A 53,766-nucleotide genomic window follows, 5' to 3' on the forward strand; every position below is an offset into this window, starting at 1 on the left:
GTATCAGGATGGGCGTTTTTGCTTGTCGGCGAGGGTTCCAGGCGGTTGGTAGGGGTTAATACCTAAAATGTGTGTATTTTTAGGGCGTGTCGGGGTGGGTTAGTGTCATGTCCAGCCTTTGCGGATGTGTAGGGATCCGTCTTGGTATTTGGGGTTGTAGTCGATGGCGTTGTCGTATTGGGGCGGGTTGGTCGGGTGTGGCATTGGTTGAGCCAGTTTTTCTTGGTCTAGGTGTTTGTGCTGGTTGGTGAGATATTTTATAGGGTTGGCTGGGTCTATGGATTTTTGGTTGAGCAGCCATTGGATGGCTTTTTTCATGTGTGGCTCGGATATGCCGCGGTGGGTGTTGAGTAGGCGGCGGATGGGGGCGTTGATTCCTCCTTCTAGCTGGTTGGTTGTGTGGTCAATGTTTTTGTTAGCGAATTCGGGCTCTAGATAGGTGAATAGGTGCTCGGTTCGGGAAAGGCGCTCGAGTCGTTTGTAGGCTCTCCTTAAACGTTCGTGTGTCCACCACCAGCGGGTTTTAGTGTTGGGGTCTGTGCTGTAGGTTTTCTCGTTGATGAGGTCTTGGTAGAGCTGGTGCCACTGGTGTAGCAATCTAATCCAGTTGGCGGCCTCTTGAGGGGTTTTGATGGTTAATAACTGGTTGGTAAGAGCTAGTAGCGCTTTTCCGGCGACAGTTTTGGGTTTGCGGGTTAGATCGGTGATGGTGTTGGTTTTAACATGGAAAAGGCAGCGTTGCACGCGGGTGTTAGGCCAAGCGTTTCGTAGAGCTTTCTTAATGCCTGCCCCGCCATCGGTTACCACTACCATCGGGGCGGGTAGCCGGTTCATTATTGCTTGGTAGGCGGGCGCGTTTTCTCTTTGACACCATTGCCAGTCAATGATTTGTTTGCCGTTAGTAGCGGTGATTAAGCACCAGCCGTAGGCAAGATAGATCCCGTCAAGTAGCACCTGATTGTAGACCTCGCCAGTGACCGAGGGCTTAGGCACCTGGACTTGCCAACATCAGGCGGTTTTAGTAGTAAAAGAGGTTTTAGCTAGACCGAGTTGGTTAACCGAATAGCCTTCTAACAGCCATTTTATAAACAAGTCTGCTTGGGATTTAGCGCTAATATCAGGACGTGATTTAACTGTCGAAGCCCCGCAGGACAGGCAACGCCACCGGGTTCGCCCAGAGCTAGTCTTACCGTTCTTTACAAGCCTTTGTCCGCATACACCACAAACCGGTCGATTACAAGCACTCTTCACACAATATGCTCTCAAAGCATATTCAAACCATCATAACCCCTGATAAAACCCCAAAAAACAATCCGCACCCCCATTCAGGTATTAACCCGATGACCGGCGCTAAACCTGCCACGCCCACTAAACCCGCACCAGCGAAACCGGCACCAGCAGCACCGAATATTGATGCGTTAGCGGACGCGGTCATCCGCGGCGAGTACGGCAACGGTGAAGAACGACGACGCAAGCTCGGCAACTTCTATGACCAGGTGCAGGCTCGCGTCAACGCCAAACTCACAGGACACACCCCAGCGCCCACACCCAACATCGACGCCCTAGCCGACGCAGTCATCCGCGGAGACTATGGCAACGGCGAGGAATGCAGGCGCCGCCTCGGAAGCCTGTATGAGCAGGTACAGCGCCGGGTGAACCAAAAACTCGGCTATTAACACTAACCGCACCCACGCATCTCCCGGCGAGCCCCGCTACTACCCAACTTCTCGGTGGTAGTGGGGTATTTTACTGTCTAACTCTGTTAGCTCCCATCAATACTGAGGGTACCGCGATCGCACTACCAGTTGGGTGATGCGATTGTATTTAGCCTCATGGGAAGAGCGAGACACCAGATCGAGGAGTGCGTTCGTGGTCACATTGTACCTGCGGGTGCGTGATCAGTGTTACATTGTGAGTGAATCCACACATGCATAACTCAATGAGGAGAAGTCATGAAGAGAAAGATTATGGCAACCCTTGGGCTGGCCTTTACATGCCCCCTAGCTCTGCTGGCAGGTCTCACTTCCGCACAGACAGCTGTTGCCGACACAGGTTTTTCACACATCACAACTGTCTCTGAGACGTCCAGTGTTAATGAACGCGCTGAAGCTTTGGGCTTGAAATTGGAGGGCGGTGCCGTACCGACTGCAAGCAAAAGCTACAGCCTCAAATTTCCGAACTCGCTTACTGCCATCAATGGCATAGCACAACTCGATCTTTCTCGGTGGGAAGGATACACATTCGCACTGGATGATGCCACCCAGTGGCTCTACATTTCAAATTCGCACAGGGAGTTGGTCGGCCTGGTAACAGAATTTTACGGCTCGACCATTGATGGTGAAGTATCACCCGCCAAGGTGATTCTTGAGAATAATATGCTTCGCCTATCAAGCGAGTCTGACAATGTCGTCAAGTATCGACTTGACTACTTTGATGCAACAGTGCCGAGCTCAACAGAGTCTGCAGGACAGTGGAGGGCAAGCCTCATCAAGGTTCCCTCAAATTATGTATACAACCCCAAACTAGGGTCACTTCACGACTACTGCACCAAATCCCCAGACGAGTTCCCAAATCCTTTTGGACCCAATGCGGATTTCCGTGGCCCATGCGCAATTCATGACATGTGTTACGAGCGCAAGGGTTGCGCTTCTAAAGCTTGCGACGCAGCACTACTTGTAAACTTGGGTAATAACTGCATAGCGACCTACTCGAAAGGCGCTACGCAATCCTCATGCATGGCGACAGCTGGCGTATACTACAGCACGGTGACGGCAGTTCACGTATTTAGTTCTTGTCCGTAAAGGGAGGTGTTTTTCATGCGAAAGCGTCACATCCCCATTTTGTCCTCGCTGGTACTTGCTGCAACCTTTGTTGGCCTTTGGATCTATGCACTGCGAACAACAAGTAACACTCCACTTTGGGGTCAATGGCTGATTCTACTGATTCTCGTTGTTGAATCGCTAGTAGGTCTAAGTGCAGCCATCACGCTGAAGAGCTCGGTATTGCTGAGGGGAGTGTACATATTTGGGGTATGCCTTTGTCTACTCGGTTCAGCCTCATTCTTCTACTATGCACATAACATTCCGACTGCGATCAACATCTCCGGAATGCTAGCCATTATTGCAGGACTGGTAATCAGCCTTACTTTCGCTACGATTCTCGCAACGCGAGAGGAAGTTGGAGACTAGTCTTCTATAGTCCTTGCAGCCAAGCCAAATACGCACCCTCTTCAATCAAGGAAGACCAGGGTGCGTACTTGTCTATGCGATACAAGTAGATCAACACTTCAAAAATCTATCCTCCTTCCCCTAACCTTGCGGTAAACATCGATGCCCTGGCTGACGCGGTCATCCGTGGTGACTACGGCAACGGGGACGAACGCCACCGCCGTCTTGGCAACTTGTATGAGCAGGTACAGCGCCGGGTGAATCAGAAGCTCGGCTACTAACACTCACACGTTCTGCGCTAGCCCCGCTACTGCCTCGCTTAAGAGGTCGTGGCGGGGCTCTTTTTCGTGTCTTGGGTTAGGGGCGTCCGTATTAGGGGTGTGTGGGGGCGTATGAGTAGAAGGCCAACTAGAACAAGGTGTTCTACCTAGCGGGTGCCTTCTGTAAGGAGGTAGCCGAGGTTGGCTGGTTTTGATACGCGGTCTAAAGACCAGGTTCGTAAACTCCGCCAAGCCGGGATGGGATTATCACTCATCGCAAATGAGCTGGGGCTAAACGTAAACACGGTGAAAAGCTGGTGCAGACGCAACAATGTCACTCCTGCAAGCGCCAGCGGTGACTCGCGCACGGTGGGTCAGGTCGTTGGTTGCCTTCAGTGTTCAAGTCCGTTAGCGGGGCGCCAAACCCGGTTCTGTTGTGATGCGTGTAGGCGCGCGTGGTGGAAAACCCATCCCGACCAGATCAACAGGCGCGCGTTCTACACCTTCACCTGCCACCACTGCGGAACAGTATTCAGCGCCTACGGAAACCGTACACGTAAATACTGCACTCACGCCTGTTACGTCAGGGATCGATTCTCCACACGCGGTGGCAGGCCATGACCGTGATCGATGTTGATGCTGAAATCGAGCTGCTGCGCGCCATCAGATTCGTCGACCTACTCGCCGATCAGGGCTTACTTACCAGCAAGGAATCTCGCACCGTCCTTACCAGTTTGGCGCGTGATTCCACTGCGGTAGTGGGGGCGCTGATGGTGGGGGTTCGACTGGATAAAACCAGGGTTTAGAGCGTAGATGGATACAACACAAACAACGGTTCTAAGCAGGCTCGAAAGTGGTGTAGTCACCACGCAAGGAGGTGTCATGGGAAAGCCTGATATTCGCCGGATCGCCCCGAAACCCCAGCGGTTAAAACGGGTTCGGGTGGCGGCGTATGCGCGGGTCTCGACCGATCATGAACGCCAACTGTCTTCGATTGCCGCCCAGGTGTCTTACTACTCCCACCTGATCCACTCCACGCTCGGGTGGGAGTATGCCGGGGTGTTCATTGACGAAGGCGTCACCGGGACTTCTACCAAGCATCGGGATGAGTTTCACGAGATGATGGGTAGCGCCCGTGCTGGTGGTATCGACATCGTGTTGTGTAAATCGATCTCTCGCTTGGCGCGTAACACCGTGGATTTGCTTGAAACAGTACGCGAGCTGCGCACCTTAGGAGTCACGATCCGGTTCGAACGGGAAAACATTGATACCGCCACCGCCGATGGTGAACTCCTCCTGACGTTATTGGCCTCGTTCGCGCAAGAAGAATCGCGTTCGATGTCGAAAAACGTCAAGTGGGGGATCAGGAAGAAATACGCCACCGGTGGCTTGCACTTCCGCCAACCCTACGGTTATAAATACAAGGCTAGCGACCTCGTCATCGTCGAGGACGAAGCCGAAGTGGTTAAGCGGGTCTTCACCCAGTTTCTGGCCGGGGAATCTCCCGAGGCGATCGCCGAAGAACTCAACAGTGAGGGGATTAAGCCTCGGCGCGGTAGGGCTTTTCACGGGCAAGTGCTACGCAAGATCCTCGAGAACGAAACCTACACCGGCACCGTGATACTCCAACAGCACTACCGACCCGAAATTGCCAACGCTGCCGTGACCGTGAACACTGGCGAGTTACCCCGCTACCTCGTTACCAGATCCCACCCACCAATCATCAGCCCAGACCAGTTCCAGGCCGTACGCGATGAACTCACCCGCCGCCGCCAACTAGGGCGAGGAGCCACACCCAGTGCCCGAACCTGCGGGCTGACCTCGAGAATCGAATGCTCAGTGTGTGGCAGGTTCTACCATCGCAGAACCAAAACACGCCGCGATAAGCGATACAAGTTTTGGTGGTGCGAAACCGCCACCAAAGGCAAAGGAAACCCCTGCCACGCACCACAAATCCGACACACCCTGCTCACCAACATCTGCGCCGACACACTCGGATGGACTGAGTGGGATGACGAGCAGGCCCTCCACCAGCTTAAAAGGATGATTGCCCACCCAGACGGGACACTAACTATCCACACCACCACCAGTGACACCCCAGTGGTGGTCAACATCCACGAGAATAGGCAATCATGACCACTACTGCGCAGCGGGTTAAACAAGTCACGACCATCCCAGCCACGAAAACCCCAGGCCAGACCCTGACCGCCGGTCTGGCACGCAAACGCCGAGTTGCCGCCTACGCGAGGGTATCGACCGAAGCCGAGGAGCAAGCCTCCTCCTATGAGGCACAAGTGACCTATTACACCGCCTATATTCAGGGCCGGGCGGAGTGGGACTTCGCGGGAATGTACGCTGACGAAGGCATCACCGGCACCACCACTCGACACCGCGAAGGCTTCAAAGCGATGATCGCTGACGCGCTGGCCGGCAAGATCGACTTGATCCTCACCAAGTCCGTCTCCCGTTTCACCCGCAACACCGTAGACACGCTCACGCATGTGCGCCAACTTAAAGACGCCGGGGTAGAGGTGTACTTCGAGAAGGAAAACATCTGGACCCTGGACTCTAAAGGCGAACTACTGATTACCATCATGAGTAGCCTCGCCCAAGAAGAATCCCGCTCCATCAGTGAGAACGTCACCTGGGGACACCGCAAAAGATTCGCCACCGGTAAAATCATGGTGCCCTACGCCTCCCTGCTCGGCTACAAGAAAGGCGCCGACGGTAACCTCGTGGTTGACGAAAATCAAGCCGTGATCGTGCGCCGTATCTACGCCCGGTTCCTCCAAGGCGCCACCCCACACACCATCGCTTCTGAACTCACCGCTGACGCAATCCCAACCCCTCGAGGTAAAACCATCTGGCCTGCCAGCACGATCCGTTCCATCCTGACCAACGAGAAATACAAAGGTGACGCTCTGCTGCAAAAGACCTTCACCACAGACTTTTTAACAAAAGCCACTAAGGCCAACGAGGGTGAAGTACCCCAGTACTACGTCACCGCCAACCACGAGCCGATCATCGCCCCATCCACCTGGGAAGCAGTCCAAGCAGAACTCGCTAGACGCTCCGGTAAAGGCACCGCTAACACCCACCCGTTCGCTAGCCGTATCCAATGCGCCCAGTGCGGCGGCTGGTACGGCAGAAAAGTATGGCACTCCACCAGCAAATACCGCCGCTACATCTGGCGATGCAACAACAAATACGCGCGCAAAACCCCCTGCACAACACCGCACGTCACAGACACCCAAATCCGAGAAGCCTTCGTGACCGCCCTCGATGAACGCGTTAACGACCACCACGCCCTCGATAAGACACTCAGGCTGCTCGATCAAGCCGTCTACGACACCACCAAGTTAGAAACCCGACAGGCTGAGATCACCGAGCGTATCGAGGAAACCATTACCCTGATCAACCAGCTGGTCACCACCTGCACCACCACCACGCACGACCCCGACGACTACGACCGGCGCTACCAACAACTCGAAAACCGCCAAAAACTAGCCCGCCAGATTGACGACCTACGCCAGCGCCGCGCCCAAGCCGCGCAAGTACACGCCTTTCTGTCCAGCCAGCCGCCACTGGACTACTCCGACCACGCCACTATCACCACCAACGGCAACATCCACATCCACTTCAAAGCCTGAACTCGACGTATCAGGTCAGCATCTGACGGGTCTCAGAAGCAGAACCATGCACATGCTCCACTGCCGTTCTTGACAGATCGGGCGGTCACGGCAGCTCCCAAGTCAGCGTCGCTGCACCCACACTGCCCCCTATACACCCGCCACAACAGCCCTGCACCCAAAACAGCACCCGTGCACCCAAAAACACGCTTGTATCAAAATGAGCGTCTAAGTAACCAAAATGGTTAATCCCCAGGTTTATCCTGGGGATTAACCATTTTATAAGCTGAGGGCTCGAACCCGTGAGGGCTGGCGCGGGGAGGTAGCGAACGCGGGCTGAGCGTTCGCCCGCGCCGGAACTTCGGGGTTAATACCCAAATGGGGTTGCGGACGGAATGCTGGAAAGTGTTTTATGAATGCGCTGTGGGGGTTGGGAAATACTTCCCAACCCCCACAAAGCATTTATTTAGTTATAGACCTGGTGAGCTGCTAGATTTTCACCTGCTCTGACAGGGGAGTGTGGTTACCGAAACGGTGATTAGTGAAGGCTACTGCCTGTTCACGTACAAATGGAATCATTTCTACGCGTCCACAAGCAGTAACCGGGTGCGACCAGACCGCCACATTCACATTGCCACTAACCGCTTCATTTACGGCTTTAACATCTCCACCAATCAGGCGAATCCGTGCGTCCAGACCGGCACCGGCAGCCCAAGCGGGCAAACGGTCACGGAAAGACTGGTCAGACTCGACCTCGTAATCAATATGCTGTACTCGCAGGTACTGGAGTAGCGCGGAATCTGGTTCCTGCGACATTGACACCGAGACTTGAGAACCAACGGCGCGACCCGCAGCTGCCAGCATTAACACTTGAGAAGCGTCCTCGCCCTCGGATAGACGAATCAAGACCGGCAGCGCACAGTAACGCAACACGTTACGCTCTACCCGTAAATCTGAAGGGTCATGTCCGACCGCAAACTCGCTGTCTAGAGCCTGCTGTGAAGAGCGCAGCGAAGCCATCACGAACTCTTTATTGGAGTCCAAAGAGCGCGCAACTTTCGCGGCCTCTACTAGGGCGCGGTTACGTAGATCCACGCCCTCGTTTTCCGGAATCCCATCGGCTTCCCACTCGCCCAAACCATATAGATAGGACGGGCCGCCAGCTTTCGTACCTGCCCCAATCGCGGAGTTCTTCCACCCTCCGAAGGGCTGGCGACGAACAATAGCGCCGGTAATACCGCGATTGACGTAGACGTTACCGGCCTGTACGCGATCTAGCCACAGGTTGATTTCGTCGGCATCTAAAGAATGTAACCCGGCGGTTAAACCGTAATCGGTGGCGTTTTGAATCTCGATAGCTTCTTCCAGGGTGTCGCAGCGGATAATCCCCAGAATCGGGCCGAAATACTCGGTGAGGTGGTATTCGCTGCCCGGCTGTACCCCTGCGCGAATTCCCGGAGTCCACAGTTTCCCGGAATCATCTAGCTGCTTGGGTTTTAACGCCCAATGCTCGCCCGGTCCCAAAGTGGTTAGACCGCGCAGCAGCTTTCCGGTTGCCGGGGTGCATAGGGAGCCGGTCTGGCTGGCAGGATTGGTGGGATAGTCCACCACCAGCGAGCGTACGCCGTCAAGTAGCTGGCGATGTACCCGCTCGGAATAACCTACTGAACCGACCAAAATAGCCAGCGAAGAAGCCGAGCATTTTTGCCCACAGTGGCTAAACGCTGAGTTAATAATATCTTTGACCGCCAAATCCAAATCCGCTGAGGGAGTAACAATAATTGCGTTCTTGCCGGAGGTTTCCGCCAGCAGACCCATATTGTTATCCCAGGAACGGAACATCTTGGCAGTGTCAATAGAACCAGTCAAAATAACTCGATCTACCCGTTTATCAGCCATTAGATTCTTGCCGAGGTCACGGTTACCTAGTTGGACAAAGTGCAGAACCTCTCGCGGAACCCCAGCTTCCCACATTATCTTGGCAAGCAGCGCGCCGGTACGAGCAGCTTCTTTAGCCGGTTTGAAGATTACCGATGAACCTGCTGCCAACGCCGAAACAGTGGAACCAGTCGGAATAGCAATCGGGAAGTTCCAGGGCGGGGTAGAAACCGTTACCCGTGCCGGCTGGAACTTGGCTCCTGCTTGCTGTTCTAGCTCTAGGCACTGCTGAGCGTAGTAATGGCAGAAGTCCACGGCCTCCGATACCTCGATATCGCCGCCATCTAGGGCTTTACCACATTCAGCGGCCGCGATTTCCATCAGCTGGGCACGATTTTCGCTGAGCCCTATGCCCACGCGGTGAATAATCTCGGACCTTTCCTTGGCGGGACGCGCCGCCCAGACTTTCGCGGCTGCCTCTGCCCCAGCCAGCATTTGATCGAGCACCTTAGCGTCGGAAACGGTGGCTTCCTCGACCTCTTTAATCCCAATCTGACAATCGGGGATAGCTTTAATAATTTGGCGTGCCCACTCGATATTTGCAGGTAGCGAAGGGTCAGAATCCGGGGTGTTTTCAAAAGTCCACTCCCCGTCCTTTTGTACGAAAGATTTAATATCTTCGGTACTCTCGCTGCACCTGTCTTGGTGGCGAACTGGACCGACTTCCACTTCGTGCACCCTATCTAGGGCGCGGCGGAAACGCTGTTCTTCCTTGTGTAAAACGTCAGCATCGTCCAAATCGAAAATATCGGACATGAAGTTTTGTTCCAAGGAGTTTTCTTCTAGCCGCCGCACCAGGTAGGCGATTGCCACATCGTATTCTTCCGGATTAACTACCGGCACATAGAACAGGAGGTGACCGGTATCTTCGGCAACTGCCTTGGATTGGGGGGAAGCCATTCCGGAAAGCATTTCGAACTCTACCCCGCCAGAGTCCAATACCCCGCGTTCTTTAGCCAGTTCATAGGCAAAACCCACGGTGAACAGGTTCATTCCTGCTACCCCGATTTTGATGTTGCGGGTGTGTTCTTTAGTTAGTGCATAGTCGAGCACTTTCATGTAGTTAGAGTCGGTATCTTGCTTGCTCTTTTGGGTGGTGAGTTTCCAGCCACGTTCACGTGACTCTACCGTCTCCATCGACAGGTTTGCGCCCTTTACAACGCGAACCTTAATCCGCCCGCCCCCGCTAGCTACGCGCCGAGCTGCCCACTTTTGTAGGTGTTTCATAGCGGGCAGAGCGTCAGGCAAATATGCCTGCAAGACGATGCCAGCCTCTAGCTTTTCAAGCCCGGGGGTTTCCAGAATCTTCTTGAATACATCAATGGTCATATGGAGGTCTTTGTATTCCTCCATGTCCAGGTTGATGAATTTCTTCTGGTCATAGGAGTTAGCGCGCCGATATAGCGGCAAGAGGGCGTTTACCGCTCTGTCTACCACATGGTCGTAAGCCCAGGGGTTGTGCGGACCGGTAACTGCCGATACTTTTAGGGATACGTAATCTACATCTGGGCGCTCTAACAGCGCCATAGTGTCAGTTAGCCGTTTTTCAGCTTCTTCATCACCGAGAATCGCCTCTCCTAGCAGGTTCATATTCAGCCTGGCGCCACCGTGTTTTAGCCGTTTGATTGCCGGACCAAGTTTGGCATCGGAAACGTCGAGCACCAAATCCCCGACCAGTTTCGCGAACACGCTGCGAGTAATGGGGATAACCAGATTGGGTAGCAGCGGTGCCATTGCCCCACCTATCTTGAAGGGTAGGCACAGATACCAGGGTAAGAACCCTATGGAAGAGGACGCGAGGCGGTTAAGCTCCTCGGCGGCAACCTTAATATCTTCAGGGCGAATTACCCCATCTACAAAGGCAACTGTAAAGTCCAAACCAGTCTGGTCTTCAAGTACCTGGGAGAGGAGTTTTGCTGCCCGATCTTCTGGGTATTTCTCGGATTCCCGCACCCATTTTTGGGCGCGAGCAACCGCCAGATCTGCAAGGTGACGGCAGTCGCCGGTTTCCCCGCCAGCTTTGGGGGGAGCCACGCTTTCTGACATTTGTTTTAGTCCTTTCTTAGGAAAGAGTTTTTACTAGGTATCAATCGCACCTAAGGCGTAGCGGCTCGAGCTTGCTGGTTGCTCGACCCGCTACGCACTTATATGTTCAAGGTAACACTAGATGCGAGGAAGTGTACCCCGATTTTAGGGACTTCTTTCCTATGTCCCTATTTTTTTTATTTAGTTGTATTTTTTGTTCTAATCTGCACGTCGCCCTCTACCTCAGCGAATGGCATAGTGGTCACGGGGGTGACAGTTTTTCCTTCGAGGGCAGAGTTAATTTCATCTTGATTAGCGTGTGCAAGTTTAACCGCAAGATTGAACTCTTCGTCGATTTCTTGATTCGGTTTATAGGTTGCTAGCGATATCAGCCAGGAAACTAGCAGATTCAGTAAGAATCCAGGCAGGATCTCGTAGACCTGGAAGAACATCGGTAGGTTATCCGGTAGGTTTCCCCAGATAGCTACGGTAATTGCGCCGACTGCCATTCCGGCTGCGGCTCCTTGCCAGGTGTATTTGCGCCAGTAGAGGCTGAGTGTGATTACCGGTCCAAATGCCGCTCCAAAACCTGCCCAGGCGAAAGCTACTAGCCCTAGAATCGAGTCGGTACGGAACCAGGCGAAGAAAGCGGCGATTACGGAAATCGCTAACACTACCATCCGTCCGGCGTTGATACCCTTGGCTCCCAGCAGTCGGCGTTTCTTAATGCCCCGGTAAATGTCTTCTACTACTGCCGAGGAGGTCACCAATAGCTGGGAAGAAACGGTGGACATGACGGCAGCTAAAATAGCGGCCAGCATAAAACCGGCAAGTATGGCGGGGAAGAGCTTTTCTCCCATTACCAGATAAATGCTTTCCTGGGGGTTGATTTTTACCTTATCTAGGGCGTCTTTGATTCCGGCGAGACCGTTTTCGGTGAGGGCGCGCCCGATTAGAGCGGTCATGGTTGCGCCCAGTACACACAGGAACATCCAGCCGATGCCTAGGCGGCGAGCCGAAGTTGCTTCTTTCGGGGAGCGTAGTGCCATGTAGCGCACGATTACATGCGGCATTCCCACATAGCCTAGCCCCCAGGCTAGCCCGTTTAGAATCGAGAGTTTTCCGGCTGCACCGTCACCAATCATGGAGAACATATGACCTTCTAAGCCGTTTAGAGTATCGGTCATTACTCCGAAGCCACCCAGGGCAACCACCCCGAAGATTGGCACTAGGAGTAGGGCGATTAGCATCATAATGCCCTGTACCATGTCGGTCCATGATACCGCCAGGAATCCGCCCACCAGGGTGTAAAGAATAACTACTCCGGCTACGATTACCATGCCTACGTGGTAGTTCACATGGAAGATGGATTCAAAGAACACTCCGCCGGAAACCATGCCGCTAGCAACGTAGATGGTGAAGAAGAAAAGAATAATAACTCCGGCTACCAGTTGCAGAATGTATTTGTCGTCTTTAAGGCGAGCTGACATGAATGAGGGAACGGTAATTGAGTCCCCGGCAACTTGTGAATAGGAGCGTAAGCGCGGCGCTACCCATTTCCAGGCGCACCAAGAACCAATCAGCAGCCCGATAGCTATCCAGGATTCCACCAGACCGGTAAGGTAAAGAGCACCGGGTAATCCCATCATTAGCCAACCGGACATATCTGCGGCTCCCGCCGAGAGGGCGGCGACTAGGGGCGGTAGGGAGCGCCCGCCAACCATGAAGTCATCCATGGTTTGGGTGCGGGTGTAACCGTAGATGCCAATCAGAATCATGGCTACGAAGTAGATAACCATTGCAATGGCGATTCCGCTGGTGTTTCCACTGCTAATAAAATCTGCTGCACCAACAGTGGGTCTCACTAATGTTGAGAATGTGTTTATCATTTGCTCTCCATTGGGGTTTGTGCCGACAGTTCTGATTGCAAATATAATATCTTGATGTCAAGCTAATCACAATATACCCCGGGACTTTAGATATATGAGACGGTGTAATCCTTTTTTCACGGTATGGGGTAAAATCCCAGAAAAATAAAGGTTTAGATAGAGTTTAAGGTCTGAATAGAAATCATAAATTAATCTGGGACTAAAGCCCTGTATTGTATGGTGTAATACACATTAAATGCTGCTGGACAAGATATTATTGCTACTTAAAACCTATCCTTAGTAACTGAGCTGCTGACCCTCACCCAAATTTAGCTATCTACGTCCTAGAACTTTTGGCTAGTTACGCCCCAAAGGGTAAACCAAAGCGGTAGCAACCGCCGCTGCGCCCTCGCCTCGCCCAGTGAATCCCAGATAATCCGAGGTAGTAGCAGAAACAGACACCGGAGCCCCCACTGCCTCTTCTAAAACCGCACGAGCCTGGTCATAACGCTGCCCCATCCGTGGGCGGTTTGCAATCACCTGAACTGCGGCGTTACCCAGTTCCCACCCTGCCTGGTGAATAATCTCCATAGTGGCTTCCAGTAGCTGCTTACCAGAAGCACCCTGCCACTCGGGGCGATTGGTGCCAAAATGAGTACCCAAATCGCCTTGACCGGCAGCCGACAAAATAGCGTCACAAAGGGCATGAGCAGCTACATCCGCATCCGAATGACCCTTAAGGGGTGGTTCGCCCGGCCAAGAAAGCCCCGCAACCATACAAGGACGTGCAGCATTATCGGCATCACTAGAATCAGCAAAAGCATGCACATCAGTACCTATTCCCACTCGAGGAAGAATAGCCGGTACTAAATGGTCACCGTTACCGACCGGCGAGGACGCACTCTCACCATCAGCCTCACCCGGCATAACAGCGGAAGTAGAAGGGCAATCATGGCTGGGCACGCTAAAGGAATCGCTCATATCTCCAGTCTAACTACTTGCTAAAAAATGCTGGCAAATATGGTTAAATCGCCTAATCCAGGCTGAATTCTTCGAGGCTCACCACTCGCGGCTGGGGATAGTCAGCCAAATGAACAATTAGCATACGCGCAGATTTCAAATAGGGATCACGTTGGGGCAGCAACCTACCTAAATGATTAGGGGTAAGCGGCGCTAGCTCTCCGATAATCCCCGGAATAGTGGGGCGATGAACACACAAAGCCACTGGGCTTTGCGGTTGTTGCGGTTGTTCTTGAAGCAGTTCTCGCACCATTGAGCGCATATTTGCGCAGTCATCACGGTAGGCATCCTCGGTGAATGAAGCCTCAGTTTTTAAGGGTATGCCCGACAAAGTGGCATAAGGAGCGACCGTGGCAACGCAACGCCGCCAAGGAGAAGTAATAATCCGGTTAATGCCCAGCGCCGAAAGTACCGGGATTAACCGCAAAACTTGAGATGAGCCCCGCCTAGATAGAGGCCTGGTCATTTCGCCACCCTCCCAACAGGCTCGTTTAGTTGCTTTTGCATGACGCAAAATAGCTAAAGTGCGGGTTTGTAGGGTCTTATCAGCTAGGCGGGTTAAAAGTTCCTCTAAAAGGCGCCGATCGCCTCGCCGCGTAAGCAGCTTCATGGCTTTACGCGAACCCACCCACTCGCACTTATCAATCTCGCTGGAAGATGCAAGAGGAGCTAGCGGGCGTGCCCGCAAAGTTTCCGCTGACACATCAGGAAAACCTACCCAATAGTGAACTTCCTTCGTAACTCCCGCGCCTAAACGATACCTCTGCATCGTAAGCGGGGCTCCCAGGCGAATCGGGACACCGGTTTCCTCTTCTACTTCCCGTACCGCTGTTGCCGGGATAGCTTCCCCAGGTTCGCGTTTACCCTTTGGCCATGACCAGTCATCGTAGCGAGGGCGATGCACTATCAAAACCTCTATATCTTGACGCTCGCGGGGGATGGAAGTGCCAGGAATTGGGCTGGCTCCCTCTCGCAGACGCCACACTAATGCGCCCGCGGAGCGTACTATCCGCATATGCGGTGGCTTAGGTCGAGCCGTCATTATAGCCACTTGCCTTTCTCGTAATCTGTTCCCATTGTCTAACAAATTACGTATAAGGTCATTACCCCAGGTTACAGAGGTAAAACTGTTTAACGTGAGAAGTTAGGTGAACACCTAGCCTCTAGCGTCCTTTCATCCGCGAATTAGCTTTATTGATTAGATATTCTTGGATATCCATCAGCGCCGAGCCATCCTTGGCTTCAATATGTCTCCGCCAGGTTCCGTCCCTACGTAAATGCCAAGACGAAACCTGCGGTGAAGCCTCAAGTTTAACTAAATCCATAAGTTCCGCGGTCATATCGGGATCTTTAATCCTAATCAAAGCCTCTACCCGACGATCTAGATTGCGGTGCATCAGGTCAGCAGACCCAATCCAAACTTCCGGCTGCCCCCCATTTTCAAAAGCATAAATACGCGAATGCTCCAGGAAGCGACCCAAAATAGAACGCACCCGGATATTCTCCGATAGCCCCCGCACCCCGGAGCGAATCGTGCAAATCCCGCGCACCACAATATCTATTGGTACGCCCGCCTGGCTGGCACGGTAAAGCGCATCAGTAACCGCTTCGTCTACCAGGGAATTTACCTTGATTCCGATATAGGCAGGCAGACCTTTACGATGGTTTTCTACTTCCCGTTCAATCCGTTCAATAACTCCCGGACGAATAGAGCGGGGAGCTACCAGCAAATGATGGAAAGAAGTACGCGGTGCATACCCAGACAGTTGATTAAACAGTCGAGTTAAATCCTGTGCGACCTCTTTATCACAGGTTAAAAGCCCCAAATCCTCGTATCCGCGAGCCGTCTTGGGGTGATAGTTGCCAGTGCCCACATGGCAGTAACGGCGCAGACCATCGGCTTCTTCGCGAACCACCATCGACAGTTTGCAGTGGGTCTTCAAGCCCACCATGCCATACACCACGTGTACCCCGGCGCGCTCTAATTTACGCGCCCAGGAAATGTTGGCGTCCTCGTCAAAACGGGCTTTTATCTCTACAATCGCCAACACCTGTTTCCCGTTTTGTGCCGCCTCTATCAGGGCAGACACGATCGGTGAATCCGAGGACGTGCGGTAGAGGGTCTGCTTTAAGGAACGCACTTTTGGATCCCTGGCGGCGTAGGTTACGAAATGCTGCACCGAAGTGGAGAAAGAATCATAGGGGTGATGTAAGAGCACATCGTGACTGCGAATCATCGCGAAAATATCGGTGGGGCTGGCAGATTCCACTTCCGCAAGACCTGCCGCCGTGGTCGGTACGAACTTCTTGTACTTGAGTTCCGGCAAATCCAGTTCGTGCAGTTCATTCAGGCAGCGCAGGTCAATCGGTTCGGGGAGAGAAAACACGTCCTCCATCCCAATTTCCAGTTTGGCAACCAGGAAATCGAGTACCGGTCGCGAGATTCCCTTTGCTACCTCAAGGCGCACTGCCGGGCCGAAACGTCGCCGCAACAGCTCTTGTTCCATCGCGGTCAGTAGGTTCTCGGCGTCGTCCTCTTCGACTTCCAAATCCTCGTTGCGGGTCAGGCGGAACACGTGATGTTCCAAGATTTCCATTCCCGGGAACAGGTGGTCGAGGTGCGGACCAATCACATCCTCTAAGGTAACGAAAGTGACTTGTCCTTTAGTGTCGAGGGCGTCCTCTGGGCTTACCTGGTCAATTGCCTGTTCCACGCAGATTAGGCGGGGTAGACTTTCCGGGATCTTTACCCGGGCAAAATGTTGCTTTCCAGTTAGCGGGTTACGCAGCACCACCGCCAAATTTACTGAAAGACCAGAAATATAGGGGAAAGGGTGCGAAGGGTCTACCGCCAACGGGGTCAGAATCGGGAAAATCTGGCGACGAAAATACCCGTGCAGAAAATCTTGTTGCTCCGGGGAAAGGTCATTCCAACGCCGCAGTTTAATCCCGACATTTTCCAGTTCGCCAAGCAACGTGTTTTGCACAAAATCGGATTGCCGCGCACACAATACTTGGGCGCGCTCTGTCACCAGGTCAAGCACTTGCCGGGGGGTAAGACCGGAGGCGGCGGTGCGGGCAATTCCGGCCGCAATGCGACGTTTGAGCCCTGCCACGCGCACCATATAGAACTCATCCAAGTTAGAAGAGAAAATAGTGGTAAACCAGGCGCGCTCTAAAATAGGCAGCCGCTCGTCCTCTGCCTGCTCTAATACTCGCTGGTTGAACTGCATCCAAGATAGTTCCCTGTCTCCGAAACGTCCCTTGGGCAGGGGTTTGTCTTGACCGAGGGGACCGGCTTGCGCGAGTTTGTCCATCCCGGGAGCCTCCCGCAAAGTGGAGGGGCTGATTTGGGAAAGGTCTTCAGGGCCATCGGTTTGGGCGTGACCTGCCGCTAATGCTTCTGCATCGGAAGGCTTTTGCGCCTTAGACTCGGTTTTTACGGGGGAATCACCAGGCTTACTGGCAGCTGCCGGTTTCCCGGTCTGGGCTTCCTTTTCGCTAGCTGGTTTGCCAGCGTTATTTTCCGAGGCAGGAGGCTTACCGGATTTATCGATCTTTTGCCCCCCTATAAACGGGGATTTTTTATCGGGGAGGGCGTAGTCAGCGTCCTCATAATCGGTCCCGGGAAACTGTTCGGGAGAAATCTTTGAAGAAATCAGCTCATCAGCCGTGGCAGTCTCAAAATTGGATTGTGCCGCCTGCCGGTCTACCTGTGCTACCGGTTCAGTTTGTGGATTTTCTTTATAAACCCGGGCAATATCGGCAGGTGAAGGTACCACCTGGGGGTCGCCTTGCGCGTCCTCTTTAATTTTGGCTTTACGCACTTTCGGTTCTGTTCTGTTGCCAGTTTCCTGTTTGCCGTCCATGCCAATCCCTTCTAAAAACTGGTGACTTTACCTGCGGTAGTTTGGGTAGATTTATTTCTAGTCTAGGCGATTTGCCTTGGCTATACGTGCCGATAGCTTAAGGTCGCTCGCGGTTTGTAGTAGCGCCTGGGGGCGCAAGGTTACCGGATCGGCTAGTTCGTCCCGGGCATCTTTAATCCATTCCGCGCTGACTCCACTGGCCAGTACGTGCAGGAAATCTGCAACCTTATCTAGTAGGGGTTCGAGTCCCGTTATTGAGGTTTTTGCTTCCCAAAGTGCTGCTAGCTCCTCCATAAGGGTGGACACCGTTTTATCGGATCGCTCGACAGGAGCAGCTTCCCCAATCTCTAGGGCGCTTAGACCCTGCTGGAAGCGTTCATTTACCAGCTTAGGGTCGCGTAAATACCATTGATACACCAAGTACAGTCGCCAGAGTGTCCCCGGCAAAGTATTGGCTGGCGAGGCTGACCACAGTTCACTGACCGTATCTACCCCGCCAGATTCCAGCAGCTCCCGCAAGTGTTGAACATTCTGGTCAGTGTCTTTTTCTATCCCCAGCAGAGTTTGCGCTACCAGGTGAGCTACCTCGGAGGAGCGAGCCCCGTCCTCGGCACCGGGAATATTTTCTGCCTGCTCAGCATCTAGCATTGCTGGCCTGCGCGGAGTTCTCCGTGTAGTCATTTGTTTCCTCCTTCAATATCCCTATTGTCTCCCATGCATCATTGCTTGGGGCAGCTTTGCTTTTATTGCGCGAGTTAGGTGCTAGCGGCGTTCAAAATAGGGGTTGTCCGTTTTTCGCCGCTGCTGTCTGCGCTCAGGTCTGCCGGAGATGGCTGAACCATTGTGTGAGACCGCTCAATAAAATGCGAGATAGCCGTTATTTGCAGCTAGAATAATTTGAGGTTTGAGGTGCTAAAAGGTGGCGCCGCCAGATTGAGTATGTAAAAGGAAGGGTTTTAGTGTCTGACCGTCCGCTTAGTGTCGCTGTAGTTGGAGCCGGCCCCGCCGGTATCTATGCTTCTGATATTTTGTCCAAATCTGGTCTTAATGTAGAGATTGACCTCTTTGAGCGTCTGCCTGCACCCTATGGATTAGTTCGGTATGGGGTAGCGCCTGATCATCCCCGAATTCGAGCCATTATTACTGCCCTTTACAAGATTTTGCAGCGCGGCGATATCCGTCTGCTAGCAAATGTGAATGTTGGCGGTGAGGACGCCGATATTACTGTCGATGACCTGCATGAACACTATGATGCGATTATTTTCGCTACCGGGTCTGACCGGGATAAACCGATTGATTTGCCCGGTCAGGATTTGCCGGAGTGTTATGGGGCTGCCGATTTTGTTTCTTGGTATGACGGCAACCCGGATTACCCGCGTTTTTGGCCCTTAGAAGCGAAAGAGGTCGCGGTTATCGGGGTCGGGAATGTCGCCCTCGATATTGCGCGGGTAATGGCGAAACACCCTGCCGATATGCTCAAAACTGAGATTCCTCAGAACGTGGCGAAAGAACTCTATAAATCCCCAATCACAGACGTGCATGTTTTCGGGCGGCGCGGGCCGGCTCAGGTGAAGTTCACCCCCTTGGAACTGCGCGAACTCGGGCAACAGCCGGGAGTAAAAGTTATTGTTTCCGAGGAAGATTTCGAGTTTGACGAAGGCTCGGAGCAGGCGATTGCGGCTTCTAAACAAACCAAAATGGTGGTTGATACCTTAATTAATTACGCCATGGACGAGGACGATAGGGATGCTGATCGTCGTATCCACCTGCATTTATTCTCGGCTCCTAAAGAGATTTTAGCTGATGAGGACGGGCATGTGCGCGCCCTGGTTACCGAACGTACCCAGCTAAACGGAGACGGAACGGTTTCGGGGACTGGCGAGCTGCGGGAAACCCCGGTACAGGCGGTTTATCGCGCGGTGGGATATTTCTCTTCCCCGATTGCGGGCTTGCCTTTCGATGAGCGTCGGGGAGTAATCCCCAATCAGGAAGGACGGGTCACCGATTTGGAGGGAACTCCTTTGAACGGGATTTACGCTACCGGTTGGGTAAAGCGCGGCCCGGTGGGACTGATTGGGTCTACCAAGTCTGATGCGCAGCAAACTATCGCCCACCTGGTAGAGGACGCGGAAGCTGGCAAGCTAGTGGCTACCGGGAAAGCGGTGGGGCACGATGCCATGATTGAGCTGCTTAAGCAGCGGGGAGTTCCTTTCTCTACCTGGCATGGTTGGGAGCTGTTGGACGAATACGAAAAGCAGCTGGGCGCAGACTTTGGCGAGGTCGAGGGCGGCCGTGGCGCGCGCGAACGAGTCAAGGTAGTTTCCCGTAAAGCTATGAGCGCGATTTCTCGCGGGGAAACAGTTCCGGAAGATTTAATCGGTAAGGACGGCGAATAGCTAGCTCACCTGCCTTTTCACCGCTGGTGAAGTTGCAGGTCTTTGACAGGAATTTGTCAGTATTTGTGCAGTCTCAGTTGCTAGATTGCGGGGTAATCAGGAGGGATAAATGAGCAATAAACGCATTAGTAATAGCTTGAAAACTGGGCTGCTTTTCACCGTAATGTGGGCGTTGCTGCTGCTAGTTGGCTATCTGATTGCTTACGGTACCGGCAGTTCCGCTTTTATCTGGATTTTTGCGGCTATCGGGTTGATTTCAACGTTTTATAGCTACTGGAATTCAGACAAGATTGCGATTAAGTCTATGAACGCCTACCCGGTGGATCCGGGGAAATATCCGCAAATAGTGCGGATTGTTACTGAGCTTTCGCAAACTGCCGGTCAGCCGGTTCCTCGAATGTATATTGCTCCTACTTCGGCCCCTAATGCCTTTGCTACGGGACGTAACCCGCAGAATGCAGCGGTTTGCTGTACCGAGGGGATTTTACAGCTCCTTGACGAACGCGAGCTTCGCGGGGTTTTGGCACACGAGTTAATGCACGTCTATAACCGCGATATTTTGACCTCTTCGGTGGCCTCAGCCATTGGCGGTTTGATTACTTCGGTAGCGCAAATGCTATTTTTCTTTGGGGGAGGGCGCCGCGACAGTGACAATAACCCGCTTGGCGGGGTGGCGATGGTGCTTTTGATGTTGCTAGCCCCGATTGCCTCGATGTTTACCCAAATGGCTATTTCTAGAACACGTGAGTTTGACGCAGATGAGACCGGTGCCGAGCTTGCGCAAGATCCGTTAGCTTTAGCCAGTGCCCTAAAGAAACTAGAGGCGGGAACGGTGGCGCGTCCTTTGCAGAGTAATCCGCAAACCGAGAAGGTTGGTTTCATGATGATTGCTAATCCTTTCCGCGGGAAGGGGTTGAAGCATTTGTTTTCTACCCATCCGCCTATGGATGAACGGATTGCGCGCCTGGAAGAAATGGCAGGATACAGCCGTTAATCTGGTTTTCGACGCTGACTAAAGGTTTTGAATATATGCTTGCCTTATGGCAAGTGATAACCAAATCCAGGTACACCAGATTGACACTGAATACTCGCTAGCTGAAATTACTGATTTTGGGGCGCAGGTGCTTTCTTGGACTCCGCGTGGTCAAAATCCAGTTGTTTGGCTATCTCCCCAAGCTAGTTTTGCGGGGGACACTACCGTGCGAGGTGGAATCCCGATTTGTTTGCCCTGGTTCGGCAATCCCAGGTTTTCGCCGGCAGCCCCGGCAGGTGCAGCTGGTAATCATGGTTTCGCGAAAACTACTGTTTGGGAGCGGGTAGATAGCGCCTCAAGTGCGGCGGTTCAACTTCCAAGTGGGCAAGGAAATGATTTAGGTACATCACAAATGCCTGGTAATGGGGGCAAGCAAGCGGTCGTAGGCGCTGAAGCGAGCTATAAAGTGCTGACCTATCGCCTGTCACATAAAGGCGGAGAACTATTTCCCCATGCTTTTTCAGCACAGCTAACAATCGAGGTGGGTAAGACTCTACGGCTGATATTGGAGGCGGTAAATACCGATGATCACCCGTTCACATTTGAGGCGGTATTCCATACCTACCTGGGATTTAGTGATTTAAGGCAGTGTGAGCTTCACGGTCTGGAACACGCAGTTTTCTTAGATACTTTAACTGACAAGAAAGCTAGTGAAGACCAGCCGATTACTTTTAATCAGTCATTTGACCGGATTTATGATTCCGCTTCTAACCTGGAAATTTATGATTCAGCTTGGGGAAGGAAGATTTGGTTAAAGAAATCGGGGTCTAAATCCACTATCGTGTGGACACCGTGGGACCGGTTTATTAAAGATTTTAGCGATATTCCTGACCAGGAAGTTTACCGATTTGCTGGAATTGAGTTTGGAAACGCACGCGAAAATGCGCTTTTGCTGCAGCCGGGTCAAAGCCACCGGCTCGCCCTGGAGATTGGAGTAGATTCCCTACCTGATTAGGGGTAATTGGCTTCTAATCGGCACTTATTTGTCCGGAGGATTCAGCCCCAAAATACTATTTGAGCTGATGATACTTTATTGGGGGGGCGCTGCCTGGCAGCGCCCCCCCAAAGTGCAAGCGGGCTATTGACCCATCTGCTTGTTTACTCGTCAGCACTAGCTAAAGCAGCTACCGGGCTGGCTTTAGCGGCTTGGCGACCGGGCAGCACCGAGGCTAGGAAACAGAACCCTTCAGTTACCAGGATTATTATCTCTAACCAGAGCCACGGGATTTGCAGGTGAATGTCTTTCGGACTTATGAAACCATTGAAAGGCATACATTGCATCACGAACCATGAGAACAGTATCGACATTCCAATCCCGACAATCAGCGCCCCTAACCCGATTAGTGTCCCCTCGGTCAGCAGCATGGCGCGAATCTGTTTTTGAGTAAAACCAACAGCCCGGAGTAGAGCGTTCTCGCGTTTGCGATCAACTACTGAAAGACTCAAAGTATTCGCGACCCCCACCAGGGAGACCAGGGCAGATACCCCTAATAGGGATAGCAAAATGGTCATCAGTATTTTTAGCAGCAGATTAACGGAGGCAGTAATAATTACCCCTCCAGTTTGAGCTAAAGAATCTGCCGGAGCCAAGGTTGATAGCTCCTGAATGTCCTCCAAAATCTCGGTAGGGGTTTTTCCCATATTCATTTTGAAGATTACGCCTGCCGGATTATTCCCGGTTTCACTGGGGGTAATACTGTCTAAATCAGCTCGTGACAATACTAGATAGGAGCCAAATTTAGAGCTAGGGAAGGCTTGATTTTCTTTAGGAGCCTTCGTTAAAGCTACTGTCAGCTTCTGTCCGCTAGCAAAAGTTAAGGTCACCTTTGCGGGGAGCTTGTTCTCGTCCTCGGTCATTAACCAGGCAGTACCTTTTTGAGGGGTTTTAACCTGATGACGTAATACCGCCTCGGGGTTATCGGGCAAACCGACTGCTAAAACTGACCGGTTTTCGGGCTTTTGGTTGCCGGAATCGGTGGCAATCGCATCCGAGGTGTTTCCGGTTTCGCCCTCCCCCTTATCTGGAGCCGAGCTGGTTTCTGCTTCTTTCTCGCCCTCGTAAGCTTCTACCCTTTCGAGCGCTAAGTTCAGTTGAACCGGTTTACCGTTTTCATCATGAGCCTCTTTGATAATCCGAGAGGGTAGAGAAGCAACCTTATTTACGCTCTGAAGCTTCGGTAATTTCTTGGTTATCGCCTCGGGTATCTGATGGGATTCATTTACGGCAACTAGCGACATATCCACTGAAAAACGGCGGTTTACTTCGTCAGTGATTGTGCTTTGTAAAGATAGTGTACCTACCAATATCGTTGCCATTAAGGTGACCCCTAACACCAGGGCAGTCCCGGTAGCCCCAGTGCGATTAGGATCGCGTTTAACGTTTTCTCCCGCCAATTTCAAAGTAGCAGAGCGGGATGCAAAAGGACGAGTTAGGGCGGCAGTGAATGCCGGTAGGAAACTGCGGCAAGCTAGCAGGGTTGCCAGGAAAATAAATAGGCATCCTCCCAGGGCACAAGTGAGGGAAATAGCCATATCTGTTTCGTTGTTATTTCCTTTATTAACCCAGGCGATTATCCAAAGCCCCACCCCAGCCAGGCTAAACAGGCCCATGAATACACCGCGCACAATGTGGCGTTTCTTCTTACCCATTTTGTTTAGTTCCATGGGGTTCAAGGCGGCTACCGGCAAGATTTTCGCTAGTCCCAGGGTGGGACGCATTCCGCCAATCAAAGGCACTATTATCCCGGTTAAGAGCGATACTACTGCCGGGGTGAAACCGATTACTTGCACCGCTTGGGCGAATGATCCAATCATTCCGGTTGCTACTGCCACCACAATCGAGGCAGTCCACCCTAAGAGCGTTCCAATAAGCGCAGCGATTACGCCCACCATAATGCATTCGGCAAATGCGGAACGCCTGATTTGAGAAACGGTAGCCCCCACGCAGCGCAGCAAGGCGGTTTCTCGCCGCCGTCTAGCCAGAACCACCTGGAAAGTTACAGAAACGATTCCAATACATACCAGCACCGCTAGCAGTGGGAAAGCTAGGGAAGCCGCTTGTAACCCGATTGTTTTCGCCACACCGCTATCGGAGGATTTTTGTAGCGCCTCTACGGTAACTACCCAGCAATCTTCGGATAGCAGTTTATTGTCATTTAGGTATTTACCGAGTTTTTGCACTACCTCTTTGGGATCTTGCTGGGTGTTTACCAGGATTTTCGAGGGTGCTTCTTTTGCGTAACTGCTTAGCTGCTTGGTTAGCTGGGCTGAGTAATACACATCCGGCAGGTTCCCGATTCTCATAGCGGCATCTTGTTTAATAGTGCCGGTAATCGTAACCGGAATGGTTTTCTCTTTCCCGGTGTATCCCCCGTTTACTAGCTCATCAACTTTAAGTTCAATCCGGTCACCGATTTTAGTTTTGCCATTTTCCAGGTAGCTTTCGCCCAAAAGTATTTCATTTTGCCCACTAGGGTAGCGTCCCTCAGCTAAGGGAGGGCGATAATAGCCTTCAGGTAATAGCCCTGTTCCGAACAAATAAACAGTTTTCTCATTGATAGTGGTGACCGTCATCGGATAGTAAAGCGGCTGTAAGTCAAGGTCTTTACCGACAGCGTTACGAATAGCGTCTTGTTTTTTCAGAATACCTTCATAGTCGTTACCGGGGATTTTGTCCCAGGCGACGATGCCTTTAACGGCCTCACCGCTGTCGGTATCGTATTGTTCGCCCTCGTTAGTTATCTGTACCTGGGTATTCTGGTTGAATTGGGTTTCTCCGACCCCCATCACCCAACTCATTACGGAGGCAAAACTGCTGGCTCCGCAAATAAAAACACAGCAAATAATGATGGCGATGGCGGTTGCTACATATTGGCGGCTATGCGCTTTCAGGTTTGCTTTTGTTAAAAACAACATTTAAATCACCTGTGCCAGTTCTTCGCGGCTGGGTTGGTTAAGTTCTTGGGTTACTTGCCCGTCGCGAACCACCAGTACCCGGTCAGCTACCGAGGCGGCGCGAGCATCATGGGTTACCATCACTACGGTTTGTCCCAGCTTGTTTACCGCTTCCCGCAGCAGTTTTAGCACTTCCATTGACGAGGACGAGTCCAGATTTCCCGTGGGCTCATCAGCTACCAGCAGGGCTGGTTTGGCTACCAGGGCGCGAGCTACCGCTACCCGCTGCTGTTGTCCCCCTGATAGTTCTGCCGGTTTATGGGTTAGGCGGTCTTGTAAATTGAGGATTTCGATAATCTGTTTTTCCCACTTAGGGGCAGTTTTCTTTCCCGATAGCAGCGCGGGCAGATGGATATTTTCGGCAGCCGTCAAGGTGGGAATCAGGTTGAATGATTGAAACACAAATCCGATATGGTCGCGGCGAAATTTGGTTAGTTTAGTGTCGTCCATGGCTGCCAGGTTTTGTCCGGCAACTGTAACTAGTCCGCTGGTGACCGCATCTAGTCCCGCTAAACAATGCAGCAGAGTTGATTTACCGGAACCGGAAGGCCCAACGATGGCAGTAAATTGACCGGAGTAAATATCCACGTTCACCCCGTTGAGGGCGCGTACTTCTACTTCTCCTTGCCGATAAATCTTGTAAACATCTTTTAAGCTCACCAAAGAACGTCTATTGGCTGGCGTTTGCGGATAGCTTTCATTTTGAATCATGGCTGCTCTTTCTCTAGTTTGTTCGTTCTTATCTAATAAGTTATTTTCTTTGACCTGGGCTCACCATCACTTAGGCAATGATTTTTTCTTATAGCTAGCTCTACCTGGCATAGGGGATTGGGCTACACTGCCGCTCCGGTTAAGTACCATAAATGTTCCGACCTGTACTAATACACTTACCGCTAACATGGCTGCCATCGGGGCAGTAATTTTTAGGGTTGTTTGTAGCTCTTCGCTTACCCCTAAACCGCCATTGGCTACCAGTAAGGTTAAAAATAGGATTACCCCCAGGATTAGCTGGCTGAATCCGAAAATATAGGGCAAGATTATTTCCCCCCATTTTGCTCTTCGAATAGTACGTGGCGGGCATCCTAACTGGAGCAACAGGGCTTTTTGGGTTCGGCTTTGTTCATTATCTGCAGTGGTGCTCACGGCTACGCAAAGACAGGTGAGGGCGGCTACCAAACCAGCGGTAATAAGCCAGCCGCTGCGAATATCGGTTTGCAGTAGTGACAGAAACTCGCCCTCGTTACTTAAAAATGACTGCCAAGCCCCGGCGCTTTCGCTGGAACTGGTGAGGATAGGTTCGCTAAATCCTTTCCAAAGATAGGGAAAAATAGTTAAGAACATGAAAGTTAGCAGGTAGCTAAGCGCTAAGGATAGTACCGGGGTGATTGATACCCAGTATCTTTGCGGGTTAAGGCGGATATTTCGGACCGCCAAAAGCAAACTTAAGTGGCGAGTGCGACTGAGTGGCCAAACCGCTAAGGAGAGGGCATTTGCTGGAAAAAATATTCCAAAAATCCAGGCGAAAAGTAAACAAAATAGGAATATCACTACTGCGAATAACAGGGGAGTTAGCGGGAGAATTACCGCTACCCCCGGAATCGAGACCAGGCATCCACCGATTACTATTAACCCGATTGTCGCTGCTGACAGTTCTCTGAGTCTGCTGCGGGGGCGTAAGAAGCGGGGAAAGCCAGTGTATTTACGGGTGAAGCTTAGCGCTTTCAACAGGGGAACTATGGCTAATATTAAGAAAATTATTATTAGTGTATTAATAGGTGGGATTAGGTTAAAATCGCCTAGAGGAATTCCTAATAGTTTCAGCTTTCCCAATAGCGGCGCAGATGCAACATAAAGCACTACACCTCCCAGCCATCCCAGCCCCGCATAGGCGAGAGTCGATACTGCAGATACCGCCAACCTGGTGTGAAAGGGCGCCCCTAGTTTTCCTAAAGTATTTAATAACTCAGCTAATCTGCGTTCATCTAGGGTTAAACGGTTCCACCACAAAATAGTTAAGGGAAAAATAATCAGAATCACCGCAGCGGCGAACATTAATCCGTACAGTACGGTCACCACATCTGCTATCTGGTTCCCTAAATCCGATTCATGCAGCGAAAATAAGTCTTGTACCGAGCCAGCACATTGAAAATCTGCTCCCGAGGGACAAAAAACTCCCAGACGGAAAGCCGCTTTTATTCCTCCTAGCAGCAAACAAATACTATAAGCAGTCAAACAAGCTGAGAAAAGTGACAAAAACTCCGCAATTTTCGGATAATGGAAACGCCGCGACCAGCTATAAACAAGTTGTAGGGTTCGCATTTAGTTTTCCCCAGGATTCTCCAACACAGACGTTTTGGCTCTATCGGAAACTATCAGTCCGTCCCGTAAAGTAATCGTGCGTTCGCACCAGCTGGTGTCCTGGGAATTAAGGCTAGTTACCAGCAGGGTAGCTCCCATTTGATGAGCGGCAGTAGATAGCACCTGCATAGTTTCTTGCGCCGTTACCTCATCTAAACGGTCAGTCGGCTGGTCGGCGATAATAACTTCTGGTCTGCCAACTAGGGCGCGAGCCAGAGCTACTTTTTGTCGTAACGCTGCCGATAGATTCCCGCTTATTTGACTGGCAATGGTTTCTAAACCCAGTTTTTCTAGTTCCCGTTGGGCACGAGACATCGCCTCGGCGCGTCCTATCCGTTTTAACAGCAGTGGTAAAGCCACATTTTCCCGTACACTCAACTGGTCTACTAGCTGTTCTGATTGGAAAATAAATCCAAATTTTTGCCGGCGTAGTGCCTGTAAATCTCGCCGGGAGTAATCTTTAAGTCGGCTACTGCCTAAATAAATCTCGCCGCTAGAGGGCGCAATAATCCCGCTGAGGAGGTAAAGTAGCGTAGTTTTTCCTACCCCGGATGTTCCGGTAAATGCTACCTGTCTGGCAGTGGGAATCTGTAAATCAATCCCCGCTAAAACGGTGCGTGAACCATAAACCTTAGTCAATGCGCGGATAGCTATATCCATATTTTCTATTGTTGCGGGCGGTATTCATTCCGGTTAGCCCCTTAGAGCTAGTTTTTAGGTAGTGCTAGCTCTACCTAAATAATAGTGAGCGCGCTCTGCCGGAATACTAGCGCTTGCCAATAGGATAGAAATATGCAGCGAATAGATCCCTTTTTCCAGGGAATAAACGACAAAAAACGGGTGGCTCCCCGCATGGCACTGCTGCTAGGGCCAGCCTATTTTGTAGTAGAACTCTTAGCGCTGCTAGTGCATTTAGCGTTGATGCTGATTCATCCTAAAAAAGCTCGTGCCACCCTCGCCAACTACACCTGCACAGTGCGTTATCGCGCCGGAGCAATGCTCGGTAAACCGGACGCGAACATTTGGCACCTTTGGGCGATCCCGGGGAATGATTCTTTATTGACCGGAGAGGGAAAACTTACCCCACCAGCTAAAACCAGTCGAGACATTCCGATATTGCTGTTTTGCCTGTTTGTTAATGCTATTAGTTTCTGGGCGCTAGTAGTTTTAGGCTACCTGGTAACCCAGTTCTTTCAGTTCTATTTTCTGCGACTGCTAGCGCCGCTATCGCTGGGGGACGGTTCCCCGGATTTAATCGCGACCATCGCGTTGTGGCTGGTATTTAGCCTAGGGGCTGCTCTTTATCCGCGAATCATCTATTCGATTGCGCAAGGTAATCCGATGGACGAGCAAGAAATCAGACAGTTGCATCGGTCTCGCCGGGAAATCGTAGATGCTTTCGAGATTGAACGCCGCCGGATTGAACGCGACCTGCATGATGGGGCGCAACAATACTTGGTGGCAGCTTCTATGAAAGTTGGAGAGGCGGAGCTTTCTCTTAGTTTACTGGAACAAGAGTTGGCGAAGGCTGCGGCTTTAGAGGACACCGATGCTAGTCAAAACCGGCTGGGAAAAGCATCCGGGGGAGCGGTATTGGGCAAGGAGGCGCCTCCTACGGAATCTGCCGGTTCTTTAGACGGTTCCGTAAATCAGGAATCAGTCTCCGTGCCACAGTTCAGCGCAAAAATACAGGAGGTACTTTCTTTGCTGCGGCAGGCGCATGACGCTAACGATAGATCCTTAGTGGCGCTCAGACGCACAGTTGCGGGGGTGCATCCGAAAGTATTGTCTGACAAGGGACTCGCGGAGGCGGTGCGAGACGTGTGCGCAGATTCTCCGGTACAAGTTCAGATGCACGTCCCGGAAGAGTTACCGTCTCTGCCCGCAGGAGCGGCTGCTACCGCCTATTATTTGGTGTGCGAATCCCTAACTAATATCGCCAAACACGTTGCAAATCCTAAAGCATCTTTGCTGATAGTTGCGGGTTCTTCCCTGGTTATTTCCATAGTGGATAATGGGGGTGGGGGTGCGAAAATCATTCCGGGACACGGCTTGGCAGGTTTGCAGGCACGCCTAGAGGCTTTCGGGGGAAATCTGCGGATACTGTCGCCTCTGGGCGGACCAACTACGGTGCGCGCCGAGATTCCGATTCTAATTCCTAGCGTTGAGGAGGACGGGTTTGAAAATCATCTTGGCTGATGACGCGACTTTGATTCGGGAAGGCTTAGCGGGGCTACTGGAGCGACTAGGGAATCAAGTAATCGCTCAAGCCGAGGACGCGCCCTCCCTGTTAAAAGCGGTCGATCAGATATACCGGGGCGAGCAGGTTCCCGATATTTTGATAACCGATGTGCGAATGCCTCCCGGTATGAGTGACGATGGCTTGCGCGCTGCCGTAAAGATTCGGGAAAAATATCCTGACCTGGGAATCATGGTTCTTAGTCAGTATGTGGCTCCCGCGTATGCGGCTCAGCTTTTTAGTTCCGAACAGTTTTCACTGCCGGGAAATCATGCGGGTGGTACCGGTTACCTGTTAAAAGAGCGGGTCTCGCGGGTAGCAGATTTTTTGAATGCGCTCAAAACTGTGGCTAGTGGCGGGGTAGTGGTGGATACGGAAGTAGCAGTTAAGTTGGTGCGGGAACGCAGTTCTGCTCTTTCCAGTCTTTCTCCTCGCGAAAGCGAAGTTTTAGAGCTGATGGCGCAAGGTTTAGCGAATGAGGAAATCGCGGCGAAACTGTTTCTATCCGGGGCGTCGGTGGCTAAACATATTGCGAATGTGTTCATGAAGTTGGGGCTAACCCCAGATGAACCCAACCGCCGGGTGAGAGCCGTCCTCGCCTACCTGACCGCCACCGGTTTGCGTTAGGTACGCAAACCGGTGACACCTGTTTTGAACAGGGGAAATACCCTTAAATCAGCTTAGCCAAGCGCTCTTAACTCTCTATTTTGGCTGGCTCGATTTCTTCACCCTGCCTAAATAGCCGTTGTATCTGATAGTCAGAATCTAAGAGCATAAAGCTAGGTTTGCAGCCAGCAGTAAAGCGGGTAGTTACCCCGGGAGCGTCCTCGGGAATAGAGGCTGCCTGTACCGGGGTGTCCACGCAGGCACGAATTAGTTTCGCTAGCGGGATTTGTCCGCGCCGAGCAAAGAGGGCGAACTGATTGAGCAGGCAGGAAGCCCCACCCGAGAGGGTATCGGTTCCATCCAAATAGCAGGCTCCGTTCTTTACTTCAACCTTTAATCCCCCCAGAGTGTATTTACCGGGAGGCATACAGGCGGCCGCTAGCGCATCGGTTACAAAGAATAGGGAAGCGTCGGGGAAAGTAGCGAACATATCTTCCACCAGTTCTGGTTTCAAATGATGTCCATCAGCGATAACCTCAACACCTGCTGTTCGGTCTTTTGCCGATCGCAAGAACTCGATAATCGGACCGGGAGAACGGTGGTTAATCGGGGACATGGCGTTAAACAGGTGAGTAACAGTTTGCGCGTATCCCTGCCAGTTGAGTTCGCCGGCGGTTTTAACCGTGTAATCCAAAGCTAGGCGGGCTTGATCCTCGTTACAGGAAGTGTGCCCCCAGGAGGGAACCGCTCCATATTTAAGTAACAGTTTCGCAGCCTCGAGGGCATTATCGGTTTCCGGTGCGATAGTCATGGTCTTAAACCAGCCTTGACCAGCCTGAAGCCAAGATTCAAGCTCCGCTAAATCAGCTGGGCGGATAACTTCTGGGTTTTGCGCCCCGCATTTTGCTTTCGAGATAAAAGGACCTTCTAAATGCAAACCCGCAAGCTCGCCCTTTTCGCAGAAAGGAACCAGAGCTTTGATATAGGGCAGGGGGTCAGCTAGAGAAACCAGGGAAGCAAAGAGGGCGGTCGTGCCCCCGCTGCGGTGAGTATTAATCGCGGTAGCTATTTCCTCGGGGTTAGTGGTGTCGGGGAAAGAAAATCCGCCACCTCCATGGCAGTGAACATCGACAAAACCGGGAACAATGAGTGGCCAATTTTCATCAGGAGTTCCCGGGATAACCTCAGCTAACTGGTTGCCATCTAAAACTAGCCCGCTTCCAACCTGGTTTCCGAAACCATCAAAAACTCGCCCTTTTATCGTGGTCATCTCGGTTGCTCCCAACGCCGTTGTTAAAGTTCAAACACTTCAACTTTACGCTAGCTGCTGCGCCTTAACAATGCGGTTGGTTAAACAGACCGCAGCATTTGCGAGAAATAGTTATTGTCAATCGAGTTTTTTGTGCGCATAGATATCGTATTTACCTACCTTCTCTCGTGATTCCGGCGCTCTTAGCTTGCTATTATTGAGCAGTCTCATTTATTCCGATATTTGACTTCAAAGGTGATTTTTATGGCGGTTACTAAAGCAGTTGTTTTGGCTCGGGGGCTAGGTACCCGGATGCGCGCAAATGACGAAACTACTAATCTATCTGGCGAACAAGCCGCCGCAGCTTCGGCAGGTACCAAGGGATTAATTAACGTTGGGCGACCTTTCTTGGACTATGTAATCAGCGCATTTGCTGATGCCGGGATTAAAGAGGTCTGCCTGGTAATCGGTCCAGAACATGATGCGTTCCGTGACTACTATGACAACGTAGAAAAGAATCGGGTAACCATCACCTATGCGATTCAAGAAGAGCCGTTGGGAACGGCAAATGCGGTCGCGGCTGCCGCAGATTTTATCGGTAAAGATCGCTCCTTGGTTCTAAACTCCGATAACTACTACCCTGTGCCGGTATTAAAACAATTGGTGCAAGCCCCAGGACTTGCGGTAGCCGGGTTTTCGCGGGCAGAGCTAATCGCGAACTCTAATATCGAGGCAGAACGGGTGAAAGCCTATGCGATTATGGATGTTAGCGACGGGGTGTTGAAGAACATTATTGAAAAGCCCTCTGACGTGGAAATGGCGGCGCATCCTGACGCCCCAGTCAATATGAATTGTTGGCTATTTGATCAAAACATTATTACCGCTTGCGAAAATATTAAGCCCTCAGTGCGGGGAGAATACGAACTGACGGATGCGGTACGTTACCTGATTCAAAACGGCTCGAACATTGAGGTCGTTCCAGTGGCTTGCGGGGTGCTGGATATGTCCTCCCGTAAAGATATTGGCGCGATTAAGGACGCGTTGCAGGACGTGAGCGTTAATCTCTAAGCAGTTCAGAGCTTCCGGAAATTGCTTCGAGGTTTAGCAACTTATTTTATAACATTTTGGATACGAAAATATTTCATTTTCATATCAAACTCGGAATAATTTCAGGGATAATCCAGTTTTGCTATAATCCTTAATGAGTTTTCAATGACTCGCGTTGTAGCGGGTCAGCTCGACGAGGAGGTTTGATTTGTCTCGTAAGCTAAAACGAAGCATTGCTCTAGCTGGCGTAGTCGCAATGGCATCATTGGGGCTAGCTGCCTGTGGCGGTGCTGATAACAAAGCTGGTTCTACCGACAGCAACAGCAATGAAAAGGTAGAAATTGAATACCTACACCGTCTTGACAATGCCGATAACGCGGTAAAAGTTCAGACGATTGTTGATAAATGGAATAAAGAGAACCCAAATATCAAGGTAACCCCGAAGAAATTTGATGGTAAAGCTCAAGAGCTAATCAAGAAAGTACAGACTGACACCGACGCAAAGAATGCGCCTTGTCTGTACCAGGCTGGTTACGCTGACTTGGCTGAACTATACGTAAAGGGTCTGGTACAGGACGTTAGCAAGTATGCTACCCAGTACAAAGACAAGTACCTGCCCGGTCCGTTTGAATCAATGTCAGTTGATGGCAAGTACCTGGGTCTTCCGCAGGATACCGGTCCGCTGGTTTACTTCTACAACAAAGCAGAATTTGAGAAGCTGGGTCTGAAGGTACCAACCACTTGGGAAGAGTTCACCACCACCGCAAAGGCTGCTGCTGCAAAAGGCAAGTACATTGTGGCTTACGAAGGTGACGAGGGCGCACAAATCTTCTCCGCTATGACTGCCGCCGCCGGTGGTCAGTGGTTCGGAGTAGAAGGCGATGCCTGGAAAGTTGATACCACTGACAAGGGCTCCGCTTCCGTTGCTGCTTTCTGGCAGAAACTACTTGACGAAAAGTCTGCAAAGGTAGTTGGTCGCTGGGCTGACGAGTGGGCTCCTGCCGTTCAGAAGGGCGAACTGATTGGCACCATCGGTGCTGCTTGGGAAGCTCCGCTTATCGCTGGCGACGCTCCTGATCAGGCCGGTAAATGGGCTATCGCTCAGCTACCTGGTGGTGCTTCCGGTCCCGACGGTGGTTCTGGCGTAGTAGTTTCCAAGACCTGTAAGCACCCTGAACAGGCTATGAAGTTCAACGCTTGGTTCAACGAGCAGGTTGATGATCTAGCTAGCCAGGGTCTGGTTGTAGCTGCAAAAGCAACTCCTAAAGCTCCTGAATATGCCAAGTTCTACGGCGGTCAGGACGTAATCAAAGAGTTCACCACTGCTAACACCAACATGAAACCGTTCACCTTCCCGCCCTCCTGGTCGGTACCTCAGGGCTACCTCAGTGGTGAAGGCGGCGCTGCTGCCGGAGACGGCACCATGAAGGTTGCAGACGTGTTCAAGAACTCGGGCGATCAGCTCAAGGACGCTTTGAAGAAACTGAATCTTCAAGTTAAGTAACTGAGCTTGAGTCTTAGTTGATGTTTTCGATACAGGATGTATCCGAAAGCATCTGGGAGGCACCTACCATCCCGCAAAGTTGGTAGGTGCCTCCATTTCTATATCTGATATACCTTTGATTGCTATATTTTCGGTTTATTTTTACGAATTTCGAGCCGTAACCGTATATTCCAAGCTATTGAATGAAATAAAATAGACACATCCATTCTGTGGTGCATACCAATAATCTTTAATACAGATACGTGGGGATTTAACCATGAGTGCTACTAAAGTAGAAAAGCGTAAACCAGCAGGTGATGCTGATGCGCTCCCACCTGGGGCTGGGGTCGCAAAGGAGCGAAAGACGCCTCGAGCAAGAAAGGAAGCGCTTACGGGCTGGGCATTTATGGCTCCGTTTACGATTCTTTTCCTGCTGATTTTCATTTTGCCGATTTGCATATCGGTTTATTCAAGTTTTTTCCAAGTTAAAACGCAAGGTGGCGGCGCATTCGGCGGGGGTGAATCTCATAACGTATTCGTCGGCTTCGAGAATTATCAATATGTTATTTTTTCCGGAGCTTTCTGGACGGGAATCGGCAGGGTAATCCTGTACACCATCGTGCAAGTACCAGTGATGATTATTTCTGCTCTGGCCTTGGCATTGCTTATTGATTCCCTAATCGTTCGCCACGTAACTATTTTCCGTCTAGGTTGGTTCTTGCCCTACGCAGTACCAGGGGTAGTTGCCGCTATTATTTGGCTATGTATCTACACCCCCGAGGTTTCTCCGCTTAACTCCCTGGTTGAGGCTTTCGGTGGGGAACTAACCATTAACTTCTTTGGCAAGAAAATGATTTTGCTGTCCATGGCAAACATGACGACCTGGACGTTCACCGGCTACAATATGCTGATTTTCCTGGCGGCTTTGCAAGCTATTCCTCATGATTTATATGAGGCAGCTCGCCTTGATGGTGCTAGCGGATTCCAGATTGTTACCAAGATTAAAATCCCGATGGTGCGGGGGGCGGCGCTGCTGGCAATCTTGCTATCCATTGTGGGAACGATTCAGCTGTACAACGAACCAGCGGTGATGGAAACCAGTCAAAAGTGGATGGGCTCTGCCTATACACCGATGATGATGGCATTAAATACCGCAAAAGGCTATATGTCGCCTTCAGGGGACGGGCCGGCGTCTGCAATCGCAATCGTTATGGCGCTAATAGCCGGTATTTTGGCAGTTGCTTATTTCTTAGCCGATCGGAAACTAGGTGGTAGTAATGACTAAGAAAACCGCTGTAACTCCCGGTGGAGTCGAGTATCGCCCCTCTATCAAGGGCTTACAATCTCGTTCTTTGAAACCGGCAATGTGGGCAAAAATCTTGACCATTTTGGTGATGATAATTGTCTTGTTCTATTTCATTTTCCCGATTTACTGGGTAATCATCGCCTCCACCAAGACTAACGCCGAGATTTCCGGTTCCTTCGGTTTCTGGTTCGCTCCGCATGACGATTCTGGATCCGTTTGGGAAAGCACCAAGGCTAACTACTTCGGGTTGCTCGGCTGGACCAAGAATATGGTTTGGCGCTGGATTGCTAACTCCCTGTTCTACTCAGCCGTTGCTGCTACTATCGGCACCCTGGTAAGTGTCATGGCGGGCTACGCGCTGGCAAAGTTCAAGTTCCCCTTTAAGAACGGGACTGCCGGAATCATCATGGCAGGTCTGCTGATGCCGGTTTCGATTCTGACCGTTCCCATGTATGTGATGTTCTTGCATATGGGACTGAATAACACGATGGCATCGATTATTGTTCCCTGCTGTGTATCACCTTTCGGGGTATTCCTAGGGCGGGTATATGCTCAAACCTCGGTACCAACCGAGCTGCTAGAAGCAGCCCGGATTGATGGGGCAGGAGAATTTCGTATCTTCTTTGGAATGGTATTGCGCCTGTTAGCACCCGCTATGGTGACAATCTTCCTGTTTATCTTCGTAGCAACATGGAATAACTTCGTGCTTCCGCAGCTAATGATTTCCTCCGAAGAGCTAAAACCAATCACCTTGGGTCTATACGGTATGGCCTCCTACTTCTCGCCGCCCTATGGACAAATGATGATGGCATCGCTATTCGGTATCATTCCGCTGATTGCACTGTTCCTGATACTGCAAAAGTACTGGCAGTCCGGTCTGGCAGCGGGTGCGGTAAAGGGATAAACAGATTAGTCCCTTTTAGCATCTGCCAGATGTTCATCTAGACAGGGTGGGAGGCTCGAAAATCGAGCCTCCCACTTTCTTTTTACATTGATAGCTAACAAAACCAAGCAAAATAGCGCCCCATCGGTAAACGCCATCATTGCAGAAGTTGCCAGGTTGAAATGCCACGCGACAAAGAAACCAATCGTAGCGGTAACCACGGATATTAAAACTGTCAATGCAATCACCCGTGACAGGGAGTTCGACAATAAAATGGCAGTTGCTGCCGGGGTTACCAGCAATGCGATTACCAAGATAGCGCCAGCGGTCGAAAAAGCAACTACGATAGTCAAAGCCACTAAAACCATAAAAAGTGTCTCTACCAGGCGAATTGGGAAACCAATAACCTTTGCAGATTCTCGATCAAAGGTTCCCAATTGCATAACTTTATAGGTAAACCCGAGAAACAAAGCGTTTAATAAAAGAACAATTAGTAACATCCACATGGCATGGGGACCAAAATCAAGATTTCCGACAACCAGGCGCTCGGTATCGAGCGCTAACAGGTTCAAGTCACCGGTCAGTACCGTATCCTCACAGATATGAACCTCTGCTAGGGCGGTAGATAACATAATTACGCCCCCGGAAAACAGTAACGGGAAAACTACCCCCTGACTTGCGTCCTCGGCAAGCCGACCTGTGGATTGCAAAAAGTTCGCTCCCAAAACCACGATTAGCCCGAAAATGGCAGCCAATAACACCATGATTGGAGAGTAGGTAGACCCCGATAAAAATGCCCCCAGCACAATCCCGGGAAGAACTGCATGGCTCATAGCGTCCACTAACATAGCTTGGCGGCGCAGCACCAAAAAAGTACCCGGAAGTGCGCAGGTTAGGGAAGTGGTAATTGCCAACAGTAACGCTGCAAATACAAAGTTCATTGCGTAATCCTTCCGTTAGTAGATTTAAGGAATCTGCGGGGGAACGGTAAAACCGAACGGCGCGGGGAAAACAGTAAAGAAATCAAGAGAACAATCGACAAAATCACGACAATCACTGGACCAGTAGGAACTTTGCCAATTGAAACTGCAAGATAAGAACCAAGCGCGCCCCCTAAAGCGCCGATAAAGCCAGAAACAGCAAAAAGAACCCGCAAATCATCTGTCCATTGGCGGGCACTAGCGGCTGGGATAATTGCAAAAGCTACCATCAGCACCACTCCTACTGATTTCACCCCGATTACGATTCCTACGGTGGTGCAAACGGTGATAATGTTGTTCAACACTTTTCCGGAGAAACCGGCAGTCACCGCCCCGGGCGCATCGAAACTAAAAAGCGCGATTTCTTTCCAAAACAGCATCACTATCGCTACGGCGAGTAAACCCAAGATAGCGACAGTAAATACATCCACCAGGCGCATAGTGGCAGCATTTCCAAACAAATACTGCGCAATGCCTGAACGACCAGAGAAAGATGAAAACGAAAGTAAACGGAGCGCTACCATGCCTCCGCCATAATAAATAGCTAAGGAGATAGCCATAGCCGCTTCCACTCCAACTTTTGAATTATCGCTAATCAGGTTGGTGGTAGTTACCGCTAATAGACCAGAAACTGTCGCCCCAATCGTCAAAATAAGAATTGAGTTTCCATCAGCTCCTAGCAGGGAAGCAATCACGAATGCGCCCACAATACCGGCGATAGAGCTATGACCAATAACGTCTGAAATTAGCGATCGTCGGCGTACATAGAGAAGAGACCCTAATGCTCCCGCAAAAAATCCCACCAATACAGCTCCGAATGTCATTACGCGAAAACTGTAGGTTCCCCAAAAATCACTGAACGAAATGAGAGAAAAAGACAGTTTGAAAGTTAGAACGTTAGCGGAAAGACTCATGAGGTTACTCCCTCAATCCCATAAGCATAAGCAATGTTTTCAGAGGTAAAAGCCTGATCCAACGATCCGGTAGCTACGAGTTCTCCCTCTCGTAGCAGTAATACGCTGGAACAAAAACTGCGAACTGTTGCTAAATCGTGATGTACCAAAATGATGGTTTTTCCAGATTCAGCCAGAGACTGTAATACCCTTAAAATCGTTTTTTCTGTCTTCATATCAACGCCTGCAAACGGTTCGTCCAGTACCAGCAACTGTGCGTTTGCGGCGATAGCGCGCGCTACGAAAGTGCGTTGTTTTTGTCCCCCGGACAGCTCTGAAATCTGACGATTAGCTAAGTCAGCGATATCTAGTTGTTGCATTGCACTAAGCGCTGCCTGATGCTCGCTTGCTCTAGGACGACGTAACCATCCTAGCTTCGCGTAGGTTCCCATTAACACTACGTCTTTAACTCGAGCCGGAAAATCCCAATCAATAGAGGCTGATTGGGGCATATATGCGATTTTTTTACGACTTTTGCTGAGCTCTTTTCCAAAGTAATGCACCTGCCCACTTCTGCGGGGAATTAGCTCTAGCATTGCCTTAATAAGAGTGGATTTCCCAGCTCCGTTTGCCCCCAGAATGGCCATGATTTCACCAGGTGAAACGCTAAAACTTACCTGATTAACGGCAAGACGGTCACGATAGGCGGCACTGATGTTATTTACTACGCAAGGAAGCATTTGATTTGAGACTCCTGTGGAATCAGGTCAGGTTTTAGAACAAATTAGGTGCTAGATTCCGGGCGGTAAGCCGGTGAATCTGGCGGTATTGGCATATAGGAGCCGTAAGGCGGGCGCTAGGAGAGGAGACAGTAACTCCTAGCGCCCGCCGGTAATATCTGGGCTTTGGCTACGATAGTGCTTTTATAATCGCAGAAACGTTGTGCTCGAATGCTCCTAGATAAGTATCGGTTGGAGATTTCTCGCCCAGGGTGTCAGCGTAAAGTTCAGTATCGGAGAGCTTTACATCCCATCCTTTAGATTTCACAATTTCTTTCAAATGTTTTACCACTTCAGGGCTTTTTAGATTGTCGTAGAAGATTACTGGAACTTTCTTTTTAGCGATGTTACTCGCTAGCTCTTCGAGCTGTACGGCAGAGATTTCTGATTCAGAAGAAACCATATCGGTAGCCATTATTTCTAGTCCATAGGTTCGACCGAGGTAGTTAAATGCGTCGTGACCAGTTACTAGGGTGCGGCGATCAGCGCTTATCTTCTCGAATTGTACTTTTGCTTTCTCGTGCAAAGCCTGGATTTTTGCGTTGTACTCTTTGCCGTTCTTAAGGTATTTTTCCGCGTTTGCTTTATCTATTTTGGCAATTTTTTCAGCTGTGGCACTAACCGCGTACTGCCAGGCAATAGGGTCGTTCCATACGTGCGGGTCATGACCTTCAATTTTCCCGTCCTCTTCCCAGTCGAGCAGCATTTTTTTCGGTATGGATTCAGCTGCGGGTAAGGACTTATCTCCTAGTCCGTCAAACTGTTTCATCATCTTGTGTTCCATATCGTGACTGGTCCAAACAACCAGGTCAGCTTGTTGGATTTTTTCAGTATCTTTGGTGGTTAGTTCCTGAGTGTGGGGGTCTCCGCCGGGAGCTACCAGGGTGGTGATTTCACTTTCCGGGGCAATGTTTTTTATCGCATCAGCTAGATATCCGGTGGTTGCCACAATTTTGAGTTTCTGACCAGTTTTATTGGTATCGGCAGCGGTACTGGCTTTACTGCACGCTCCTAGGGAGGTTGCTAACGCTAGTACGCAAATACTTGCGAAAACTGATTTTAGTTTCATTTATCCTCGTTTCTGTTAAGGTTTCGGTCTACCGAATAAATATCTTAGGGTTAGGTGTGCCTAAGTTCAAATCTGGATATTGCTGCCCCATCTCTCGTATCCTTATCTGGTGAATATTGATAATCACGCAGATTTTCCGCAAATCCTACGTCGCTCAAACCCCGAGGTGCTGGCACCAGCCGGTAATCTCGACACCCTAAAGACTGCTATCGATTTTGGGGCAGACGCGGTTTATTGCGGTGGGAAAGCTTTCGGGATGCGGGCGGCTCCCCGCAATTTCAGTCTCGAAGATTTCGAGGACGCGATCAGCTATGCTCACCAGCGAGGGGCGCGGGTTTATGTAACCTGCAATATCTTGCCGGACAGCGACGAAGTTGTGGCCATGAACGAATATATGGGACAACTAGGTGAGATTGGGGTAGACGCCCTCATAGTTACCGATATCGGGGTTTTAATGGCAGCGCGCCGGGTTGCTCCCGATACGGATATTCATATCTCCACTCAGGCGGGAGTAACCAACTATCAGGCCGCTGAAGCTTTAGCCGCCCTGGGAGCTAGCCGGGTAGTCCTGGCACGAGAACTTGATTTACCGGCAATCCGGATGCTGCGCGCTCATGTTTCTTCCGAACTTGAGATTGAAGCATTTGTGCACGGCTCAATGTGTATGGCGTTTTCGGGGCGTTGTCTGATTTCTCAACACACCACCGGGCGGGACGCTAACCACGGGGACTGCGTGCAAGCGTGTCGCTATAAATATCACGTGGTGGAAGAGAAAAAATCCGGGAACGTTATTCCGGTTGAAGTAACCGATCAGGGTACTTTTCTGTTCAACTCCCAAGATATGAATATGGTTGAACACGTAGCAGACGTGATTGATGCCGGGGTTACCAGCTTAAAGATAGAAGGACGCGCTAAAAGTGCCTACTATGTGGCCGCTATGGCGAACGCCTATAAATGCGCGGTTAATGAATATATGCTTCAACGCGGTTTTGAAAATGCGCAAGGGCAAGAGCTTAAACCGTTTATCCCCGGTGAAGAACCAACCGATAAGGTAGTTCTGCCTGATTGGATTGGACAAGAGCCCTATAAAGTTACCCATCGTGAATACTCAACCGGTTTTTATTATCCCGAAAACCCGGCCAGTGAATCCATTACCAAAGGGGGATATATAAACGCTTGGCGTTGGTTAGGTAGCGTTCGCGAACACCGGGCAGATGAAGGACGGGTCTATATATTAGCGAAGAATAAGATAACCCCCTTAATGCCTATCGAGTTTTTAATTCCTGGTGCGGCGCCAATTGAGTACCAAATCCCTGACCATGATTTACGGGATGAATTTGGGCATGAAGTACCAGAAATCAATCATCCCGCACACGAGTTTTCCTTCCCTTGCCCATTGCCCCTACCAACTGGGGCAATGATTCGTGCCAAAGTGCGTTAAAGACGAGAAACCCTATCGCTGATATTCCTAAAAACCTTCATCGTTTGCTACCCATAGCTACTTTCAAAGCCTGGTAACAAAACATGGGCATTAGCCCCAGAACATTGAAAATGCGGGTTCGGAAAACCTTTTGTTTCCCGAACCCGCATTGGAGGTTTCACAATTTAGTTATTGCAGGTATTACCCCGATATGCCACGCAATAAGTATTTTCGTACGTGACCAAAACGCCTTGACGACTAGGCGTTCTCTACGTCGGTATCTACCCACTCGAAGGTGCGGGTAACCGCTTTCTTCCACAAGCGGTAGTTACGGTCGTACTCTTCGCGATCTTTACCCGGCTCCCAGCGTTTGCCCTCTGCCCAGTTATCAATCACGTCCTGTTCACCGTCCCAGAATCCTACGGCGATACCGGCAGCATAAGCTGCGCCCAAGGCAGTAGTTTCTAGTACCTGCGGACGAACCAGAGGCACACCCAGCTGGTCGGCCTGGAACTGCATAACCATTTCGTCCTTGGTCATGCCACCATCTACCCGCAACTCCTTGAGCTCCACGCCCGAGTCTGCCACCATCGCGTCAAATACTTCACGGGTCTGATAAGGAGTTGCTTCCTGTACCGCGCGCGCAATGTGTCCCTTGTTGTTGTAACGAGTTAGACCCACAATCGCACCCCGGGCATCATCCTTCCAATAGGGGGCGAACAAACCAGAGAATGCGGGCACAAAGTAGACGCCACCGTTATCATCAACTGTGCTGGCCAGCTTCTCAATCTCATCCGAGCTCTTGATCATTCCCAGGTTGTCGCGTAGCCACTGTACCAGCGAGCCAGCAACCGCAATCGAACCCTCTAGAGCGTAAACTGGCTTGTTATCACCAATCTTGTAAGCCACGGTAGTTAGCAAACCATTTTCAGAAAATACCGGTTCTTCACCAGTATTCATCAACACGAAGCAACCGGTACCGTAGGTGTTCTTTGCCATGCCTTTCTCAAAACAGGCCTGACCGAAAGTAGCAGCCTGCTGGTCACCCAAAATACCCGAAATTGGGGTGTCAATCAGCAAGCCGTTCTTACGTCCATAACCGTAGACCTCAGAAGAGGAGCAAATCTCCGGCAGCATCGACATGGGAATCCCAAAGTCTTTACAGATATCTTCGCGCCACTGGAGGGTGCGAATATCCATCAGCATGGTACGGGAAGCGTTGGTGACATCGGTCTTGTGCACCCCGCCGTTCACGCCGCCAGTCATATTCCACAGTACCCAGCAGTCGGTGTTACCGAACAGCAGGTCGCCGGCTTCTGCCTTCTCGCGTGCGCCCTCGACATTATCCAAAATCCACTTGATTTCCGGACCTGAATAATAGGTAGATAGGTCAAGCCCGCAAATATCCCGGTACTTTGACATTCCCTCCTCGCCGGCGAGTTCCCGAATAATCTGCGAGGTGCGGGTATCCTGCCAAACAATCGCGTTATATACCGGTTCCCCAGTGTTCTTGTCCCAAACCACTACGGTTTCCCGCTGGTTAGTAATCCCGACTGCGGCAATTTCATGCCGGTTTACCTGGGCTTTTTGTAGTGCATCAGCCACGCAGGAGCGAATATTATCCCAGATCTCAATGGGATTGTGCTCAACCCAACCCGCCTTCGGGAAAATCTGTTCGTGTTCTTTTTGTCCTACCGACACGATTTGTCCGCTGTGATCAAAAAGAATAGCACGTGAGGAGGTCGTCCCCTGGTCAATTGCCATTACATATTTTTTCTCGGTCATATTAAATCCTTAAAAATAGATAGTGCTTAATTAAACGATTAAACGAACTGCTGCTAAACGGCCATGCCTACGGCGACCACAATCAGTGGGGTAATAATCGCGCCAATGGTAGGACCGAGAATCGGTACCCAGGAATAACCCCAGTCGGCATCAGACTTTCCGCCCTTCATCGGGAGTAAGCTGAACATGATACGCGGTCCCAAGTCACGAACCTGGTTGATGGCGTACCCGGTGGGGCCACCCAAACCAATACCGATGACTACGATACAGAGAGCCACCGCCAAGGGGCCAACCTCGGTTGGGGTACCACCAGAAACCATTACGAATGCCAGTAGACCGAAAGTACCGATAATCTCGGAGATGGTATTCCATAGTGGTGAACGAACCTCGGGAGCGGTAGCGAAACACCACAGCTTAAAGCGAGGATCTTCCATCTTTTGATCGAACTGTTTCTTGTAAGCCAGGTAGGCAATCAAAGCGCCTACCATTGCCCCGAGCATTTGGGCAACAATATAAATAAGGACGTTGGTTGCAGTGACCGGAATCCCGCCCTTGGCTACACTTGGTCCGTTCAGAGTTACGTTGCTGTCTAAGCCATGCCAAACAGCTTTCATAATCGTCACTGCGGGGTTGAGGTGACCACCGGTCTTAAAGGCAGCATACACACCCATGTACACTGCCAAACCCCACCCAAAGTTAATCATTAACCAGCCCCCGCCGTTACCTTTCGATTTCAAAAGGTTATTGGTGCAGCAGGTGCCAACACCGAACATGATTAGGATGGCGGTGCCAAAAAATTCTGATGCGAAAATCTCGCCGCTACCTGGGGTGGCTGTCGCCATCGGTACCAGAAGATCGTTCAATGTCGCTAACATACGCGCTCCTTTGCGCTAGTTCGATTGGGTATTCTATTCAGTTTTGTGGGCAAGAAATAATACCGCGCGAGAACGCAACCAGGTCATAACTTGTCCTTTACTTCCTATTTTTTCTTCCTTGGATTAATGTTCAATTGAGTAGGTCAAACGTGCGTCCTTGAGGCGCGGAGGTGAGATTTTTGTCAAAAGATAGTGATTTAGCTGAAAATCAACTCACAGATAGTGCCAGCAGTAAAGATGAACTGGCTCGCAGTGCTGCTCTCGCCTACTACGTGCAGGGGCAAACTATGGAGGCGATTCGCCGCCGCATGGGAGTGTCTCGCTCTACGGTGTCGCGTTTGCTGTCGTACGCCCGCAAACAAGGAATTGTTACTATCTCGGTACAACCTTCAAATATGCCCCACACGCGTCTAGAACGTCAGCTGCAAGACCGATTCGGGATAAAAGTGCACATCGTAGAGATGCCGGCTGACACTACTCACCACCGCGTCCTCGAAAATGTTTCAAAAATCGCTGCGCAAATCCTGGGACAGATGATTCATGATGGGGAAGTAATCGGAATCGCCTGGGGGAATACCACCACTGAAATGGCTGCTTATATCACCCCTAAAGATGTTGAAAACGTGACATTAGTTCAGCTAAATGGAGCCGCTTCCACCGAGACTTCCGGTATTGCGCACGCCGGAGGGCTGCTCGCGCAGATAGCCGGGAAATTTAAAGCTAATATCGTCCAATTCCCGGTGCCAACTTTCTTTGATAATCCAGAAACTAAGGAGGCGGTCTGGCGCGAGGGCGCGGTTCGGCGCGTCCTAAATTGGCAAGAAAAATGTACTTTAGCAGTTTTTAGTGTGGGAGCACTTTTAGCTGAAATCCCCTCTCATGTGTATGCGGCTGGCTATCTTAGCCGCAGCGAACTGAACAAACTGGCTCTAAATAAAGTTGTTGGGGATGTTTGTACCGTGCTGCTTAGACCGGACGGTTCCTGGAAAGATATTTCTTTGAATCGTCGTGCCACCGGTCCCACCCCCGACCAATTACGTAACATTCCCAGACGTTTGTGTGTTGTGGCTGGTAAAGCTAAAGCTCAATCCTTATTGGGTGCTCTAAATGCCAAGGTAATGACCGACTTGATTTGTGATAAAGCGTTGGCGGAAAGAGTGTGGCAACTGGCAAAGTCTCAGGATTCCAAGTAAGTCCTAGAATAGAGCCATGGTAAAAACCGATTTCACTGACGCTTGCGAGTGGATTCCTCCCCACGCCGACCATCAACCCACCCAGCCGGTTCCGGCTTGGTATCGATGGAATGAAGCAGTCTCTGCCAGTAGCGATAGCGCTAAAATCCCGGCTTTGAAGGATATGACCACGATCAAAGTTGGGGGAGCGCCCGCCGATTTTATCCCGGTGGATACCGAAGATGATTTCGTTGGGGCAATTCGCGCAGCCGATAAAGAGCGCCGTCCTCTGCTGGTGCTAGGGGGCGGTTCTAATCTGCTTTGTGCCGATGAGTTAAATGATTTGGTAGTTATCCAAGATCGGCGCAGCGGGATTAAGGTTACCGAAGATACTGCTTGTGGGGGCGCAATGGTTAGTGCTCCGGCTGGGCAGTCTTGGGATGAGTTCGTGTGTGGATGCATTGATAATGACCAGATGGGTTTAGAGGCGCTTTCGGGGATACCGGGAACGGTGGGGGCAGCTCCGGTGCAAAATATTGGTGCCTATGGTCATGAAGTGGCCGAAACCTTGTCTACGGTGCGGGTTTTTGATCGTATCCGGGATGCAATCCGGATTTTGCCAGTCGGGGATTTACGTCTCGGCTACCGTACCTCGATTATTAAGCGCTCCCTTCACGATGAACAGGCAGGGGGAGGACGGATTTGGGCTAATACTGGGCGTTACGTGGTGCTTTCGGCTGATTTTCAACTAGCTCATGCTTCTTTATCTGCCCCGATTGAATACCAACAGCTAGCTGACAAGTTGGGGGTAAAGCTGGGGGAGCGCGTAGATATGCGGCAGGTACGGGAGGCAGTTTTAGAGCTGCGCCGCTCTAAAGGGATGGTACTTGACCCTGCCGACCCCGATACTTGTTCTTGCGGTTCTTTCTTTACCAATCCGATTATCTCTAACGAGGACGCACTGAAGCTTCCCGCCGCGGCTCCCCGTTTTCCGGTTTATGATTTACAGCTGCGTAATTCCGTTACCGGAGTGGCTCCGAAACTTGAGGGAGTGGTGAAAACTTCTGCGGCCTGGCTGATTTCGCACGCTGGTTTTTCTAAAGGTTTTTCCCTGGATTCTACGAATGGGAATGACCAGCCGGTGAGGGCGTCACTATCTAATAAACACGTCCTGGCGCTGACTAATCGCGGGTCGGCTTCCAGCGTCGATATTTCGCAGCTGGCAGCAACGATTAAACGTGGGGTGTGGGAAAAATTTGGGGTTGAACTGGTAGAAGAACCAGTCCAGGTAGGTTTCTAAAAGTTTGGGGGTTTCGGATACTAATCCGAAACCCCCAAACACTATTTATTTAAGATATAGATTCAATAACCGATTAGTGAATCTTTTTATTCAGTTTCCAGCTTAGCCGCTTCTATTACCTTGTTATCAGCTTTTTTATTGAAGAAAGCAAGGGTGAAAGCACAGGCGGCTCCGAAAGCTGACACCAAAATGGTTATCAGGAATAGTTTTCCAAATAGGGGAGCTGCCGCTTCCATTGAACTGGCTTTATTGGCTTGTTCAACAATCTTGCCTGCCCAGGGATTTGCCCAGAACACCGGGGCATAAGCCAGGAAAGAGCCAACGGCCATTGCGGATCCGTTAATAGCTGCTGGTAAATGCAGCTCGGCGACTGGGGCTAAAATAACGGCTTTACCCATGAAAACCCCGATTGCCATCACCATAAGCAGAATCATTGAAATCCACATAGCAGATTCATTTACCGGCAAAACATAGACTAGACCAGCACCGATAGCGGTAACTGTCAGGGAAACTCCCATCATGACGGTAGATGATTTGAAAATGTAGTCAGCTACTACTCCCGAAACCAAGCCAGCGAATACTCCGACTAGACCGGTGTTGAAGATACCAAAGGCACCCGAAACCCCATCTGAGGCTTTGAAAACGATAGTCATATAGGGAGCGGAAGCATAAATCAGGTGAACGTATGCCCAGTAAACACACATGGCGGCCAGTCCAGCTAGCCAGACCCGGGGACGTATTAGCACTTTACCGAGACCTATTAGGGCGGCGAGGTTATCCGAGTGGGATTCCTCGTGAGCAATAGCGTTGGAAGGAACCATCTTCAGTAGGGCAATAATCATGGGGATTAGCAATAGTGCGTACGCCATAGCAAAAATCCACATGATGGTTTCTTTATTATCTGGACGCCAGGCAATTAGCCCTACTACCAGTAGATTCATCAGCATTTCTGATCCGCGACGAATGGTTTCCAAAAGTCCCATTGCCAGACCGCGTCCTTTGCTATTTTCGTCAGAGGTTACGAAAGAAACCCCGTTCACTACGGCGGGCCAGCCGATGGCATCCCATACTGCCCAGGAAATAGCAATAGCGATCATTACTTTGAAAGACAGGTTGGGTACCAGGAACAAAATCATGTAGGTGGCTAATCGCCATCCGCACCAGGCAATCAAAATATGCTTGATTTGGAAACGGTTGTTTATCCAGCCGCCCGGAACGTATAAGAACATGGCAATCCCAATCCAACCCATCAGGGTTCCGAATTGACCTTCGGTAATGCCAAGCATTGCGCATAGGGGCAACAGTAAAGCGCCCTTAAAAGCCTCGAAGGAGGAATAGGGAATCTGACCTGACATAACTACTGTCAGGTAGGAACCTATTTTTCCGCGACTCAAAAAATGCGGCCAGCGCGAAGCTTTTGTCTCGGTAGTAGACATATTTTTCCTTTCATTTAAGGGAAAATCATATTGATTTGGTTGATATATTTATTGGTTGCTTGAAACTCGTGGTAGATAACCGAGTTTGGGGGTAAATAGTCGATTGATTGAATTAATTACGGGGAGGAATCAGGTGGGCAGTATCGGTGAATACCCCGGTTACGCCCCAATTGAATAGTTCATTAGCCCGGGCAGGAGAGTTCACTGTCCACACGTTTACCCCAAAACCAGCATCTCTAAATGCCCGCACTTTTTCGCGGGTTAAACCGGTGTCCTCGGGGTGGATATAGCTAGCCCCCACCAGTTCTAGAACTGAGCGCCAATCATCATAGAGGGCGCAAGTCTCATAGAGACACCCCAGGGGAATCTCTGGGGCGAGGGCGTGAAATTCGGATAGCAGTACATGGTTGAAGCAGGAAACAATAACTTCTGGTCCGTCCAGACGTTTTAGCTCACTGATTACGGCTTTTATGAGCTGGCGGGTCATGGTGGCTCCGGCTTCATTCGATTTTATTTCGATATTGGCGTTCAGTCCGGTTTCGTTCATAAAATCCACCAGTTGATGGAGCGTTGGTAAAGGCTCCCCCGCAAATTCGGGACTAAACCAACTACCGGCATCAATGCTGGGTAAATCTTTGGCAGTTAATTCATAATAACCACCAGTTTTGTTGGTGGTGCGATCCAAAGTAGTGTCATGGCAAATAATGGCAGTGCCGTCACCTAAAATATCAACATCGGTTTCAATCCAGTTAAGCCCATGTTCAACTACTTTTTTGAACGCTGACATGGTGTTTTCGGGAGCTAGAGTGTTTAACCCCCGATGCGCAAATACCCGGTTTTCTAGTTTCATTTATCAGTAGCCTTTTCGTTACCAGGTTGCCCTCATTGGCAGACCTACATTAACTATTAGAACTTTACGAAAATAATATAAGAAAACGCTGGATAAAAATTGCTGCACAATTTTTCTTCTCCCTGAAAATGAAATTAGAAAATGTGCGAGAAATAAAAATCGGGTGGGTGGCATAAATAATGCCACCCACCCGAAATGCTTAGGCGAACCCGTTAAATCAGGCTACTTAGATGTTCCTCCAAGCAATGCCACTGCCAGGAAGATCGAAGCTTTCCTCGCGACCTCCAGGCAAATAAACTACCGTAGATTGCGGATTCTCGGTGTTGTTGATAACGCAGTACTTGCCGGCCTTAACGAACTCTGCCACCTCACAATGAGGATTAGAAGAACTCCAGGCAGCATATTTTTCTTCGTTATGAGAAGCGAAGAACAAAATCCGCTCCAACAAACGAGCATTAGCAGCCGAATAGGGAAGCCCGGAAATATAAACCCCGCGACCCTTACCGTACTCGTTGGCTGCCAACTGTACCTGCCCGTCCTCAGCGCAAATCAAAGTGGTGTCTTCACTGATGGGGAAAGTATTTTGAACCGGTTCGCCGAAATCAATCGCCGCACCCTTATCCAAATCAGCGGTCACGAAATGCTCAGAAACGACCTCGGGGAAATACTTATCGACCGAAAGAGTGTGGTAGCGTTCCTCGTCAATGCCCAGCACATCCGCTAACTGGAAGAAGCGGCCGGGACGGTCACTAGAAGCCGGCTGACCAACCCCCACAAAAGCGCCCCCCTGGCGTACCCAGGAGCGAATAATGGACACCAAGCGACCATCATTCCAAACATCCCCGCCAGTAAACGCAGTATTGTAAGGGCCGGCGTTAATCAGTACGTCAATATCGCTGGCAATCCCGTCGCTCAGCACGTCCTCGAAACTGATGAATCGGACATTAACCCGCATCCCGGACAGTGCTTCCAAAATGCCGTAATAGGAATGGTTGTATTTATTAGGTAGGGCGTGTGCCACCGTAAATGCTTGCCAAGAACGCATCTTGCCCCAGGCATTCACAATCGCCACGTTCAAAATCCCTTGAGCAGGTTCACTGTCGGTTTGCTCGTGAATATCGCGGAACTCGTTAGCAATATCGGTTACCGTGTCCACAAACTTCGGGAATTTGGCGGCCAAGCTCAAGTAACCGCCATAACCCATGCGGGCAATCGGGCTACGCAAAATCGCGCGCCGTGCCTTCCGCCAGTTATCCAAAGCTTCAATACTGGGGTCATTACCCTCGTAGAAAGTATCGGGGAAGAAATAGGGGAGGAAACGTCCCTCGGTGTATTTAACCCCGGGAATATCAGAAATCATGCGGGTAGTGGTGCCATCTCCAATCGAACCCACCACTGCGTCTAAACCAAGCTTTTCAAAACCATCACGATATGGCTCGGTGCCTAGCCACTGATCCCCCAAGAACATCATGGCCTCTTTATCGGCAGCATGAGTATCCTTGACCATAGTTTTCACGTTTTCATGCACGAAGTCAGAAACGAAATCAATCCAATCTAGCTGCGCTTTGCTGGGGATACAGAAAGTCGAATTATAGGTTCCACCATTTACGAAATCTTCAGGGCGAATCGGGTATCCCTTGGCTTTTTCAAACTCGGCCAAAGCCTCGGGGGATACGGTTGCCGCATAGCCAAACCAGTCCACAATTTTTTCCCGATGCTTTTCATCAAAAACCAGGGTGAACTGGTAAAAGAAAGTGGTAAAACGTACCACATCGGTTTGAGGATTATCCTTTAGCCACTTGCGGAAAGTGTCCATTACGAACTGGTGGGTTTCGGGGTTACGAATATCGAAAGGAATCTCGTGTTCTTTGTCCCCCCAATCATTAGTCAGGTGGTTATACATTTCCACCGGATCCCAAATGATGTAAGCCAGGAAAGTAACCGTGTACTCGTGCATCGGCTGGGCATCAGAAATCTTCACTACCTGCAAGGTAAAATCAACATCCCAGTTGCCAGGATCAACAACCTCACCAGTGGTACGGTCAATAACTTCCCAGTATTTCTTGGGATCTGCGTCTTGGTTAGCTTGCAACTGTTCGCTATAGAAACGTTGCATATAGGGAATAGACACTGAATCAGCTTCCGCTAGTACCCGCTGAGACAGTAGGTAAATCTGCGGGGTCTGCTCCATATGCTTACTGATGAACTCGTTATGTCCACGGGTAGGGAAATATGCCGAATAGACTTTTTTCCCGAGCTTCAGCACGTCCTCGTCAAGGTGAGTACCATCGGCGTTACGGATGGCGTCAGCGCCCCAAAGTTCGCCGATACGTGCGGTTTCTTCTGCAAAGTTTTCTTCACTGGGAAGAGTAAAACGACCGGTTGTCATCTGTTTCTTTCTAGTAGTAGCTGGAGAATAAATGATTGTTTTAGGTAGCTATCAAGCACTTAATTATAAGGCTTGATAACCGTGTTAGGCGTCAAAAATGCAGGGAAAAATTACATCACGACCAGGCGGTATCCCATACCGCGTACGGTCACAATCCGTTCCGAACCAATCTTGCGGCGCAGGTAACGCACATATACATCCACCACATTAGAACCGGGATCGAAATCGTAGCCCCAAACCATATCTAGCAGCTGGGAACGAGAAAGAACCTGGTCGGGGTGTTCCATGAAGGCTTGCAGCATAGTGAACTCGCGCGCTGATAGCTCCACTGGTTCCCCGTCAATGGTGGCGCAGCGGGTACGCAAATCCAGGTGGAGTCCCCCAACATTGATTTGCACCATATTAGAGGGGTCATCAGAGGTGGCGGTGCGAAGCCGTAGCCGAATCCGAGCCAAAAGTTCTTCAAAACGGAAAGGTTTAGCCATATAGTCATCGGCACCCTGTTCCAGACCGGAAACAGTGTCCTCTACCGAAGAACGGGCGGTCAATACAATAATCGGTAAAGTGGCTCCCTGTCCGCGAATCTGCTCTAATACTTCAAACCCGTCCATATCGGGCAGCCCAATATCGAGGACGATTAGGGAATAATCACCGCCCAACGCGCCCGAGATTGCCTCAGCACCCTTGTCTACTACAGTCACGTTGTAACCGGCGGAAGTTAGCCCTTTCGCGACGAAGGAGGAGATTCCGGGCTCGTCCTCTACCACCAAAATACTGGTCATGATTTATTCTCCTTGTATTTCATCTTTGCAATCATCATTTGATATGGGCAGACTGAGGTTAAACACTGACCCCACAGCGGGCGCAGATTTGAGTTGCAAGATTCCACCGTGCGCCTGGGCAATCGCATTAACGATTGACAGTCCCAGTCCGGAACCGGCGTAGGAATGATCAACTCTCATGAAACGAGCAAATATTTGCTGCTGGTCTTTGGGATGAATCCCGATTCCCTGATCGCGTACCCACAGGTTAAGGCGATGCGAACCATCGACTGGGGGAACTTGGGGAACCATTTGTAAATCGGGGGCGGTTACCGTTTCGACCTCTACAGCCTTTCCTTCCTGGTCTAATAAAGGTTGTTGAGTATCGATTGCCGCTCCTAAAGCAATCAGGGTTCCCGGGGGTGCAAACTTGGAAGCATTTTGGGCGAGGGCGAGGAGTGCTTGCTGCAAACGTTGCTGATCGGCGGTGGTAGAGACCAAAGTCAGATTGTCGATACGCCAGTTGAAATTCCCTAATTGGGTGGAATTTTCAAAAGCATCCATTAGTAAGTCCCCAATATCTACCCGTGAGGGGCGAATGAAATCGGGGCGGTCACTCTTGGCTACCGTAATTAGGTCTTCAGTTAGCCTATGCATCCGCGAAAGCTCTTCTAACGCCAGTTCGCGGGTGCGAGCCGTATCTTGAGGATCCTCAGGATTTAGCAGCTCTAGATGCCCGCGAACCACCGTAATCGGGGTGCGTAGCTCATGTCCCACATCGTTTAGCAGGTCACGCTGTTCATCAAAACTGGTTTGGAGGCGGGAAATCATCAAGTTCATTTGCCGGGAAACATCTGCCAGGTCATCGTTTCCTTGGATTGGCAGTCGTTTAGATAAATCTTGTTCGCCGGTAATCGAGGCCATCATTTCCCGCAATCTGGAGATGGGGGCAAGAAGCGATTGGGAAGCGCGAACATTTACCAGTCCTACCAGCGCCAATACTAGGAAAGAAATTCCGGCAAATAGCATTAGCTGGGTGTAGGTTGGGGTAATATCTGTCGAATAGTCTGAGATGATTGCCAACATAGCATCGTCAGTTCCAGCAGCGCTTATAGGTACGATTCCACTCACATAGGTGCTGGTATCGGTGCGCACGATAAACATTTGTGCCGTGTTTTCATCCGAGTAGCTGGCTAACTTGGTTAAAAGTTGAGCATCTTGGTGGATTGTTGAACCTTGAGAGGCTTTGTTTACGCTAAGTTTTCCATCCGAAAATCCCAGGAGAGCGCCCTTATTGGGAGCGTCTTCGAGGCGTACAAATTTTTCTAGAGCCTCTTTAGCGGAGCTAAGACCGCCGCCCTTTTTAGCAATTTCAGTTTTAACGAAATTACGAAAATCGGTGGTAATCGCTTCGGTTTGGACTCGTTCTGCATGGAAAACTTGGAGAACCCCGGTAAACAGCATGATGATTCCCACGACCGTCAAGGCGAATCCCGAGATTAGCACCGAGTGCACCAACATCCGGTTGCGCAGGCTTTGAATCCTGAACTTTCGTCCTCCGTTATGAGGATCTGGAGTTTTTTCTACTACTCGCCGGGGACGACTTTGGTAGGCTCCCCTTTCCCCTTGAGGATTAGTTTTACCTTGGGGATTAGAGGGGTGGGAGGAGGGTTTTGGGGGAGAAATCTTGGTCGGGGTAGTTAGCGGTTTGGTTTCGACCCTAGGGA

General features: G+C 50.7%; 39 protein-coding genes and 3 pseudogenes. 19 read left to right on the forward strand and 23 right to left on the reverse strand.

Annotated features, from left to right (window positions below):
- Positions 1-105 precede the first annotated feature (105 nt).
- Positions 106-996 (reverse strand): annotated as a pseudogene (locus tag QZT94_RS01710) (IS1249 family transposase); the annotation flags it as partial.
- Between the two features lie 377 nt (positions 997-1,373).
- On the opposite strand from QZT94_RS01710, the pseudogene QZT94_RS01715 reads away from it, so the two are divergent.
- From QZT94_RS01715 to QZT94_RS01745, 7 genes and pseudogenes are all read left to right on the forward strand, one after another.
- Positions 1,374-1,676: pseudogene (locus QZT94_RS01715) on the forward strand (N-acetylmuramoyl-L-alanine amidase); the annotation flags it as partial.
- Positions 1,677-1,952: 276 nt separating this feature from the next.
- Positions 1,953-2,801, forward strand: coding sequence for a hypothetical protein (locus QZT94_RS01720; protein WP_296761902.1), 849 nt, complete (start codon positions 1,953-1,955; stop codon positions 2,799-2,801).
- Between the two features lie 15 nt (positions 2,802-2,816).
- A complete protein-coding gene (locus QZT94_RS01725; protein ID WP_296761900.1) occupies positions 2,817-3,188 on the forward strand; it encodes a hypothetical protein in 372 nt (123 codons plus the stop codon).
- A 134-nt stretch (positions 3,189-3,322) separates the two neighbouring features.
- Positions 3,323-3,448: pseudogene (locus QZT94_RS01730) on the forward strand (N-acetylmuramoyl-L-alanine amidase); the annotation flags it as partial.
- Positions 3,449-4,044: 596 nt separating this feature from the next.
- A complete protein-coding gene (locus tag QZT94_RS01735) occupies positions 4,045-4,233 on the forward strand; it encodes an AsnC family transcriptional regulator (protein ID WP_072510408.1) in 189 nt (62 codons plus the stop codon).
- A 76-nt stretch (positions 4,234-4,309) separates the two neighbouring features.
- Positions 4,310-5,563, forward strand: coding sequence for a recombinase family protein (locus QZT94_RS01740; RefSeq protein WP_296761897.1), 1,254 nt, complete (start codon positions 4,310-4,312; stop codon positions 5,561-5,563).
- Positions 5,560-7,077 (forward strand): recombinase family protein, encoded by a 1,518-nt coding sequence (locus tag QZT94_RS01745; protein WP_296761895.1) that lies wholly within the window; start codon positions 5,560-5,562, stop codon positions 7,075-7,077. The genes QZT94_RS01740 and QZT94_RS01745 overlap by 4 nt, the downstream gene beginning before the upstream one ends.
- A gap of 468 nt (positions 7,078-7,545) precedes the next feature.
- Here the strand turns inward: QZT94_RS01745 and QZT94_RS01750 are convergent, their stop codons facing one another.
- The 6 genes from QZT94_RS01750 to QZT94_RS01775 form a co-directional block, all read right to left on the reverse strand.
- Complete coding sequence (locus QZT94_RS01750; protein WP_296761893.1) at positions 7,546-11,040, reverse strand: proline dehydrogenase family protein; 3,495 nt, start codon at positions 11,038-11,040, stop codon at positions 7,546-7,548.
- Between the two features lie 176 nt (positions 11,041-11,216).
- A complete protein-coding gene (putP, locus tag QZT94_RS01755) occupies positions 11,217-12,908 on the reverse strand; it encodes a sodium/proline symporter PutP (RefSeq protein ID WP_296761892.1) in 1,692 nt (563 codons plus the stop codon).
- Between the two features lie 336 nt (positions 12,909-13,244).
- The gene (gene ispF, locus QZT94_RS01760; RefSeq protein WP_296761890.1) at positions 13,245-13,868 is read right to left on the reverse strand and encodes a 2-C-methyl-D-erythritol 2,4-cyclodiphosphate synthase; all 624 of its coding nucleotides are present in this window, start codon (positions 13,866-13,868) and stop codon (positions 13,245-13,247) included.
- 52 nt (positions 13,869-13,920) lie between these two features.
- Positions 13,921-14,949, reverse strand: coding sequence for an NUDIX hydrolase (locus tag QZT94_RS01765; protein WP_270626426.1), 1,029 nt, complete (start codon positions 14,947-14,949; stop codon positions 13,921-13,923).
- A 121-nt stretch (positions 14,950-15,070) separates the two neighbouring features.
- Positions 15,071-17,224, reverse strand: coding sequence for an RNA degradosome polyphosphate kinase (locus QZT94_RS01770; RefSeq protein WP_296761934.1), 2,154 nt, complete (start codon positions 17,222-17,224; stop codon positions 15,071-15,073).
- Positions 17,225-17,833: 609 nt separating this feature from the next.
- A complete protein-coding gene (locus QZT94_RS01775; RefSeq protein ID WP_072510402.1) occupies positions 17,834-18,457 on the reverse strand; it encodes a hypothetical protein in 624 nt (207 codons plus the stop codon).
- A gap of 278 nt (positions 18,458-18,735) precedes the next feature.
- On the opposite strand from QZT94_RS01775, the gene QZT94_RS01780 reads away from it, so the two are divergent.
- From QZT94_RS01780 to QZT94_RS01790, 3 genes are all read left to right on the forward strand, one after another.
- Complete coding sequence (locus QZT94_RS01780) at positions 18,736-20,172, forward strand: FAD-dependent oxidoreductase (protein WP_296761886.1); 1,437 nt, start codon at positions 18,736-18,738, stop codon at positions 20,170-20,172.
- A gap of 109 nt (positions 20,173-20,281) precedes the next feature.
- Positions 20,282-21,166 carry a zinc metalloprotease HtpX gene (gene htpX, locus QZT94_RS01785; protein WP_296761884.1) on the forward strand — a complete coding sequence of 295 codons (885 nt, stop codon included), beginning with the start codon at positions 20,282-20,284 and terminating at the stop codon, positions 21,164-21,166.
- Between the two features lie 46 nt (positions 21,167-21,212).
- Positions 21,213-22,160, forward strand: coding sequence for a hypothetical protein (locus QZT94_RS01790; RefSeq protein ID WP_296761882.1), 948 nt, complete (start codon positions 21,213-21,215; stop codon positions 22,158-22,160).
- 143 nt (positions 22,161-22,303) lie between these two features.
- On the opposite strand, the gene QZT94_RS01795 is transcribed toward QZT94_RS01790, so the two are convergent.
- The 4 genes from QZT94_RS01795 to QZT94_RS01810 all read right to left on the reverse strand — a co-directional run bounded on the left by QZT94_RS01795 (position 22,304) and on the right by QZT94_RS01810 (position 28,177).
- Complete coding sequence (locus tag QZT94_RS01795; RefSeq protein WP_296761879.1) at positions 22,304-25,120, reverse strand: ABC transporter permease; 2,817 nt, start codon at positions 25,118-25,120, stop codon at positions 22,304-22,306.
- Positions 25,121-25,870: an ABC transporter ATP-binding protein gene (locus tag QZT94_RS01800; RefSeq protein ID WP_296761877.1), complete on the reverse strand. Its 750-nt coding sequence runs from the start codon at positions 25,868-25,870 to the stop codon at positions 25,121-25,123. It lies immediately after the preceding gene.
- A gap of 66 nt (positions 25,871-25,936) precedes the next feature.
- The gene (locus QZT94_RS01805) at positions 25,937-27,478 is read right to left on the reverse strand and encodes a hypothetical protein (RefSeq protein ID WP_296773127.1); all 1,542 of its coding nucleotides are present in this window, start codon (positions 27,476-27,478) and stop codon (positions 25,937-25,939) included.
- Positions 27,479-28,177: an ATP-binding cassette domain-containing protein gene (locus tag QZT94_RS01810; protein ID WP_296761873.1), complete on the reverse strand. Its 699-nt coding sequence runs from the start codon at positions 28,175-28,177 to the stop codon at positions 27,479-27,481. It abuts the gene before it with no gap.
- Between the two features lie 132 nt (positions 28,178-28,309).
- On the opposite strand from QZT94_RS01810, the gene QZT94_RS01815 reads away from it, so the two are divergent.
- Positions 28,310-29,716 (forward strand): histidine kinase, encoded by a 1,407-nt coding sequence (locus tag QZT94_RS01815; protein ID WP_296761871.1) that lies wholly within the window; start codon positions 28,310-28,312, stop codon positions 29,714-29,716.
- Positions 29,697-30,383: a response regulator transcription factor gene (locus QZT94_RS01820; RefSeq protein WP_296761869.1), complete on the forward strand. Its 687-nt coding sequence runs from the start codon at positions 29,697-29,699 to the stop codon at positions 30,381-30,383. Before QZT94_RS01815 ends, QZT94_RS01820 begins: the two co-directional genes overlap by 20 nt.
- 67 nt (positions 30,384-30,450) lie before the next feature.
- On the opposite strand, the gene QZT94_RS01825 is transcribed toward QZT94_RS01820, so the two are convergent.
- Complete coding sequence (locus tag QZT94_RS01825; protein ID WP_296761867.1) at positions 30,451-31,632, reverse strand: amidohydrolase family protein; 1,182 nt, start codon at positions 31,630-31,632, stop codon at positions 30,451-30,453.
- A gap of 243 nt (positions 31,633-31,875) precedes the next feature.
- On the opposite strand from QZT94_RS01825, the gene QZT94_RS01830 reads away from it, so the two are divergent.
- From QZT94_RS01830 to QZT94_RS01845, 4 genes are all read left to right on the forward strand, one after another.
- Positions 31,876-32,679 carry a sugar phosphate nucleotidyltransferase gene (locus QZT94_RS01830; protein WP_296761865.1) on the forward strand — a complete coding sequence of 268 codons (804 nt, stop codon included), beginning with the start codon at positions 31,876-31,878 and terminating at the stop codon, positions 32,677-32,679.
- Positions 32,680-32,866: 187 nt separating this feature from the next.
- A complete protein-coding gene (locus tag QZT94_RS01835) occupies positions 32,867-34,162 on the forward strand; it encodes an extracellular solute-binding protein (RefSeq protein ID WP_296761863.1) in 1,296 nt (431 codons plus the stop codon).
- A gap of 385 nt (positions 34,163-34,547) precedes the next feature.
- Complete coding sequence (locus tag QZT94_RS01840; RefSeq protein WP_270626624.1) at positions 34,548-35,426, forward strand: sugar ABC transporter permease; 879 nt, start codon at positions 34,548-34,550, stop codon at positions 35,424-35,426.
- Positions 35,419-36,351, forward strand: coding sequence for a carbohydrate ABC transporter permease (locus QZT94_RS01845; RefSeq protein WP_296761862.1), 933 nt, complete (start codon positions 35,419-35,421; stop codon positions 36,349-36,351). Before QZT94_RS01840 ends, QZT94_RS01845 begins: the two co-directional genes overlap by 8 nt.
- A 5-nt stretch (positions 36,352-36,356) precedes the next feature.
- On the opposite strand, the gene QZT94_RS01850 is transcribed toward QZT94_RS01845, so the two are convergent.
- From QZT94_RS01850 to QZT94_RS01865, 4 genes are all read right to left on the reverse strand, one after another.
- Positions 36,357-37,271, reverse strand: coding sequence for a metal ABC transporter permease (locus tag QZT94_RS01850; RefSeq protein ID WP_296761860.1), 915 nt, complete (start codon positions 37,269-37,271; stop codon positions 36,357-36,359).
- Positions 37,268-38,224, reverse strand: a complete 957-nt coding sequence (locus tag QZT94_RS01855; protein WP_296761858.1) for a metal ABC transporter permease — start codon at positions 38,222-38,224, stop codon at positions 37,268-37,270. The genes QZT94_RS01850 and QZT94_RS01855 overlap by 4 nt, the downstream gene beginning before the upstream one ends.
- Entirely contained in the window at positions 38,221-38,943 is a 723-nt protein-coding gene (locus QZT94_RS01860; RefSeq protein WP_296761856.1) for a metal ABC transporter ATP-binding protein, read from the reverse strand. Before QZT94_RS01860 ends, QZT94_RS01855 begins: the two co-directional genes overlap by 4 nt.
- Positions 38,944-39,112: 169 nt before the next feature.
- Entirely contained in the window at positions 39,113-40,051 is a 939-nt protein-coding gene (locus QZT94_RS01865; protein ID WP_270626453.1) for a metal ABC transporter substrate-binding protein, read from the reverse strand.
- A 109-nt stretch (positions 40,052-40,160) separates the two neighbouring features.
- On the opposite strand from QZT94_RS01865, the gene QZT94_RS01870 reads away from it, so the two are divergent.
- Complete coding sequence (locus QZT94_RS01870) at positions 40,161-41,492, forward strand: U32 family peptidase (RefSeq protein ID WP_296761853.1); 1,332 nt, start codon at positions 40,161-40,163, stop codon at positions 41,490-41,492.
- Positions 41,493-41,729: 237 nt separating this feature from the next.
- On the opposite strand, the gene glpK is transcribed toward QZT94_RS01870, so the two are convergent.
- Both glpK and QZT94_RS01880 read right to left on the reverse strand, forming a co-directional pair.
- Positions 41,730-43,256, reverse strand: coding sequence for a glycerol kinase GlpK (gene glpK / locus QZT94_RS01875; RefSeq protein ID WP_072510385.1), 1,527 nt, complete (start codon positions 43,254-43,256; stop codon positions 41,730-41,732).
- Between the two features lie 53 nt (positions 43,257-43,309).
- Complete coding sequence (locus QZT94_RS01880; RefSeq protein WP_270626457.1) at positions 43,310-44,131, reverse strand: MIP/aquaporin family protein; 822 nt, start codon at positions 44,129-44,131, stop codon at positions 43,310-43,312.
- Between the two features lie 179 nt (positions 44,132-44,310).
- Here QZT94_RS01880 and QZT94_RS01885 point away from each other — a divergent pair, with 179 nt between their 5' ends.
- Both QZT94_RS01885 and QZT94_RS01890 read left to right on the forward strand, forming a co-directional pair.
- Positions 44,311-45,324 carry a sugar-binding transcriptional regulator gene (locus QZT94_RS01885; protein ID WP_296761849.1) on the forward strand — a complete coding sequence of 338 codons (1,014 nt, stop codon included), beginning with the start codon at positions 44,311-44,313 and terminating at the stop codon, positions 45,322-45,324.
- A gap of 16 nt (positions 45,325-45,340) precedes the next feature.
- Positions 45,341-46,603 (forward strand): UDP-N-acetylmuramate dehydrogenase, encoded by a 1,263-nt coding sequence (locus tag QZT94_RS01890; protein WP_072510383.1) that lies wholly within the window; start codon positions 45,341-45,343, stop codon positions 46,601-46,603.
- An 86-nt stretch (positions 46,604-46,689) separates the two neighbouring features.
- Here the strand turns inward: QZT94_RS01890 and QZT94_RS01895 are convergent, their stop codons facing one another.
- From QZT94_RS01895 to QZT94_RS01915, 5 genes are all read right to left on the reverse strand, one after another.
- Positions 46,690-48,039, reverse strand: coding sequence for an MFS transporter (locus QZT94_RS01895; protein WP_296761846.1), 1,350 nt, complete (start codon positions 48,037-48,039; stop codon positions 46,690-46,692).
- Between the two features lie 112 nt (positions 48,040-48,151).
- Entirely contained in the window at positions 48,152-48,889 is a 738-nt protein-coding gene (locus tag QZT94_RS01900; RefSeq protein WP_072510381.1) for a glycerophosphoryl diester phosphodiesterase, read from the reverse strand.
- Between the two features lie 226 nt (positions 48,890-49,115).
- Complete coding sequence (gene gnpA, locus QZT94_RS01905) at positions 49,116-51,278, reverse strand: 1,3-beta-galactosyl-N-acetylhexosamine phosphorylase (protein WP_296761842.1); 2,163 nt, start codon at positions 51,276-51,278, stop codon at positions 49,116-49,118.
- A gap of 110 nt (positions 51,279-51,388) precedes the next feature.
- Positions 51,389-52,060: a response regulator transcription factor gene (locus QZT94_RS01910; protein ID WP_296761840.1), complete on the reverse strand. Its 672-nt coding sequence runs from the start codon at positions 52,058-52,060 to the stop codon at positions 51,389-51,391.
- A gap of 3 nt (positions 52,061-52,063) precedes the next feature.
- Positions 52,064-53,766: HAMP domain-containing sensor histidine kinase (locus QZT94_RS01915; RefSeq protein WP_296773129.1), on the reverse strand; the 1,703-nt coding region annotated here is incomplete at its 5' end.

This window comes from Varibaculum sp. (genome assembly GCF_008661855.1).
Classification (GTDB): domain Bacteria; phylum Actinomycetota; class Actinomycetes; order Actinomycetales; family Actinomycetaceae; genus Varibaculum; species Varibaculum timonense_A.

Bases quoted from the DNA above. Each gene is read 5' to 3' on its own strand.
- QZT94_RS01880 (WP_270626457.1), bottom strand. From the start codon at position 44,131: ATGTTAGCGACATTGAACGATCTTCTGGTACCGATGGCGACAGCCACC.
- ispF (WP_296761890.1), bottom strand. From the start codon at position 13,868: ATGAGCGATTCCTTTAGCGTGCCCAGCCATGATTGCCCTTCTACTTCC.
- gnpA (WP_296761842.1), bottom strand. From the start codon at position 51,278: ATGACAACCGGTCGTTTTACTCTTCCCAGTGAAGAAAACTTTGCAGAA.
- QZT94_RS01725 (WP_296761900.1), top strand. From the start codon at position 2,817: ATGCGAAAGCGTCACATCCCCATTTTGTCCTCGCTGGTACTTGCTGCA.
- glpK (WP_072510385.1), bottom strand. From the start codon at position 43,256: ATGACCGAGAAAAAATATGTAATGGCAATTGACCAGGGGACGACCTCC.
- QZT94_RS01900 (WP_072510381.1), bottom strand. From the start codon at position 48,889: ATGAAACTAGAAAACCGGGTATTTGCGCATCGGGGGTTAAACACTCTA.
- QZT94_RS01790 (WP_296761882.1), top strand. From the start codon at position 21,213: ATGGCAAGTGATAACCAAATCCAGGTACACCAGATTGACACTGAATAC.
- QZT94_RS01890 (WP_072510383.1), top strand. From the start codon at position 45,341: ATGGTAAAAACCGATTTCACTGACGCTTGCGAGTGGATTCCTCCCCAC.
- putP (WP_296761892.1), bottom strand. From the start codon at position 12,908: ATGATAAACACATTCTCAACATTAGTGAGACCCACTGTTGGTGCAGCA.
- QZT94_RS01770 (WP_296761934.1), bottom strand. From the start codon at position 17,224: ATGGACAAACTCGCGCAAGCCGGTCCCCTCGGTCAAGACAAACCCCTG.
- QZT94_RS01800 (WP_296761877.1), bottom strand. From the start codon at position 25,870: ATGATTCAAAATGAAAGCTATCCGCAAACGCCAGCCAATAGACGTTCT.
- QZT94_RS01860 (WP_296761856.1), bottom strand. From the start codon at position 38,943: ATGCTTCCTTGCGTAGTAAATAACATCAGTGCCGCCTATCGTGACCGT.
- htpX (WP_296761884.1), top strand. From the start codon at position 20,282: ATGAGCAATAAACGCATTAGTAATAGCTTGAAAACTGGGCTGCTTTTC.
- QZT94_RS01740 (WP_296761897.1), top strand. From the start codon at position 4,310: ATGGGAAAGCCTGATATTCGCCGGATCGCCCCGAAACCCCAGCGGTTA.
- QZT94_RS01805 (WP_296773127.1), bottom strand. From the start codon at position 27,478: ATGCGAACCCTACAACTTGTTTATAGCTGGTCGCGGCGTTTCCATTAT.
- QZT94_RS01815 (WP_296761871.1), top strand. From the start codon at position 28,310: ATGCAGCGAATAGATCCCTTTTTCCAGGGAATAAACGACAAAAAACGG.
- QZT94_RS01795 (WP_296761879.1), bottom strand. From the start codon at position 25,120: ATGTTGTTTTTAACAAAAGCAAACCTGAAAGCGCATAGCCGCCAATAT.
- QZT94_RS01775 (WP_072510402.1), bottom strand. From the start codon at position 18,457: ATGACTACACGGAGAACTCCGCGCAGGCCAGCAATGCTAGATGCTGAG.
- QZT94_RS01865 (WP_270626453.1), bottom strand. From the start codon at position 40,051: ATGAAACTAAAATCAGTTTTCGCAAGTATTTGCGTACTAGCGTTAGCA.
- QZT94_RS01720 (WP_296761902.1), top strand. From the start codon at position 1,953: ATGAAGAGAAAGATTATGGCAACCCTTGGGCTGGCCTTTACATGCCCC.
- QZT94_RS01845 (WP_296761862.1), top strand. From the start codon at position 35,419: ATGACTAAGAAAACCGCTGTAACTCCCGGTGGAGTCGAGTATCGCCCC.
- QZT94_RS01855 (WP_296761858.1), bottom strand. From the start codon at position 38,224: ATGAGTCTTTCCGCTAACGTTCTAACTTTCAAACTGTCTTTTTCTCTC.
- QZT94_RS01745 (WP_296761895.1), top strand. From the start codon at position 5,560: ATGACCACTACTGCGCAGCGGGTTAAACAAGTCACGACCATCCCAGCC.
- QZT94_RS01750 (WP_296761893.1), bottom strand. From the start codon at position 11,040: ATGTCAGAAAGCGTGGCTCCCCCCAAAGCTGGCGGGGAAACCGGCGAC.
- QZT94_RS01830 (WP_296761865.1), top strand. From the start codon at position 31,876: ATGGCGGTTACTAAAGCAGTTGTTTTGGCTCGGGGGCTAGGTACCCGG.
- QZT94_RS01810 (WP_296761873.1), bottom strand. From the start codon at position 28,177: ATGGATATAGCTATCCGCGCATTGACTAAGGTTTATGGTTCACGCACC.
- QZT94_RS01735 (WP_072510408.1), top strand. From the start codon at position 4,045: ATGACCGTGATCGATGTTGATGCTGAAATCGAGCTGCTGCGCGCCATC.
- QZT94_RS01895 (WP_296761846.1), bottom strand. From the start codon at position 48,039: ATGTCTACTACCGAGACAAAAGCTTCGCGCTGGCCGCATTTTTTGAGT.
- QZT94_RS01765 (WP_270626426.1), bottom strand. From the start codon at position 14,949: ATGACGGCTCGACCTAAGCCACCGCATATGCGGATAGTACGCTCCGCG.
- QZT94_RS01910 (WP_296761840.1), bottom strand. From the start codon at position 52,060: ATGACCAGTATTTTGGTGGTAGAGGACGAGCCCGGAATCTCCTCCTTC.
- QZT94_RS01840 (WP_270626624.1), top strand. From the start codon at position 34,548: ATGGCTCCGTTTACGATTCTTTTCCTGCTGATTTTCATTTTGCCGATT.
- QZT94_RS01850 (WP_296761860.1), bottom strand. From the start codon at position 37,271: ATGAACTTTGTATTTGCAGCGTTACTGTTGGCAATTACCACTTCCCTA.
- QZT94_RS01825 (WP_296761867.1), bottom strand. From the start codon at position 31,632: ATGACCACGATAAAAGGGCGAGTTTTTGATGGTTTCGGAAACCAGGTT.